General features: G+C 61.7%; 58 protein-coding genes (2 of these 58 cut by a window edge). 23 read left to right on the top strand and 35 right to left on the bottom strand.

The features are described from left to right. From NA8A_RS07075 to NA8A_RS07090, 4 genes are all read right to left on the bottom strand, one after another. On the bottom strand, positions 1-928 hold the 5' portion of the coding sequence (locus NA8A_RS07075; protein ID WP_009756223.1) for a PepSY-associated TM helix domain-containing protein. 485 nt of this gene lie to the left of the window's left edge; only the first 928 of its 1,413 coding nucleotides appear in the window; it begins with the start codon at positions 926-928; the stop codon falls past the left edge of the window. A 12-nt stretch (positions 929-940) separates the two neighbouring features. Further along, positions 941-1,546 carry an SCO family protein gene (locus NA8A_RS07080; protein WP_009756224.1) on the bottom strand — a complete coding sequence of 202 codons (606 nt, stop codon included), beginning with the start codon at positions 1,544-1,546 and terminating at the stop codon, positions 941-943. Beyond that, positions 1,546-2,040, bottom strand: coding sequence for a copper chaperone PCu(A)C (locus NA8A_RS07085; protein ID WP_009756225.1), 495 nt, complete (start codon positions 2,038-2,040; stop codon positions 1,546-1,548). Before NA8A_RS07085 ends, NA8A_RS07080 begins: the two co-directional genes overlap by 1 nt. Positions 2,041-2,120: 80 nt before the next feature. Further along, a complete protein-coding gene (locus NA8A_RS07090; protein WP_040672020.1) occupies positions 2,121-2,516 on the bottom strand; it encodes a hypothetical protein in 396 nt (131 codons plus the stop codon). 174 nt (positions 2,517-2,690) lie between these two features. On the opposite strand from NA8A_RS07090, the gene hutC (NA8A_RS07095) reads away from it, so the two are divergent. Beyond that, positions 2,691-3,488, top strand: a complete 798-nt coding sequence (hutC, locus tag NA8A_RS07095) for a histidine utilization repressor (protein WP_009756227.1) — start codon at positions 2,691-2,693, stop codon at positions 3,486-3,488. Positions 3,489-3,503: 15 nt separating this feature from the next. On the opposite strand, the gene NA8A_RS07100 is transcribed toward hutC (NA8A_RS07095), so the two are convergent. The 7 genes from NA8A_RS07100 to NA8A_RS07130 form a co-directional block, all read right to left on the bottom strand. After that, positions 3,504-3,884, bottom strand: coding sequence for a Rid family hydrolase (locus NA8A_RS07100; RefSeq protein ID WP_009756228.1), 381 nt, complete (start codon positions 3,882-3,884; stop codon positions 3,504-3,506). A gap of 74 nt (positions 3,885-3,958) precedes the next feature. After that, a complete protein-coding gene (locus NA8A_RS07105; RefSeq protein ID WP_009756229.1) occupies positions 3,959-4,753 on the bottom strand; it encodes an ABC transporter permease in 795 nt (264 codons plus the stop codon). Continuing rightward, positions 4,750-5,610, bottom strand: coding sequence for an ABC transporter permease (locus NA8A_RS07110; protein ID WP_009756230.1), 861 nt, complete (start codon positions 5,608-5,610; stop codon positions 4,750-4,752). The genes NA8A_RS07105 and NA8A_RS07110 overlap by 4 nt, the downstream gene beginning before the upstream one ends. A gap of 1 nt (position 5,611) precedes the next feature. After that, positions 5,612-6,697 (bottom strand): ABC transporter ATP-binding protein, encoded by a 1,086-nt coding sequence (locus NA8A_RS07115; protein WP_009756231.1) that lies wholly within the window; start codon positions 6,695-6,697, stop codon positions 5,612-5,614. A 96-nt stretch (positions 6,698-6,793) separates the two neighbouring features. Then, a complete protein-coding gene (locus tag NA8A_RS07120; RefSeq protein ID WP_009756232.1) occupies positions 6,794-7,816 on the bottom strand; it encodes an ABC transporter substrate-binding protein in 1,023 nt (340 codons plus the stop codon). Between the two features lie 106 nt (positions 7,817-7,922). After that, complete coding sequence (locus NA8A_RS07125; protein ID WP_009756233.1) at positions 7,923-9,632, bottom strand: thiamine pyrophosphate-binding protein; 1,710 nt, start codon at positions 9,630-9,632, stop codon at positions 7,923-7,925. 12 nt (positions 9,633-9,644) lie between these two features. Then, the gene (locus NA8A_RS07130; protein WP_040672022.1) at positions 9,645-11,135 is read right to left on the bottom strand and encodes an aldehyde dehydrogenase; all 1,491 of its coding nucleotides are present in this window, start codon (positions 11,133-11,135) and stop codon (positions 9,645-9,647) included. A 302-nt stretch (positions 11,136-11,437) separates the two neighbouring features. Here NA8A_RS07130 and hutC (NA8A_RS07135) point away from each other — a divergent pair, with 302 nt between their 5' ends. From hutC (NA8A_RS07135) to NA8A_RS07165, 7 genes are read left to right on the top strand one after another with little or no spacing between them, the layout of a single operon-like run. Then, on the top strand, positions 11,438-12,223 hold the full coding sequence (gene hutC, locus NA8A_RS07135; protein ID WP_009756235.1) for a histidine utilization repressor: 786 nt from the start codon (positions 11,438-11,440) through the stop codon (positions 12,221-12,223). Positions 12,224-12,257: 34 nt separating this feature from the next. Next, positions 12,258-13,583, top strand: a complete 1,326-nt coding sequence (locus NA8A_RS07140) for a UbiD family decarboxylase (RefSeq protein ID WP_009756236.1) — start codon at positions 12,258-12,260, stop codon at positions 13,581-13,583. A gap of 2 nt (positions 13,584-13,585) precedes the next feature. Beyond that, entirely contained in the window at positions 13,586-14,179 is a 594-nt protein-coding gene (locus NA8A_RS07145; RefSeq protein WP_009756237.1) for a UbiX family flavin prenyltransferase, read from the top strand. Then, complete coding sequence (locus NA8A_RS07150) at positions 14,176-14,898, top strand: aspartate/glutamate racemase family protein (protein WP_009756238.1); 723 nt, start codon at positions 14,176-14,178, stop codon at positions 14,896-14,898. The genes NA8A_RS07145 and NA8A_RS07150 overlap by 4 nt, the downstream gene beginning before the upstream one ends. Continuing rightward, positions 14,895-16,010: an NAD(P)/FAD-dependent oxidoreductase gene (locus NA8A_RS07155; protein WP_009756239.1), complete on the top strand. Its 1,116-nt coding sequence runs from the start codon at positions 14,895-14,897 to the stop codon at positions 16,008-16,010. The genes NA8A_RS07150 and NA8A_RS07155 overlap by 4 nt, the downstream gene beginning before the upstream one ends. Continuing rightward, positions 15,991-16,308, top strand: coding sequence for a (2Fe-2S)-binding protein (locus NA8A_RS07160; RefSeq protein WP_040672023.1), 318 nt, complete (start codon positions 15,991-15,993; stop codon positions 16,306-16,308). Before NA8A_RS07155 ends, NA8A_RS07160 begins: the two co-directional genes overlap by 20 nt. Then, positions 16,305-17,675 carry an FAD/NAD(P)-dependent oxidoreductase gene (locus NA8A_RS07165; RefSeq protein ID WP_009756241.1) on the top strand — a complete coding sequence of 457 codons (1,371 nt, stop codon included), beginning with the start codon at positions 16,305-16,307 and terminating at the stop codon, positions 17,673-17,675. Before NA8A_RS07160 ends, NA8A_RS07165 begins: the two co-directional genes overlap by 4 nt. Before the next feature lie 32 nt (positions 17,676-17,707). Here the strand turns inward: NA8A_RS07165 and NA8A_RS24300 are convergent, their stop codons facing one another. From NA8A_RS24300 to hutI, 5 genes are read right to left on the bottom strand one after another with little or no spacing between them, the layout of a single operon-like run. Further along, positions 17,708-18,292: a HutD/Ves family protein gene (locus NA8A_RS24300; RefSeq protein WP_009756242.1), complete on the bottom strand. Its 585-nt coding sequence runs from the start codon at positions 18,290-18,292 to the stop codon at positions 17,708-17,710. Positions 18,293-18,300: 8 nt separating this feature from the next. Next, positions 18,301-19,986 carry a urocanate hydratase gene (hutU, locus tag NA8A_RS07175; protein ID WP_009756243.1) on the bottom strand — a complete coding sequence of 562 codons (1,686 nt, stop codon included), beginning with the start codon at positions 19,984-19,986 and terminating at the stop codon, positions 18,301-18,303. Between the two features lie 4 nt (positions 19,987-19,990). After that, positions 19,991-20,803: an N-formylglutamate deformylase gene (gene hutG / locus NA8A_RS07180; RefSeq protein ID WP_009756244.1), complete on the bottom strand. Its 813-nt coding sequence runs from the start codon at positions 20,801-20,803 to the stop codon at positions 19,991-19,993. 1 nt (position 20,804) lies between these two features. Continuing rightward, a complete protein-coding gene (gene hutH, locus NA8A_RS07185; protein WP_009756245.1) occupies positions 20,805-22,340 on the bottom strand; it encodes a histidine ammonia-lyase in 1,536 nt (511 codons plus the stop codon). 14 nt (positions 22,341-22,354) lie between these two features. After that, positions 22,355-23,581 carry an imidazolonepropionase gene (hutI, locus tag NA8A_RS07190; protein ID WP_009756246.1) on the bottom strand — a complete coding sequence of 409 codons (1,227 nt, stop codon included), beginning with the start codon at positions 23,579-23,581 and terminating at the stop codon, positions 22,355-22,357. A 109-nt stretch (positions 23,582-23,690) separates the two neighbouring features. On the opposite strand from hutI, the gene NA8A_RS07195 reads away from it, so the two are divergent. The 3 genes from NA8A_RS07195 (at position 23,691) to NA8A_RS07205 (ending at position 26,456) form a co-directional block, all read left to right on the top strand. Further along, entirely contained in the window at positions 23,691-25,034 is a 1,344-nt protein-coding gene (locus tag NA8A_RS07195) for a formimidoylglutamate deiminase (protein ID WP_009756247.1), read from the top strand. Between the two features lie 124 nt (positions 25,035-25,158). Next, positions 25,159-25,893, top strand: coding sequence for a histidine utilization repressor (gene hutC / locus NA8A_RS07200; protein ID WP_009756248.1), 735 nt, complete (start codon positions 25,159-25,161; stop codon positions 25,891-25,893). A 32-nt stretch (positions 25,894-25,925) separates the two neighbouring features. Then, a complete protein-coding gene (locus tag NA8A_RS07205; RefSeq protein ID WP_009756249.1) occupies positions 25,926-26,456 on the top strand; it encodes a TIGR02444 family protein in 531 nt (176 codons plus the stop codon). 8 nt (positions 26,457-26,464) lie between these two features. On the opposite strand, the gene NA8A_RS07210 is transcribed toward NA8A_RS07205, so the two are convergent. The 10 genes from NA8A_RS07210 to NA8A_RS07255 all read right to left on the bottom strand — a co-directional run bounded on the left by NA8A_RS07210 (position 26,465) and on the right by NA8A_RS07255 (position 35,651). Continuing rightward, complete coding sequence (locus NA8A_RS07210; protein WP_009756250.1) at positions 26,465-26,932, bottom strand: deoxycytidylate deaminase; 468 nt, start codon at positions 26,930-26,932, stop codon at positions 26,465-26,467. A 5-nt stretch (positions 26,933-26,937) separates the two neighbouring features. Further along, on the bottom strand, positions 26,938-28,374 hold the full coding sequence (locus NA8A_RS07215) for an aldehyde dehydrogenase family protein (protein WP_009756251.1): 1,437 nt from the start codon (positions 28,372-28,374) through the stop codon (positions 26,938-26,940). Between the two features lie 14 nt (positions 28,375-28,388). After that, on the bottom strand, positions 28,389-29,252 hold the full coding sequence (locus tag NA8A_RS07220; RefSeq protein WP_009756252.1) for a dihydrodipicolinate synthase family protein: 864 nt from the start codon (positions 29,250-29,252) through the stop codon (positions 28,389-28,391). Further along, positions 29,249-29,596, bottom strand: coding sequence for a 4Fe-4S dicluster domain-containing protein (locus NA8A_RS07225; RefSeq protein WP_009756253.1), 348 nt, complete (start codon positions 29,594-29,596; stop codon positions 29,249-29,251). The genes NA8A_RS07220 and NA8A_RS07225 overlap by 4 nt, the downstream gene beginning before the upstream one ends. Before the next feature lie 6 nt (positions 29,597-29,602). After that, complete coding sequence (locus tag NA8A_RS07230; RefSeq protein WP_009756254.1) at positions 29,603-30,379, bottom strand: enoyl-CoA hydratase-related protein; 777 nt, start codon at positions 30,377-30,379, stop codon at positions 29,603-29,605. After that, positions 30,376-31,557, bottom strand: coding sequence for a CaiB/BaiF CoA transferase family protein (locus tag NA8A_RS07235; RefSeq protein ID WP_009756255.1), 1,182 nt, complete (start codon positions 31,555-31,557; stop codon positions 30,376-30,378). Before NA8A_RS07235 ends, NA8A_RS07230 begins: the two co-directional genes overlap by 4 nt. Further along, entirely contained in the window at positions 31,554-32,918 is a 1,365-nt protein-coding gene (locus NA8A_RS07240; RefSeq protein ID WP_009756256.1) for an FAD-dependent oxidoreductase, read from the bottom strand. Before NA8A_RS07240 ends, NA8A_RS07235 begins: the two co-directional genes overlap by 4 nt. Positions 32,919-32,996: 78 nt before the next feature. Beyond that, positions 32,997-33,806 carry an ABC transporter permease gene (locus NA8A_RS07245; protein WP_009756257.1) on the bottom strand — a complete coding sequence of 270 codons (810 nt, stop codon included), beginning with the start codon at positions 33,804-33,806 and terminating at the stop codon, positions 32,997-32,999. Then, the gene (locus NA8A_RS07250; protein WP_009756258.1) at positions 33,806-34,603 is read right to left on the bottom strand and encodes an ABC transporter ATP-binding protein; all 798 of its coding nucleotides are present in this window, start codon (positions 34,601-34,603) and stop codon (positions 33,806-33,808) included. Before NA8A_RS07250 ends, NA8A_RS07245 begins: the two co-directional genes overlap by 1 nt. Before the next feature lie 4 nt (positions 34,604-34,607). Further along, positions 34,608-35,651, bottom strand: a complete 1,044-nt coding sequence (locus NA8A_RS07255) for an ABC transporter substrate-binding protein (RefSeq protein WP_009756259.1) — start codon at positions 35,649-35,651, stop codon at positions 34,608-34,610. Between the two features lie 158 nt (positions 35,652-35,809). Here NA8A_RS07255 and NA8A_RS07260 point away from each other — a divergent pair, with 158 nt between their 5' ends. Then, positions 35,810-36,715, top strand: a complete 906-nt coding sequence (locus tag NA8A_RS07260; protein ID WP_009756260.1) for a LysR family transcriptional regulator — start codon at positions 35,810-35,812, stop codon at positions 36,713-36,715. A 197-nt stretch (positions 36,716-36,912) separates the two neighbouring features. Here NA8A_RS07260 and NA8A_RS07265 read toward each other — a convergent pair whose 3' ends face one another. The 9 genes from NA8A_RS07265 to NA8A_RS07305 form a co-directional block, all read right to left on the bottom strand. Continuing rightward, on the bottom strand, positions 36,913-37,677 hold the full coding sequence (locus NA8A_RS07265) for an SDR family NAD(P)-dependent oxidoreductase (protein WP_009756261.1): 765 nt from the start codon (positions 37,675-37,677) through the stop codon (positions 36,913-36,915). Between the two features lies 1 nt (position 37,678). Beyond that, on the bottom strand, positions 37,679-39,400 hold the full coding sequence (locus tag NA8A_RS07270) for an SMP-30/gluconolactonase/LRE family protein (protein ID WP_009756262.1): 1,722 nt from the start codon (positions 39,398-39,400) through the stop codon (positions 37,679-37,681). Next, positions 39,397-40,380, bottom strand: coding sequence for an NAD-dependent epimerase/dehydratase family protein (locus NA8A_RS07275; RefSeq protein ID WP_009756263.1), 984 nt, complete (start codon positions 40,378-40,380; stop codon positions 39,397-39,399). The genes NA8A_RS07270 and NA8A_RS07275 overlap by 4 nt, the downstream gene beginning before the upstream one ends. After that, positions 40,377-41,471: an ABC transporter ATP-binding protein gene (locus tag NA8A_RS07280; protein WP_009756264.1), complete on the bottom strand. Its 1,095-nt coding sequence runs from the start codon at positions 41,469-41,471 to the stop codon at positions 40,377-40,379. Before NA8A_RS07280 ends, NA8A_RS07275 begins: the two co-directional genes overlap by 4 nt. A gap of 1 nt (position 41,472) precedes the next feature. Next, positions 41,473-42,303 (bottom strand): carbohydrate ABC transporter permease, encoded by an 831-nt coding sequence (locus NA8A_RS07285; RefSeq protein WP_009756265.1) that lies wholly within the window; start codon positions 42,301-42,303, stop codon positions 41,473-41,475. 13 nt (positions 42,304-42,316) lie between these two features. Then, complete coding sequence (locus tag NA8A_RS07290) at positions 42,317-43,222, bottom strand: carbohydrate ABC transporter permease (protein ID WP_009756266.1); 906 nt, start codon at positions 43,220-43,222, stop codon at positions 42,317-42,319. A gap of 96 nt (positions 43,223-43,318) precedes the next feature. Continuing rightward, positions 43,319-44,593, bottom strand: a complete 1,275-nt coding sequence (locus tag NA8A_RS07295) for an ABC transporter substrate-binding protein (RefSeq protein WP_009756267.1) — start codon at positions 44,591-44,593, stop codon at positions 43,319-43,321. 24 nt (positions 44,594-44,617) lie between these two features. Then, the gene (locus NA8A_RS07300) at positions 44,618-45,787 is read right to left on the bottom strand and encodes a mandelate racemase/muconate lactonizing enzyme family protein (RefSeq protein WP_009756268.1); all 1,170 of its coding nucleotides are present in this window, start codon (positions 45,785-45,787) and stop codon (positions 44,618-44,620) included. Further along, positions 45,784-46,704, bottom strand: coding sequence for a dihydrodipicolinate synthase family protein (locus NA8A_RS07305; RefSeq protein ID WP_009756269.1), 921 nt, complete (start codon positions 46,702-46,704; stop codon positions 45,784-45,786). The genes NA8A_RS07300 and NA8A_RS07305 overlap by 4 nt, the downstream gene beginning before the upstream one ends. Positions 46,705-46,813: 109 nt before the next feature. Between NA8A_RS07305 and NA8A_RS07310 the strand changes: the two genes are divergently transcribed. The 11 genes from NA8A_RS07310 to NA8A_RS07360 all read left to right on the top strand — a co-directional run. Then, positions 46,814-47,767 carry a 2-dehydro-3-deoxygalactonokinase gene (locus NA8A_RS07310; RefSeq protein ID WP_009756270.1) on the top strand — a complete coding sequence of 318 codons (954 nt, stop codon included), beginning with the start codon at positions 46,814-46,816 and terminating at the stop codon, positions 47,765-47,767. Next, positions 47,764-48,390 (top strand): 2-dehydro-3-deoxy-6-phosphogalactonate aldolase, encoded by a 627-nt coding sequence (locus tag NA8A_RS07315; RefSeq protein WP_009756271.1) that lies wholly within the window; start codon positions 47,764-47,766, stop codon positions 48,388-48,390. Before NA8A_RS07310 ends, NA8A_RS07315 begins: the two co-directional genes overlap by 4 nt. After that, positions 48,390-49,385, top strand: coding sequence for an aldose epimerase family protein (locus NA8A_RS07320; RefSeq protein WP_009756272.1), 996 nt, complete (start codon positions 48,390-48,392; stop codon positions 49,383-49,385). The genes NA8A_RS07315 and NA8A_RS07320 overlap by 1 nt, the downstream gene beginning before the upstream one ends. 244 nt (positions 49,386-49,629) lie before the next feature. Beyond that, complete coding sequence (locus NA8A_RS07325; RefSeq protein WP_009756273.1) at positions 49,630-50,889, top strand: ABC transporter substrate-binding protein; 1,260 nt, start codon at positions 49,630-49,632, stop codon at positions 50,887-50,889. 66 nt (positions 50,890-50,955) lie between these two features. Further along, positions 50,956-51,825 carry a carbohydrate ABC transporter permease gene (locus tag NA8A_RS07330; protein WP_009756274.1) on the top strand — a complete coding sequence of 290 codons (870 nt, stop codon included), beginning with the start codon at positions 50,956-50,958 and terminating at the stop codon, positions 51,823-51,825. Continuing rightward, positions 51,815-52,624: a carbohydrate ABC transporter permease gene (locus NA8A_RS07335; RefSeq protein WP_009756275.1), complete on the top strand. Its 810-nt coding sequence runs from the start codon at positions 51,815-51,817 to the stop codon at positions 52,622-52,624. Before NA8A_RS07330 ends, NA8A_RS07335 begins: the two co-directional genes overlap by 11 nt. A gap of 23 nt (positions 52,625-52,647) precedes the next feature. Continuing rightward, positions 52,648-53,400 carry a glycerophosphodiester phosphodiesterase family protein gene (locus NA8A_RS07340; RefSeq protein WP_157174136.1) on the top strand — a complete coding sequence of 251 codons (753 nt, stop codon included), beginning with the start codon at positions 52,648-52,650 and terminating at the stop codon, positions 53,398-53,400. After that, the gene (locus tag NA8A_RS07345) at positions 53,397-54,434 is read left to right on the top strand and encodes an ABC transporter ATP-binding protein (RefSeq protein ID WP_009756277.1); all 1,038 of its coding nucleotides are present in this window, start codon (positions 53,397-53,399) and stop codon (positions 54,432-54,434) included. Before NA8A_RS07340 ends, NA8A_RS07345 begins: the two co-directional genes overlap by 4 nt. 35 nt (positions 54,435-54,469) lie before the next feature. Then, positions 54,470-55,357, top strand: a complete 888-nt coding sequence (locus NA8A_RS07350) for a MurR/RpiR family transcriptional regulator (protein WP_009756278.1) — start codon at positions 54,470-54,472, stop codon at positions 55,355-55,357. 139 nt (positions 55,358-55,496) lie between these two features. Further along, positions 55,497-55,943, top strand: a complete 447-nt coding sequence (gene trxC / locus NA8A_RS07355; RefSeq protein WP_009756279.1) for a thioredoxin TrxC — start codon at positions 55,497-55,499, stop codon at positions 55,941-55,943. 6 nt (positions 55,944-55,949) lie between these two features. Next, on the top strand, positions 55,950-56,351 hold the beginning of the coding sequence (locus NA8A_RS07360) for an MgtC/SapB family protein (protein WP_009756280.1). Its footprint extends 852 nt past the window's final position; 402 of the gene's 1,254 nt are visible here — the first part of the coding sequence; it begins with the start codon at positions 55,950-55,952; its stop codon lies beyond the right edge, outside the window.

Raw genomic sequence — 56,351 nt, forward strand, 5'->3', positions numbered from 1 at the left:
AACGCCCCTCGAAACCCATAGACCGACCGAAGGCCACCATGTCGTCGAAGGTGAAGGGCGCCCTGCCCGGCATGCCAGCGCGCCCGGCCTTCGAACCGGAGGCAGGCATTGCCGTCTGCTCCAGGCCCCAGGGCACATCCTTGATGGCGCCGTGGTTCATCGAGGCATGCGTCAGGTCGGAAAGGGGCACATTGTTCCACTTCTCCGCCGGAAACGTGCTCCAGGCCTGAACGAATTTCTCGCCCCAGACACCCGCCCAGGACATGCCACTCAAGAGGAAGGCCACCAGCAGGAGCGAGATACAAAACCCGACCGAGCGGTGAAGCGCCTTCCAGCGAAGCCGCCCGGGCACCTTGAGGTCGGGTATCAGCGCCTTGCGCAACTCCCCTGGCCTGCGCGGCCACCACAGATAAAGCCCCGTCACCACGAGCACGATGCCGAAACCGGCGGCAATCTCGATCAGCCGATCCCCCAACGTGCCAAGCAGTAATGTTCCATGAATATCGGAGGCGAAATCATACCAGCCCGCCTGCCGGTCCCAATGTCCGAGAATCTGGGCATTGTATGGATCGACGGCGACCATCGTGCCCTGCCCGTCCCTGTCGAGGCGGAAGATCGCCGCCCGATCCGCCGCCGGCGGGGCGATATATTCCACCACCCGGCTCCCGGGGAACATGACGTGGGCAGCGGACGCCTGTGCCAGAACGCTGGCCGGTTGCCCAACGGCCTCGACGGCGATTTTCTCCCCGTCGCGCCCATCGATGGCCGATATCCAGAGCATGATGAGCCCCGTAACCGCGAGCATCACCAGAAACGGAGCCACATAGAGCCCGGCATAGAAATGCCAGCGCCATGCGGCCATGTAGAATTTGCGCATTGCAGCGCCCGGCTGCCGGGCATCGGCAGCCGGTGAAGATAATCCAGTCATGATTTTCCCCCTTCAGGCGCCTTCGATCAGCCGCTTCAGCTTTTCGAGCATCGAATCCTGCGCCTCGCCATAAGCGAGCGTACCGACGAAACGGCCGTCCTTGTCCATCAGATAGACGGACGCCGTGTGATCGATGGTGTACTCGCCATCATCGGTGGGAACCTTCTTGTAATAGACGCGATAGGCCTTGGTGACGGTCTCGATTTCATCCTCGGTTCCTGAAAGGCCGCGGATGCGGTCGTCGAAGCTGGATGTGTAGCTGGCCAGTTCCTCCGGTCCGTCGCGCTCCCAATCCACGGAGACGAACGCGTAGTTGAGCTTGTCCGCTTCCGGGCCAAGCTTGTCGATCAGGCCGGACAGCTCGAAGAGCGTGGTCGGGCAGACATCGGGGCAGAAGGTGAAACCGAAGAAGATCGCCGTCGGCTTGCCGAGGAAATCCGCTTCCGTGACTTTCGCGCCAGCCTCGTCGGTGAGTGTGAAGGGACCGCCGATGGCGGCAGTCCCCGAGCCCTGTCCAGGCCCTCCCAGGGGCGCACGATCCATGGTCGCGATGGCAACGATGGCGAGAACCACCGCGAATATGCCACCGGCCAATGCGCCCAACTTGCGGGGTGACATCAGTTCTTTCCTCCGCCCATCTTGTGGCCCTGTCCTGCCGGCCCGGGCGCGCCGGGCGGTGCAACGGTCATTTCCACTTCAACCTGCCCCGCCTTCTCGAATGTCAGCGTCACGGGAACAGGCGCATCTTGCGTGATCGGTTCCTTCAATTCCATGAACATCACATGCAGGCCGCCGGGCGCAAGCTTCACCGTCTCGCCTGCCGGGATATCGATCCCTTCGGGCAGATGACGCATTTTCATCACGCCATCGGTCATCGACATGGTGTGCAGTTCGACCCGGCCGGCAATGCCCGCCTCCGCGCTGACAAGACGGTCGGCCTCGCCGCCTGTGTTCGTGACGATCAGGAAACCGCCAGCCGCCTTCGCCCCGGGTGGGGTTGCGCGGGTCCAGGGGGCTTCGATTTCAAGCTTGCCGAGCGTGTAGTCGGCGGCAAAAGCGGTGGTGGCGGCAAGCATCGAGACAGCCGCAAGAACATGAACAAGATATCGCATATCATTTCTCCAAATGCGTAGGGTCCGGCTGCGCGTGCAGCCATGAAATACCCGGCTGCGCGTGCAGCCATGGGTCAACGTCAGATGGAGAAAGTCGGGGGCCCTCGCGCTTCGGCAAGCAGGCCACGTGCGCCCGGATGCGCTGGCGCCACGCGTTCGGGCCATGTCCGGGCCAGCAGCAGTGTGACGGGGCTCTCAAGAGCCGGTGTCGTTGCGCCAAGCGCGGGGGAAACGGCACAGCCCGCCTGGCACAGCGCCGTGCAGCAATCATGCGCGGTGCGCCCGTTTGCCGGAAGCCCGTCCTCATCTGCCTGCGCACCATTGTTGGTGCAAAGCACAAAACCCGGAACGGCCCCGGAACCGGCCATCGCCCCTTGCGAGAAGGCATAGGCGACACCCTGGAAAAGGACGGCGTAGGCCAAGAGGCAGGCCAAAAGACCCGCCACGACACGATCCCGCAAGAGCTCCCGCATCATCCTCATATGCAAGCGGTGCCACAATTTCCGATGGAAGTCACTGCGACGAATGCTTCAAATGAATGATATTATTTCCTCCCCAAGCGAGCCTATAATCCCCTGCGACGAATGTGATTTAAGGATCGCAATCGCACAGGAGAGAGCGCGAAAAGATAATGCACTCCTTCTTTTCAGATGATTCCGATTGGGGGCAATGTCGTGAGCCAGCCAGGCCAACCGCTTTACGAGCAGATCAAATCGGTCATTGAAAAGCGCATTCAGCAACAGGAATGGCCAGCCGATTTCCAGGTTCCGGGGGAAGAGACCCTGGCGGAAGAATTCGGCGCCTCGCGCCTCACCGTGCGGCGCGCCCTGCGCGAGCTGCAGACGGAAGGCATGCTGGTTCGCGTCCAGGGGCGCGGCACCTTCGTCATCGGACCGCGCATGCAATGCGCCATTTTCAATCTTCAGGATGTTTCAGAAGAAATCGAGGAGGGCGGCGGCGTCCATCTCAGCAAGGTCATATCGCTCGAAACCCTGCCTTCGGATAATTCCCTTGCAAATCTTCTTCCTGTCGGTCCGGATGGCAGCGTCTATCATTCGCGCCTCCTGCATCTGGAAGACGGCACCCCGATCCAGCTCGAAGACCGTTTCGTCAATGCGGCCCTGGCGCCCGATTACATCAAGCAGGATTTTACCCGCATAACGCCGCACGCCTACCTTCTGGGCGCAACCGAAGTTACCTTCGTCGACAACACAATCCGCGCCATCCGGCCCGACGAGGAAGCCCGCGCCCTTTTGCAGGTCGACGCAAACCAGCCCTGTCTGCTGCTCGACCGGCGCACCTGGTATGGGGATATTCCCGTCACGCGCAGCCGCTTCCTCTATCCGGGCGACCGCTACCGGCTGCGCAGCTCCCATGAGGCGAGCGCAACCCAGGGCGCACCCCGCCCGGCCGTAACACCATCGAACGCATCGCGAAGAATTCGCTAGAGCGGCCTAGAAATCTCAGGCAGCGGTCGAGGCCGTGATCTCGATTTCCACCTTCGCGCCGGCGGCCGGTATCTGGCAGATCAGCATCGTGTTGGTTGGACGTATATCTGCGAAAATCTCGCCCAGCACCGGCGTCACCGCCGCTGCACTCGCCTGATCGACCACATAGACCCGGCACACGACTGCGTTCTCCAGGCTCGCCCCCGCCTGCCGCAATGACGTATCGATTGCGGCAAGGCAGTTGCGCGCCTGTTCGTCCGCCTGCTCGGGAAAATCTCCCGAAACCGGATCACGCCCGGTGACGCCGGAAACATGGATTGTGGAGCCATCCACGACGGCCCTGGCGTAGCCGGCGATATCCTCGGAGGGCACACCGGCAAATATACGGTTTTTCATGACAATCTCCCCTGCCGTGCCCGATGTCCGGGCACGGCGGTTGCGGTTCAAGGATCTGGATTGGTGACCGGTGCTCAGGAGCGCAGTACGCGCCGCAGGCCTGCCAGCCGGTCAATGATGACGATGGCCAGCGCCGAAAGAAGGATCAAGGAGCCCGCCAGTGCCGCCGCCACGGCATCGTATTGAAACTTGATATAGGAGAAGAGTTCCACCGGCAGCGGCGTCCAGCCGGGCGGGGCCAGGAATACCGAGATCGGGAAGTCGTTCCACGACAGAATGAAGCAGAGGGCAAAACTCGAAACAAGCCCTGTGCGGATGACCGGAAGCGTGATCGAAAACAACGTCCGGATGCGGCCTGCACCAACGATACGCGCAGCCTCCTCATAGGACGGATCCAGATTGTGCAGGCTCGCCGTCAGGATTCGCAGCGCATAGGGCATGATGTGGATCGTGTGCCCGACCAGCAGCGGCAGGAGACCCGAACCGTAACCAATCCGCACGAAGTAGATATAGAGCGCAAGGCTGAAGATCGTCGTCGGGATCAGAAGAGGCGACATCAGGATAATGTTGAGCGCCGCCTTGCCTGGGAAGTTGTTGCGCACCAGAGCCATGGCGGCAGGCAGGGCAAGCACATTCGCCAGAAACGCAGCCGCTATGCCGAGGACGAGGCTCACTCCCATGCCGCGCAGGAACGTTTTCGAACTCCATGCGGCCCTGAACCAGTCGAGCGTGAACCCGTTTGGCGGCAGGATGAATTCTCTCGGATTAACCGCCACGACTAGCGTTACCGCGATGGGAAACACCAGAAACGTCATCATGAGAAGCGTGATCAGCCGCAGCGCGGCCGTGCCGAAATCGAAACGGATCACCGCTTTACCTCCAGTCGATTGAGGATGAGGCGACCGAAGAATACGGCCATTCCCATGAGGATCATCGCATTCACGGCAACCATGATCACCGACAGGGCCGAAGCGAACGGCAGATCGTTGTTGAGCAGAGCCTCGCGATAGACGACCAGGCCGATCATCTGCGTGTTGCTGTCGCCGATCATCAAAGGCACGGCGAAGGCCGAGAAATTCAGTGCGAACACGATGACGATTCCGGCATAGAGCCCAGGCATGGTCAGGGGGAAGACGATCTTCCAGAAGGCCGTCCAGCGGCTGGCGCCGACATTGCGCGCCGCTTCCACCAGAAACGGGCTGATACGCTCGATTGAATCGAGCAGAGACAGCACGACATAGGGCGCACCGATGTAGACGAGGAGGATCACAACCCCCTTGATGTCCCACATGTAGCGCACGGGCTGGTCGTAGACATGCAGCGCAATCATCAGCGAGTTCAACAACCCGCCGCCACGGAAGATCACGATCCAGCCATAGACGAGCGTCACCAGGCCGATCAGAAGGGGCGCCATGATCAGTGCCAGCAGGATATTGCGCTGGAGACCGGCGGTCCGGGCGATGTAAAGCGCCACGGGATAGGCGCAGACCACCGAGATCGCGGTGGCGATGAGCGCGATCCTGATCGAGAACCAGAGCGTATTGATCAGGTACCAGCTATCGCCCAGAAAGCGCGTGTAATTGTCGAGCGTCAGCGCATCGACGATATAGGCTCCTGCCTCCAGCTCGTTAAAGCTGGTGCGCACCACCCAGAGCATTGGGAAGGCGACGAAAACCAGCAGCGCTATCAGCGCCGGCGCAAGGGGTGGAAGAACACGGCGTATCATGTCAGCCCTGCCCTTCCTGCGGAATGATCCGCAGATGCTCCGGCAGGACGCAGATCCAGACCTTGGCACCCGTCTCGACGAAATTGTCGAAGTTGTGGACTTCCGCCCGCAAAATCTCACCGCCGTCGAGCCGAACCGAATACCGCAGCACCGCGCCGAAATATTCCGACAGGATGACCTGGCCCGACAGGACATTCTCTCCGTCGACGGGCTTTGTCGTCAGTGTCACACGCTCCGGCCGGATCAGCGCACGCACCTCGGCACCCGGCGTGACGGCGGTCTTTGCGACGGCACGCAACACCTGGCCGGATCGCAGCCTGACCCCCATCGATCCGCCATCGACACCGACGGCCGATCCTTCCAGGAAATTGGTTATGCCCACGAAGTCCGCCACGAAGCTCGTGGCAGGGTTCTCGTAAAGCTCGTAGGGCGCGGCGACCTGCTCGACCCTGCCCTTGTTCATGATCACGACACGATTGGAGAGAGACAGCGCCTCCTCCTGATCATGCGTTACATAAAGCGTCGTCATCTTCATGCGCGCCTGCAGCTCCTTGAGCTCGCGGCGCATGGTGACGCGAAGAGCGCGATCCAGATTGGAGAGCGGCTCGTCCATCAGAAGAACCTGCGGCTCCAGCGCTAGAGCCCGTGCAAGCGCAACGCGCTGCTGCTGCCCGCCCGAAAGCTGGCGCGGCAAACGGTCCTCATAGCCCGAAAGGCCCGTGACGGAGAGAGATTCCGCGATTTTCTCGCGGATGAAGGTACGGCTCTTCCTCCGCAGCTTCAGACCGAAGCCAACATTCTCAGCCACCGTCATATGCGGCCAGAGCGCATAGTTCTGAAAAACGAAGCCCAGTTCCCGCTTTTCAGGCGGCAGATGGGTGACGTCGCGATCGTTGACGCGCAAGGCACCGGCGGTCGGTTCGACAAACCCCGCGATCATCCTCAGCGTGGTGGTCTTGCCGCAACCGCTGGGGCCGAGCAGCGAAACGAACTCGCCCTGGGCGACATTGAAGGAGACATTGTCAACGGCAGTCGTCGCGCCATAGCGCTTAACGACACCGGAGACCTGAATTGCATCATCGGACATGGCTGCGTTTATCCCGGCAATCCGGGTCCTTGCGGAATATCGTGTAGGGCATGTGAAACCGGTGGCCCGCCTCGCGGGCCACCGGATGTTAGCCGATTAACGCTTGGCTTTCTGGTTCAGGCGCTGCTGCCAATCCGCCTTGTTGGCCGTGATCTTTTCCTGATCGGGCAGGAACAGACGGCCGAAGGCTTCGTTGCGCACAAGCAGTTCGCGATATTCGAAGTCCTCGGGCACCTCGGCATTCTTCACGGTCGGCGCATAGAGATTGCGTGTGGCGAAGGCCACCTGAACCTCCGGGCTCAGGATATAATTGACGAAATTCGCAGCCATATCCGGATCGGTCGCATCCTTGTGAATGTTGACGCTGGTGATCAGCGGGAAAGTGCCTTCTTCCGGGCGCACGAAGCTGATGTTCTTGGCCCCCTTCGACAAGAGATCCTTCATGCGGCCGGTGGCCAGCATGCCAAGTGCGGCGTCGCCGGTTTCGAACAGGGAGACCATCTGGCTTTCCACGTCGAGCATGCCGATCAGGTTGCCGCTCTTGATCAGCTCCGCCATCCGGTCGATGCCCGGCTCCATATTGTCGATGCTGCCGCCATTCTGCTCGGCCTTCATCACCATGAGGCTGAGCGTGGGAATGTGATCGACACCGTAGATCACGACACTGTTCTTGTAGTCCGGGTTCCACAGATCGTCCCAGCCGGCCGGCGCCTTGGAGAGCTTGTCGGTGTTGTAGGCCAGGACGTAATCGCCCACATTCGCAAAGATCGTATCCTTGGAATAAATGGCGTTCTCATAGAGATTGGCCATGTTGGGAATCTTTGCCGGGTCCAGGGGAAGCCAGAGCCCCTCCTTTTCGCCCGCGATCGAGTTCAGAAGCGTGTTCGTTACCACATCGACCTGGCCGAGACGCGCCTTGATCAGGTGATCGGGGCTAGAGCCAACCACCCATTCGATCTTGCAGTTGTACTGTTCCTCGAACTTTGCCGCTACGGATTCGTAGGTGGCCTGATAGCTGCCGCCCCATGTGGTGACGCGCAGCATGCAATCGTCGGCAGCGGCCATTCCGGTCCAGGAAACCGTCAGGGCAAGCGTTGCAAGAATATGTCTGGTTTTCATCGTTAACTCCTCTGGGGTGATAAAATCGAACGGAGGCTTCCGCCCGACCTCGCGCCGACCCGGTTCTGCGCCGGGTTCGGCAAATCGGTGTACGCGCCGGGTGCCGTCAGGCTCCTCCCTTTGCGCGCGCCTTCGCCTCGCGCCTTGCACGAAGATCGCTCAGCGAATAACGGCAATGGATTGCTTCGGGATCGACCACCATCTCGAGAAGCGCCGGCTTGCCGGAGGCGAGGCAGCGCTCGAAGGCGGGTGCGAATTCCTCGGTCGTGGTGACGCGCTCGCCGTGAGCGCCATAAGCCCTGGCAAGCATCAGGAAATCCGGATTGACGAGATCGGTGCCATTGGCCCGCCCTTCCAGCCGGTTTTCCTCGTGAATGCGGATCGTGCCGTAAAGCCCGTTATTGTAGAGCACGATGATGACATTCGCCCCGTACTGAACGGCGGTCGCCAGCTCCTCGCTGCTCATCTGGAAACAGCCGTCGCCAACGAAATCGATCACCACCCGCTCGGGATGGGTGAGCTTGGCCGAGATCGCCGCCGGCAGCGAGTATCCCATCGACCCGCTGATCGGGCCCAGCTGCGTATGCAGGCGATAATGGGGGAAATAACGCTGGCTCCATGTGGCATAGGCACCGACACCATTGGTGACAATGGCATCCTCGGGCAGACGATCCCGCAGCCAGGTCATCAGGCCCGGCAGGTCGATCTTGCCCGGGCAAGGCTGTGGCACGCGCTCTTCCATCAATGTTGCGCGAAGCTTCGCGCTCCATTGTCTGTGTTGCTCGCGCGGGGTGGCCGGATAATCCGCAAGTGCCCGCGCGCAGGCCTCGTTGTCCGCGACAAGAGCCAGGTCGACCTGGAACACCCGGTTCAGATCGCCGTCGCCCGCCATCACATGAACGACCTTCTGCCTTGGGTGCGGAATGGAAAAGAGCGTGAAGCCTTCCATATAGCCCGCACCGATGGTGTTCACGTCGCTCAATGCATCGTTGAGCATCAGGATGAAATCGGTCTCCCGGATATGGGCCAGAAGAGCCGGGTTCGAGCCGATTCCAATCTCGCCCACATAGCAATCAAGCCGATGATCGATGATGTCGCGCCGTCGGAAAGTGGTCACGACCGGCAAGCCAAGGGATGTCGCAAACCGCTGAATGCTCTCACGCGCGGCCTCGCTCCAATCCGAGCCACCGACGACCACCAGCGGCTTTTCCGCCTCGGCCAGCATGGAGAATATCTGCTCCAGGTCTTCCGCGCCCGGCGTTCCGGCATGGGAAGGCTTGGCCGGACGGACCGAAGGCGCAACCTCGCTCCGTTCCTCCAGAACATCTTCAGGAACCACCAGCACCACCGGCCCCTTGCGTCCGGAAAGAGCCGTTGCCCAGGCGCGCTGCACGAATTCGGGTATGCGCGTCGGATCGTCGATCTGCGCAACCCATTTCGCCATCGGCGCGAACATCGTGCGAAAATCGTAGGCCATGAAGGCCTCGCGCTCGAGGATCGAACGCTTCACCTGCCCCACGACCAGAACCATCGGCGACGAGTCCTGAAAGGCCGTGTGAACCCCGTTCACCGCATTGGTGGCGCCGGGGCTGCGTGTGACGAATGCGACACCCGGCCTGCCGGTCAGCTTTCCATGTGCCTCGGCCATCTGCGCGGCACCATTTTCATGACGGCAACTGATGGTGCGGATATCCGGGTGACGGGTGGACAGCGCATCAAGCGCCACCAGAAAGCTCTCACCGGGCACATGATAAACGATCCCCGCTCCATTCAGAGCAAGTTCGTCGGCAAGGATTTCAGCGCCTGTTCTCATCATTTCACCTGGGTCTCAGCCGATGACAAAGGGGTTTGCGATCTCTTCAGCGGTCGAAAGCCAGACAGCCTTGGTCTGCAGATATTCGTAGATACCCGCCACGCCGTTCTCACGGCCGATACCGCTCTTCTTGTAGCCGCCGAAAGGCGTGGTGTAGGAAATATCGCGATAAGTGTTGACCCAGACACTGCCGGCCTCCAGCTGCTCCGACATCTTCAGCGCAAGCCGCATGTCGGCGGTCCAGACGCCTGCCGCGAGGCCGAACTCGCTGTCATTGGCAATGGCAAGCGCCTCTTCCGGCTCATCGAAGGGAATGGCGGCCAGGACCGGCCCGAAGACCTCCTCGCGCGCAATACGCATATCGTTGTTTACGCCCGCAAAGATAGTCGGCTCAATGAAAAAGCCATCGTTGCACTCTTCCAGATCGGGACGCTTGCCGCCGAGGATAAGTTCCGCCCCCTCCTGCCGCGCGATATCGATATAACCGAGTACGCGGTCATACTGCATCTTGTTGGCGATCGGACCGATCTGGGTCTCGACCTTTCGCGGATCGCCGACACGCGCCGTCTTCGTGAAGGCGGCGAGCTTTTCCAGGAAACGGTCGTGCACGGACCGATGCACGAGAAGGCGCGAACCGGCGATACAGGTCTGCCCCACGGCACCGAAAATTCCACCGACCACACCACGCACGGCATTGTCGAGATCGGCATCGGCGAACACGATGTTCGGAGACTTGCCGCCGAGCTCAAGGCTCACCCGCTTAACGTCCTTTGCCGCGAGCGAATAAAGGTAAGAGCCGGTCTTGGTGGAGCCCGTGAAACCAAGATGCCGGGTCAGTGGATGCGTTACGAGCGGCTCCCCGACTTCCGGGCCATAGCCCGTCACCACATTGATGACGCCTTCCGGGAAGCCCGCCTTCTCGACCAGCTCCATCAGTTTCAGCGCCGTTGCTGATGTCACTTCGGCGGGCTTCATGACCAGCGTGTTGCCCGCCGCGAGCGCAGGTGCTGCCTTGAGCGAGAAAAGAAGAAGGGGTGCATTCCACGGCACGATGCCGACGCACACGCCAAGCGGCTCATGGCGCGAGAAGCTCAGTGCCGGTTTGTCGCAAGGGTGAACCGTGCCTTCGATCTTGTCGGCATAGCCGGCATAGTAATGATACCACCGCGGAATGTAGCGGATCTGATGCTTCATCTCCTCGAGCAGGCGGCCATTGTCGCGCACTTCGATCGCGGCGAGCTCGTCCGCATGCTCCTCGATTAGCGTCGCAAAACGCTGGATGACGCGGCCACGTTCGGTCGGGTGCATCGTTCTCCACGGCCCTTCGGTGAAGGCGCGATGCGCAGCACGAACGGCCCTGTCGGCATCTTCCGCATTTCCGCGCGGCACCAGCGCCCAGGCCTTGCCGGTAAAGGGATCGACTGTCTCGATATAGCTGCCGGAAGCGGGAGGAACCCACTCGCCGCCAATATACATGGACAATTTTTGCAAGCCTTCAGCCGACATGATCGCTCCCTATCGCAGCATTGGAACGGGAGAGACCAGAAGCCTGGAACAGGATCGCCCGCCACCATTAATGTGTTTTCATATAGGAAATGATATTCATTACCTATGTCAAGCGATATCTTTTATCATAGCTCTGTCATCAAAATTGCACATAAAATAATCACAACCCGATTTTCATCCGGCAAATGCGGTCAAAAAATAGGCATCATTGGCCCGAAAACGCCCCTGCATGGCGTTTAGAGCTGGGTCTTTGCGCAAAAACGCCAAAACAGCCTTGATTTCGAGCGAGATATGATATGTGAATGCAGCAAGGCAATAATGATATCATTTTGGATATAAAAGTGCAGTCTGATTTACCCCTCTATGAGCAGATCAAGAGCGTGATCGACCGGCGGATCGAAACCGAGGAGTGGCCCGCCGACTTCCAGCTTCCTCCCGAGGATGAGCTGGCAGAGGAATTCGGCGCCTCTCGTCTCACGGTGCGGCGCGCGTTGCGCGAGTTGCAATCCGACGGCGTGCTTCTTCGCACCCAGGGCCGGGGCACCTTCGTGATCGGCCCGCGCATGCAATGTGCGGTCTTCAACCTGTCAGACATCTCGGAGGAGATCACACTCTCCGGCGGGGCGCACACCTGCATCGTTCTGGAACATGAAATCCTCGACAAGGAAGGTTCCGGCCGCAACATGCTCCAGCTGGCTCCCGGTGAGGCGGTCTATCACTCCCGCCTTCTGCACCTGGAGGACGGCACGCCGATCCAGCTGGAAGACCGTTACGTCAACGCTGCCGAAGCGCCCGATTATATCGATCAGGATTTCAGCCAGAACACGCCGCATGCCTGGCTTTTGCGCGAGACGACGGTGACCTCTGTGGACAACACCATCCGCGCGATCCGCGCCGATGACGAAATCCGCCAGCACCTGCAGATCGATGGCAGCCAGCCCTGCCTTCTGCTCGACCGCTACACCTGGCGGGACGGGATTCCCGTCACCCGCAGCCGCTTCATCTACCCCGGCGACCGCTACAGGCTTCGCTCGACGCACGAAGCGCGCACCAATCGCATCGTAACCACCCCCCGCAAGGGCAGATAGGCTGCCGCAAAGCGCCCAACAGGGAGCCCACAATATGAGAGAATTCGTTCGTAAACTGCAGGAACGCGGCGACCTCCTGGTCGTCGAGCGCGAGGTGGATCCGGCTCACGAGCTGGCCGCCGTCACGCATCTTGCCCAGAAGAAATGGGCAAAGCCCGTCATGTTCACCAATGTGAAGGGCACCCGCTTTCCGGTCGTCACCAATGTCTACAGCACGCGCGAGCGGCTGGGCGAGGTGATCGGCATCGACGCCGGCGATTTCTGCCGGCAGTGGAGCCGCCTTGCCTCTCTCGGCAGTTCGGAAATGAAGGAACCGCTCGTTTCGGCAAGCAACCTTCCCGAATATGAGGAGGTCAAGCTCTCCGACCTGCCGCTGATCACCTATTCGGACCGGGATGGAGCGCCTTATTTCACCTCGGCGATGTTCATCGCAAGGGATCCCGAAACGGGGGTGGGAAATCTCTCCTATCACCGCTCCATGTTCATCAGCGACGACGAGCTGCGTTGCCGTCTCGCACCGCGCCATCACCTGACGATCTATCACGAAAAGGCCGAGAAGATGGGCAAGCCGCTGGAGGCTGCCATGCTGATCGGCCCGCCCGCCCACGCCTTCCTGACCGCGGCCGCGCCGTTGCCTTATGACGTGGATGAGCTGGAGGTTGCGGCCCGCCTGCGCGGACGCCCGATCGCCATGCGCAAATGCAATCATATCGGCCTTGAAGTGCCCGCGGAGACCGAGGTGGTGATCGAGGGACGCTTCCTGCCCAACGAACGCCGTCCGGAAGGACCCTTCGGCGAGTTCATGGGCTATTATGTGCCCGTCGGCCCCAACGCCGTTTTCGAGGTGCTGGGCGTGACAGTACGCAAGGATGCGCTCTTCCACTCGATCCTGTGCGGTTCCCCCGAAGAGGTGCTGACGCTGGAGCTTTCGGTTTCGGCCAATATCTACCAGCGGCTCAGTGCAGCCCTTCCCGGCATTGTCAACGTCACCTGCCAGCCATTCGTGAACCATGCCATCGTGCAGATCGAACCCCAGTTCGAGGGCCACGCCCGACAGGTCATGCTGGCGACCATCGGCGCCGAACCGATATGGGCCAAGCAAATCACCGTCGTCGATAGTGATGTGAACATCTACGATATGGACGATGTTCAATGGGCGATCCTGACCCGCTGCCGCCCCGACAAGGACATGATGATCATTCCCGAGACCCCGTCCTTCTACCGTGACGAGGCGAAGGATCACTGGGGCAGGCTTCTGGTCGACGCCACCAAGCCCTGGGGACGCGAGGAGGAGTTCGAGCGCAAGCGGCTACGTATGGTGGATGATATTCGCCTTTCCGACTGGTTCGAAGGCGCCTGACCATGGGCAAGCGGCGGCTGATCGTCGGCATCTCGGGCGCTTCCGGCGCGGCCTACGGGCTGCGCGCGCTCGACCTCGCAAAGGCGGCGGATGTGGAAACGCATCTGGTGGTGAGCCGCTCGGCGCTGCTCACGCTCAAGCAGGAACTCAACCTGCAGAAGACCGATATCGAGAAACGCGCCGACGTTGTCCATTCGCCCGCCGACATCGGTGCCACCATCGCCAGCGGGTCCTTCCGGACCATGGGCATGCTGATTGCGCCCTGTTCGGTAAAGACCATGTCCGAGATCGCAACCGGCGTCACCTCGACCTTGATGAGCCGGGCAGCGGACGTGGCGCTGAAGGAGCGGCGTCGCCTCGTTCTCATGCTGCGTGAAACGCCCCTCCATCTGGGACATATCGAAACCATGGCGGCGCTTACCCGCATGGGTGCTATCCTCATGCCGCCGGTTCCAGCACTTTATGCCAGGCCAAAGAGCATTGACGAGATGATCACCCATTCAACGGCCCGCGCTCTCGATCTCTTCGATATCGATACAGGCGCTATTCGCCGATGGAACGGGCTGAAGGACAGCCTTGCCGGAGAAACCGCATGACACCGCCCGCCACCCCGCCCCGCGCGATACACGGCACCATGATCGGCATCATCGTGCTCGACACCGGCTTCAGGCGCCTGCCCGGCGACATAGCCCATGCCGATACATGGCCCTTTCCTGTGCAGTTCAAGGTGGTGCGCGGCGTGCGCCCGGCCGATGTCATCGAAGGCGACCCACGTCATTCGCTGAAAGCGTTTCGCACGGCGATTGACGAGCTCGTCACCCTCGGCTGCACCGCAATCACGACGAGCTGCGGGTTTCTCGCTGCCGTGCAGGATGAGCTTGTCCGTCATTCACCGGTGCCTTTTCTCTCCTCCGCTCTCCTGCAAATTCCGATGGTGCAACGCATCCTGCCCGCTGGAAAGAAGCCGGGCCTGATCGTTTCCGACCCGCAGGCGCTGAGCGAACGTCACTTTCACGGGGTCGGTGCGACAGCCGGGCTGCCGATGGCTGCTCTGCCCATGAACGGAGTGCTTCTGAGCAATATGCGTGAGCACGCAACCGAGGTGGACGCCGCTGCGCAAGAAGCCGAGGTGATCTCCACGGTGGCGGAACTGCTTGCCGACCATGAAAATGTAGGCGCGCTCGTTTTCGAATGCGCAAACCTGCCGCCCTACTCGGCCGCAGTTTCCCGCCACTTCGGCCTACCCGTTTATGACATCGTCACCCTGGTTCACTGGATACACCTGTCATTGGTACCCCCGGACTATCCCCGATGACACCCGACAGCGACCTGATCGTCATCGGTGGGGGATTGATCGGCTCTGCCCTCGCCTGGGGCGCCCAGCGCAAGGGCGCGCGGGTTACCCTGCTCGATGAGGGTGACGTCGCCTACCGCGCCTCGCGCGGCAATTTCGGTCTTGTCTGGCTGCAGGGAAAGGGGCTTGGCCACCCCGACTACATGCATTGGTCCATAAAAGCGGGGCAGCTTTGGCCCGAATTCTCCGCAACCCTCTATGAAGAGACCGGCATCGATACGGGCTGGCGCGGCGGAGGCGGATTGCATTTCTGTCTCTCCGAGAAGGAAATGGAAGCGCGCCGCCACCTCATCGCCCGGTCGCGCGAAGAGGGAGCAGCCATCCGGATAGAGCTTCTTGATCGGGAAGCCCTCAGCGAAATTGCGCCTGGAATCGGGCCCGAAGTCTGTGGCGCATCGATTTCCGACCTCGACGGTGAGGTGAGTCCTCTCTTGACCCTTCGCGCCTTGCAGAACGGGTTTCGAAAGCATGGCGGCAGGATCGTCGTGGATTTCACTGCTGAACAGGTTCGCCGCAACCGGGATGCAGGCTTCATTGTCAAAAGCGCCGATGGCACGGAATTCTCCGGGCGGCATCTGGCCATCGCCGCCGGCCTCGGTGCCAACCGGCTGGCCGCGCAGCTGGGGCTGGAGCTCGGGCTTCGGCCCGAACGCGGCCAGATCGTCGTGACGGACCGCATCGCACCCTTCCTCCGGCACCCCACCAACATGATAAGGCAGACACGGGAAGGAACGGTGCTGCTCGGCAGTTCCCATGAAGATGCGGGCTTTTCCACCGGCACGGACATGGAGACCGTTTCCGGGCTTTGCCGGGCGGGAACCCGGCTCTTTCCCGCCTTGCGCGCCGCCCGGTTGGTGCGGGCATGGGGCGCGCTGCGGATCATGAGCGCCGACGGCCTGCCGATCTATGACGAGGCCCCGGATGCTCCCGGCGCCTTTGTCGTCACCTGCCATAGCGGGGTCACGTTGGCCAGCCTGCATGGGCTCGAGCTGGGCCCAGCGCTGGCGGAAGGCCACCTCGGTCCGGCCCCTCGTTCCATGCGGAGTAAGCGCTTTGCCCTTCAGACAGCTTGACGACGACCTTTCCCGAGCCGATGCCGGAGAATTCATGTTCGAGGGCCGTGCGATCCCCTTTCGTCCGGGCCAGTCCCTGGCGGGCGCGCTTATGGCGGCGGGGGTCGTGCATTTCCGCAGGACCCCGGTCTCTGGCAGCGAACGAGGCCCCTGGTGCCTCATGGGAATTTGCTACGAATGCCTGCTGCGTGTCGACGGCAGCGACAACCAGAGGGCATGCATGACCGCAGCAAGGCCCGGAATGAAGACCGAACGCCAAGACGGTGCACGGCTTGACGCCGCGGGAGAACAGGCATGACCGCGTGGGATGCTATCGTCATCGGCGCCGGGCCGGCGGGGATCGGCGGAGGGTCCGTTCTCGCCGAGAACGGCGCACGGGTTCTGGTGGTCGACGAAGCGCCCGGACCGGGTGGCCAGATCTGGCGCGGTATCGAGACCGTGCCCGATAGCCGCGCGCTTCTTCTGGGCCCGGATTATCTCGCCGGCAAGGCAGAAGCCGCCCGGTTGCGTGCCAGCGGCGCGCATCTCGCCTTTGAAACCAGTGTCTGGCGCGCCGAACCGGACGGAACCGTCTGGCTAAGGGACAACGAGGGTATTCGTCAGGAGCAGGCGCGCCATCTCCTGATCGCCACCGGGGCGATGGAGCGCCCCGTGCCGCGACCGGGATGGACACTGCCCGGCGTGACAACAATCGGCGGTCTGCAAATCCTGCTCAAACGCGAGGGCCTTCTGCCCGACGGCGAACTCGTTCTGATCGGGACCGGACCGCTCTTCTATCTTTATGCCGCGCAGTGTCTGGCGGCAGGCAAACGCGACCTGACGCTTCTGGACACCGCGGCGAACGGTGCACTGTTCGCCGCACTGCCCTCTCTCCCCGCGGCGCTGACGGGTCGCGGCCCCGCCTATCTGGCCAAGGGGCTTAAACTCCTGTGGAAGCTTCGTCGGGCCGGCATCCGCTTCCATGCCTGCCCGCAGGATCTCCGTATCGAGCGCGATGCGGATGGATTGCGGGTCCGGTTTCGCCGCAACGGCGCGCTCCACAGCCTTTATGCCAGCCATGTGGGCCTGCATGAGGGTGTCATACCCGAAACCCATATGGTCCGCTCGATGGGCTGCCACATGGACTGGTCGCGGGAAGGCGCCGCCTTTCATCCCAGACGCGACAACCGCCTGCAAAGCTCGATCGAGCGGGTGTTTGTTGCGGGGGATGCGGGCGGTATCGGCGGCGCGACGGTCGCATTGCTGGAAGGGCGCCTTGCGGCTCTGTCCATTCTCGAGGAGCTCGGCCGCTCCGTCGACCCGCTGCTGCGCGAGACCACCCGGCGCACGCGCCGAGCGCATCTCTCCGCCCGGCCTCTGCTAGACGCGTTATACCGCCCGCAAGACGCCCTGCTCTCTCCCGCCGACGAGGTTGTCGCCTGCCGCTGCGAAGAAGTGACGTGCGGTGAAATCCGCGCGGCACTGATGGCCGACAGTGCCGGTCCGAACCAGGTGAAGGCATTCCTGCGCTGCGGCATGGGACCTTGCCAGGGGCGCACGTGCGGCATGACCCTTACGAGCCTTGCAGCCGCAAGCAGAAACCTCACCATGGAAGAGGCTGGATATCTGACCGTTCGGCCTCCCCTTCGGCCCGTCACTCTCGGCGAGATCGCCGACCTTTACTGAGAGGAGAGTGACTGTCATGCGGGAAGATATACTCAAACCGCAGGGCAACCCGGCGGCGTCTTCAATCTCACGAACAGGAATTCCATCGGATCGGTGCGGCTGGTAAATTCCTCACCGTTTTCGAGCGACAGCGCATCGAAACGGTCGATTGTCAGGGGTTCCCCTCCAGCCTCGATTTGAGCAGGCGTGTTGAACACCGCCCAGCCGCTGCCCGTGGCCGCGAAGACCGCCCCCGTTGGCAATGACCGCCGTTCCATCCGGTGCGCGCAGACCCCGCGACGCGTCATGATGTTGAGGTCGATGGTTGCCCCTCCGGCATTGCGGCTGGAAATCTTCCATTCGCCTGGAAAGGGAAAGGGCGCACCACCGGGAAAGAGCTTGACCGTGCTCCCGTCCGGCAGGTCGAGCGCCAGTCCCGACCCATCCAGAAGCGCTATCGTGCGGTCGATGCCGGCGAACTCGGAAAAGGCACCGTCGGCCTCGACATGGGCGATGGATAGCCGCCATTCGAAACTGCCGACGTCGCTGCCTGGCGGGAAGGCCGCCACCTCTTCGGTGAGGCCCTGCCCGTTCTTCCAGGCCATGCGCTTGTAGTCGCTCCGGCGCACGATTCTCATGACGACACTCAGTTGCCGAGGATCGCCGGCAGACGCAGGCCCTGTTTACGGGCCCAGTCGAGCGCGATGTCGTAGCCTGCATCCGCGTGGCGCATGACACCGGTTGCGGGATCATTCCACAACACACGCTCGATACGCCGCGCGGCGTCATCCGTTCCATCGCAGCAGATCACCATGCCGGCATGCTGGCTGAACCCCATGCCGACGCCGCCGCCATGGTGCAGCGACACCCAGGTTGCCCCGGAAGCCGTGTTCAGGAGGGCGTTGAGCAGCGGCCAGTCGGACACGGCGTCGGAGCCGTCCTTCATGGCTTCCGTCTCACGGTTCGGCGAGGCGACGGAGCCGGAATCGAGATGATCGCGCCCGATCACGATGGGGGCCTTCAACTCCCCGCTCCTCACCATCTCGTTGAAGGCGAGACCGAGACGGTGCCGGTCGCCGAGACCGACCCAGCAGATGCGTGCCGGCAGGCCCTGGAATTCGATGCGCTCTCGCGCCATGTCGAGCCAGTTGTGCAGATGGGCGTTGTCGGGCAAAAGTTCCTTCACCTTGGCGTCGGTCTTGTAGATATCCTCCGGGTCGCCCGACAGGGCCGCCCAGCGGAAGGGGCCGACACCCCGGCAGAACAGCGGACGGATATAGGCCGGCACGAATCCCGGAAAGGCGAAGGCATTCTCCAGCCCTTCTTCCTTGGCCATCTGTCGGATGTTGTTGCCGTAGTCGAGGGTGGGAATGCCCATGTTCCAGAAATCGACCATGGCCTGCACATGCACCTTCATCGAGGCGCGGGCAGCCTTCTCGACACCCTTGGGATCGCTTTCCTGCCGGGCGCGCCATTCGGCGACCGTCCAGCCAAGCGGCAGGTAGCCGTGCACCGGATCATGCGCGGAGGTCTGGTCCGTGACCATATCGGGCTTTACGCCCCGCTTGACCAGTTCGGGAAATATCTCAGCGGCATTGCCGATCAGCGCGATGGACTTCGCCTCGCCGGCTTTTGTCCAGGCATCGATCCGCGCGAGCGCCTCGTCCAGACTGTCGGTCTTCTCATCGACGTAACGCGTGCGCAGGCGAAAATCGGCGCGGGTCTCGTCGCATTCCACGGCAAGGCAGCAGGCCCCCGCCATCACCGCCGCGAGCGGTTGCGCGCCGCCCATGCCGCCCAGACCGCCGGTCAATATCCATTTGCCCTTGAGGTTGCCACCGAAATGCTGGCGGCCAGCTTCCACGAAGGTCTCGTAGGTGCCCTGCACGATGCCTTGCGCGCCAATATAGATCCACGAACCGGCGGTCATCTGGCCGTACATGGCCAGGCCCTTCCTGTCGAGTTCGTTGAAATGGTCCCAGTTCGCCCAATGCGGCACCAGGTTCGAGTTCGCGATGAGCACACGCGGCGCATCCTTATGAGTGCGGAAAACGCCGACCGGCTTGCCCGACTGGACAAGCAGCGTTTCCTCCTCGCTCAACGTCTTGAGCGTCGCCAGGATACGATCGAAATCGTCCCAGGTGCGCGCGGCGCGCCCGATGCCACCATAGACAACCAGCTCATGCGGGCGTTCGGCGACATCCGGGTCGAGATTGTTCATGAGCATGCGCAGCGGCGCTTCGGTCATCCAGCTCTTTGCATTGAGCTCATTGCCGCGCGGCGCGCGGACTTCGCGTTCATTGTGACGGGCATTGTGACGGGGATTGCTCATGGTGTCAGTCCTCTTGGCGTTTCAGTTCCAACGCGGTCCGTTCGACGCGTTCGAGAAGAGTTTTCAACGGCGCGCGCAGCCGCTCGGCGCCGGCAGGGTCGTAGTCGAAGGGCACGGTTTCGCTGGCGAGGTAGTTGACCTGCGCGAGCTCCATCTGGATGGCGTGCACATTCTCTTGCGGATGCCCGTAATGACGGGTCGTCCAGCCGCCGCGAAAACGGCCGTTCAGCACATGAGTGTATCCCTCAGCCTGTTCTGCCGCTGAGACCACGACAGCTTCGAGCGCTGGATCGCAGGTGACGCCGCCATCGGTGCCGATGTTGAAATCCGGCAGGCGGCCTTCGAACAGAAACGGGATCAATGAGCGGATCGAATGGCAATCGTAGAGCACGGCAATGCCATGGATCGCCCGGACCCGCTCTATCTCCGCCGCCAGCGCCTCGTGATAGGGGCGGTGAAAGGCATCGCGGCGGGCCATTATCTCGGCTTCATCCGGCGCCTGACAGTCCTTCCAGATAGCGTTCCCGTCGAAATCGGTCATCGGCACCAGTGTCGTGGTGTTCTGGCCGGGATAGAGGCTCACGCCCGCCGGGTCGCGATTGGCATCGACCACATAACGATGGAAACCCGCCCGCACCGTGGTCGCATCCGGGAGAAGGCCTTCGTAAAGCCGGTGCAGATGCCAGTCCGTATCGGCCAGAAGCCGTCCATTGTCGTTCAGCCTCTCCCAGATCTCCGGTGGAACCTCGACGCTGGTGTGAGGAAAACTGAGAATGACGGGTGAAGAACCGCGGGAGACTGCAAAAACGCCGTCCATCTCAATCCTCCAGCGCGGGCAGAAGGTCCGGTCCGATGCTGGCGGTTAGCGCCCCTGCAGCCACGAGACCGGTGGCAGCGGCCAGATCGGGAGCCATATAACGGTCTTCATCGAGGCCGGGAACGGCTTCGCGCAGGCAGGCGGCGGCCTTCTGCAACAGGGGACTGGTGGTCAGTGGCGCGCGCAATTCCACGCCCTGCACGCCGGCAAGCGCCTCGATGCCGATGATGGCGAACAGGTTTTCCGTCATCTGCAACAAGCGGCGCGCGCCATGGCAGGCCATGGACACATGATCTTCCTGATTGGCGGATGTCGGCGTGGAATCCACCGAGGCCGGATGAGACATCTGCTTATTCTCGCTCATCAGCGCGGCTGAGGTGACCTCAGCGATCATGAGGCCCGAATTCAACCCTGGTTTGCGGGCAAGGAACGGGGGCAGGCCGTAGGAGAGCGCCGGATCGACCAGAAGCGCGATGCGGCGCTGGGCGATAGCCCCGATCTCGCAGATGGCGATGGCGATCTGGTCGGCGGCGAATGCAACCGGTTCGGCGTGGAAATTCCCACCCGAAACCACGCTCTCGTCGGACAGGACCAGCGGATTGTCGGTGACCGCATTGGCCTCGATCTCCAAGGTGCGCCCAGCCTGGCGCAACAGGTCGAGGCAGGCGCCATCGACCTGCGGCTGGCAACGGATGCAATAGGGGTCCTGCACACGCTCATCGCCGTCGAGATGGCTCTGGCGGATTGCCGACCCATCGAGCAATGCGCGTAGCGCTGCCGCCGTGTCGATCTGGCCGCGATGACCGCGTAGCGTGTGTATGTCGGCGGTAAATGGAGCGGATGAACCCATCGCTGCATCCGTCGACAAGGCGCCTGTGATCAACGCCGCCTGGGCAGCCCGATGGGCGCGGAACAGACCGGCCAACGCCAGGGCCGTCGAAGCCTGCGTACCGTTGATAAGCGCAAGACCTTCCTTAGCGGCAAGCACGACCGGTGCAAGACCGGCGCGCTCAAGCGCAGCACTTCCTGAAAGGCGCTCGCCTTCGAAAAAGGCTTCACCCTCGCCCATCATCACGGCAGCGAGATGAGCGAGCGGGGCCAGATCGCCCGATGCGCCGACAGACCCCTTTTCAGGGATCAGCGGTGTCACCCGCCTTTCCAGCATTCCCTCGATGAGGCGCACCAGATCGAGGCGCACACCCGAAGCTCCCCGCCCAAGGGAGATGAGCTTCAGCGCCATGATCAGCCGCACGATGTTCTCGGGCAGCGCCGCACCGACGCCGCAGCAATGCGACAGGATCAGATTGCGTTGCAAGGTTGCGGTATCGGCTGCATCGATCTTGATCGAAGCCAGTTTTCCGAAGCCCGTATTGACGCCGTAAACCGGCTCGTTGCCCGCAGCGATGGCGGCGATGCGAGCCGCCGCCTTCTCAATCTGGGTATCGAAACCGCGGTCGAGGACCGCGTTCTCGCCGGACCAGTAGATGGAAGCCAGATCTGCAAGGGGGACGGTGCCGGGGTGAAGCGTGATGGTCATGTTGCTCTTCTCGGTTACAGGGTGGCGTCACGGCCAGCGCGGATACGCGCATGCAGGGGATTGAAGCCGATGCGGTAAACCAGTTCGGCGGGTTCGGAGATATTCCAGACTGCAAGGTCCGCTGCCTTGCCCGCTTCCAGAGTGCCTATCTCGTTAAGCTTCCCAAGGGCGCGCGCCGCCTCGCGGGTAACGCCGGCAATGCATTCCTCGACCGTAAGGCCGAAGAGGGTCGCGCCCATATTCATGGTGAGCAGCAATGAGGTCAGCGGCGACGTGCCCGGATTGCAGTCGGTCGCCAGGGCGATATGGGTCCCGTGCTTGCGGAAAAGATCGACCGGCGGCTTTCTGGTTTCGCGAATGAAGTAGAAGGCGCCGGGCAAAAGCACCGCGACGGTACCGGAATTCGCCATGGAGGCCGCCGCCGCCTCGTCCGCATATTCGAGATGATCCGCCGACATCGCCTTGTAGCCGGCAGCGAGTTCCGCGCCATGCAGGTTGGAAAGCTGGTCGGCGTGCAGTTTCACCGGAAGATCGAGCGCCCGCGCCTTATCGAAGACAAGCCGCATCTCATCGGGCGAAAACGCGATGCCCTCGCAAAAACCATCCACCGCATCGACAAGGCCTTCCGAATGCGCGGCCTCAAGTCCCGGCAAAACCACCTCGCGCAGGAACGCGTCGTTGCGTCCCTTGTATTCAACCGGCGTTGCGTGGGCGCCGAGATAGGTGGCGGCAATCGCCACATCGCGCACCGAACCGAGTGTGCGGGCCGCACGCAGCATCTTGAGCTCGTCCTCGACGGTCAATCCGTAGCCAGACTTGATTTCGACGGTGGTTGCGCCTTCGGAAAGCAGCGTATCGAGACGCGGCAGGCTTTCGCGCACCAGATCGGCCTCGCTTGCCGCGCGGACATTGGACACCGAGGAAACGATGCCGCCGCCCGCCCGTGCAATCTCCTCATAGGAAGCGCCGGCAAGCCGCATCTCGAATTCGCGTGCCCGATTGCCTGCATGAACCAGATGCGTGTGGCAATCGATCAGGCCCGGCGTGATCCAGCGCCCCTCGCAATCGATGGTTTCCGCCCCCGCCAGCGTTTCGGACGGCAGCTCCGCCATTGGCCCGGCAAACAGGATGCGGCCATCGCGCACCGCGACAGCGGCCTTTTCCACGACGCCCAATCCGGCAAGGCGCGGGTCCAGCGTTGCTAGCCGCGCATTGCTCCAGATGCAATCGCCTTTCGCCATCGTCACTCCTCCGAGACAGGTGTTGCTTCAGCGTCGTATTGCTATTATGTATATACTTAATCAAAAATGGCGCAAGCCAAAAGTCCGATGAATTAGCCGGGAGGCCGCAATGACAGTGATCCATGCCGAAAATGCCCTTCTGCCGGACGGCCTTGCCCATAAGGTTCGCGTCGTCTTTTCCGCGACTGGCATCGAAAGCGTGGAACGGGACGCAGCACCGCAGCCCGGCGATGAGCGTCACCGCTTCCTGCTGCCCGCCATGGCCAATCTGCACAGCCATGCGTTTCAACACGCCATGGCCGGTCTTGCCGAACGGCGCGGGCCCGGCGCAGACAGTTTCTGGAGCTGGCGCACGGAGATGTATCGCATCGCCCTGTCGATGGCGCCGGACCAGGTCGAGGCTGTCGCCGCCCATCTTTACATGGAGATGCTCGAAGCAGGTTTTTGCCGCGTCGGCGAATTTCATTATCTCCATCACGACAGGGACGGCAGCTCCTATGCCGACCCTGCCGAGATGGCCGAACGCATAGGCGCAGCAAGCGCCCAAACGGGTATCGCACTGACCCTTCTTCCCGTTTTCTATGCGCATTCCGGGTTTGGAGGAGCAGAACCCGCTGACGGCCAGCGACGCTTCATTCACACGGTCGATGCCTTCGAAACGCTCATGGGACGTGCGCGCACTATCGTTGCAGCACTTCCCGGCGGCGTGCTTGGCGTTGCGCCGCACAGCCTGCGCGCCGTAACTGCGCAAGAGCTTGGCGAGGTGCTGCCGCTTGCCCAGGGAGGGCCGATCCACATTCATGTCGCCGAGCAAGTGAAGGAGGTGGAGGACTGTGTGGAATGGTCGGGATTGCGACCGGTGGAATGGCTGTTCGAGCATGCCGCTCCCGACGCACGCTGGTGCCTGATCCATGCCACGCACATGACCGATGCCGAGACCACCCGCATGGCGCGCAGCGGCGCCATCGCCGGCCTTTGCCCTATCACCGAAGCCAATCTGGGCGACGGGGTGTTCCCGGCCCCCGCATTTCTGGAAGCCGGCGGCGCATTCGGCGTCGGCTCAGACAGCAACATCCTGATCTCGCTGACCGAGGAACTGAGAACGCTGGAATATTCGCAACGGCTCTTGCGCCGCGCGCGCAATGTCGTGGCCGAACCCGGTCAATCGACGGGGACAAACCTGTTCCAGCGCACCACGACAGGTGGCGCACAGGCACTGGGAAGCGTGAGCGGCATTGCGGCCGGCCATCCCGCCGATCTGATTACGCTCGATCTCACGTCGGTTGACTATCTGCCTGGGGAACGCGTCCTCGATCACTTCATCTTCGCGAAGGGCATTGGCGTGGATAGCGTCTGGGTCAGCGGTAGCAAGAAAGTGGAAGGCGGGCGGCATCGCAACCGTTCAGTCATCGTGGAGCAGTTTTCCCGAGCCATGAAGGCGCTTGCCGGATAAGGGGCTATTGCCGGTGTTGAGCGCCAACCGCTGGCAGATTTGCCGTTGCCATACAGGGGCGAGACTTTCCACCCGGCTGCAAAATACCGTAGTGAATGCTGGGCAGAGGAAGAATCGGGATCACGTGGCGAACCGCAGCGGCAAGGAAGCAACCCTCCATCAAACGATCCTGAGCGAGATCGAAGGGCGCATCGTATCTGGCGAATGGGCGCCCGGTTTCCGCCTCCCCTTCGAAATGGAACTGGCGGAACAGTATGGCTGTTCCCGCATGACCGTGAACAAGGTCATGACCCAGCTTGCCAATGCGGGTCTGATCGAGCGGCACCGCAAGGCGGGCAGCTTCGTGCGCCGCCCGCATGCACAATCCGCCGTCATGGAGATCCACGACATCGAGGTCGAGGTGAACTCGCTTGGCCTTCCCTATGCCTACAAGCTTCTTGCCCAAAGGAAACGCAAGGCGAACGCCGAAGACAAGAGCCTCATGAGCCTGCCTGCGGCAACACCGGTCATGGAATTGCTTGCGGTTCACCGGGCTGGCCGCAGACCCTTCTGCGTCGAGGAACGCCGTATCAATGCCCGCGCGGTGCCCGAGGCGGCGGAAGCCGACTTTTCGCAAACGCCGCCGGGTCAGTGGCTGATCGCACAAGTGCCGTGGAGCACGGCCGAAAACCGCATTCAGGCTGTTGCGGCCTCTCCCGAAATAGCGCGGCACCTCGACGTGCCGGAAGGCACCGCCTGCCTGTCCATCGAGCGGCGCACCTGGAGCCCCGCCGAAACAATCACCTTCGTACGGCTGACCTATCCCGGCGACGCCCACACACTGGTTGCCCGTTTCAAGCCCGCCCAGGGAACGGCCTGAACCGCTCCAGAGATATATGGAGGATGCCAAACATGCAGGAAGCTGCTCCCCCTCAACTCGATCTCGACGGTGAAATCTGGCGTTTCGCACTCGAATTCTACGGTGCGTCCGGCGTTTCGGAAACCTGCCTGCGCCTGCAGGATGAAGCCGGCCTCGATGTCGTCGCGGCGATCGTCATTCTTTACGCTGAAGCAAAACTTCACCGGCGCCTGACCGCCGGTCAGGTGCAGCAACTGCAATCCGATATGAAGAGCTGGCGCGATGAAACCGTGCTTCCCTTGCGCGATCTGCGCCGGCGCCTGAAAGCACCGCCTTCCAGTTTTCCAGCCGCTGAAACGGAAGGCCTGCGCAATCTGATCAAGAAAGCCGAATTGCGTTCCGAGCAAATTCAGCTTGCCATGGGCGAACACTGGCTCGCCACCCTTCCCGCCCTGGAAGGACTGGCCGTGGAAGCTGCGCTTGGCCTGCTTCTCAACCCATCATCCGGCACCCTGCCGGACGATGCCACGACACTGATCGAACACCTGGTGAAGGCAGCCACGAAAGCAGCCTCAGGCAGCTGACGCCGCCGCTATCGCTCTTGAGCCGATACGGAGACACCCGCCTCGCGAAGCATGATCTCCGATACATCGAAGCTGTGATCGAGCTTGCCGTCATTCTCAGGCTTCGGCGGGCATTCGACACAGGCAATGCCCGACTGGATGATAGCGCGCGCGCAATCCGCGCAGGGAAACCGGTTCACGTAGAGCGTGCATCCGGCCAATGCGGCGCCGGACCGCGCCGCATTGTAGATGGCGTTGCGCTCGGCATGCTCGATCCAGAAGAACTTTTCGCCGCTCGCCCGGTCGAAACGGCGATCATCGCCGGACGAAACCCCGCGCGGCAGGCCATTATAGCCCGTCGCGCGGATCTCGTGCCCCGGCCCGACGACCACGGCTCCAACCTTGAAGTCGCGATCTTCGGACCAGCCGGAAACCTGGTCGCACAGCCCCAGAAAACGATGGCGCCATCCCTCGTTGCCCGATGCCTTGTCGATCATCGCCGTCATCCTGCGAAGACGTAGGCGGTCTTGACCGTAGTGTAGAACTCCGCCGCATAGCGTCCCTGCTCGCGCGGTCCGAAGGACGACCCCTTGCGGCCGCCGAAAGGCACGTGAAAATCGACGCCGGCCGTCGGAAGATTCACCATCACCATTCCGGCCTGGGATTTCCGCTTGAAGGTGCGTGCGGCTTTCAGGCTCGTCGTGCAGATGCCCGCCGAAAGGCCGAATTCCGTATCGTTTGCCACGGCCAGCGCCTCGTCGAAATCGCCAACCTTGATCACCGATCCGCAGGGGCCGAAGATTTCCTCACGGTTTATGCGCATGGAATTGTTGGTGCCAAGGAAAAGGGCGGGAGCCTGAAAGAAGCCGTTCGTCGCAAGATCGAGCTGTTCGCCGCCGATCACCTCTGCCCCTTCTTTCCGGGCAAGCTCGACGTAGGAAAGGTTGGACTGAAGCTGCTTGCCATCGACCACCGGGCCGATCTGGGTTTCGGGAGCTAGCGCATCCCCCACCTTGAGGGCCCGCATGCCGGCGACCAGTTTTTCCACGAACGCATCGTGAATGCCCGCTTCGACGATCAGCCGCGAGGACGCGGTGCAGCGCTGGCCGGTGGAGAAGAACGTGCCGTTCAGACAGGCAGCGACCGCCACGTCGAGATCGGCATCGTTGAGCACGACCATCGGGTTCTTGCCACCCATCTCCAGCTGGCTTTTGCGCTTCATGCGCCCGCAGACTTCGGCGATGTGGCTGCCGGTCGGCACCGACCCGGTGAATGAGAGGGCATCAATGTCGGGATGCGTGACGAGCGTTTCGCCCACCACCGAGCCGCGGCCCATCACTAGGTTGAACACGCCGGGTGGACAGCCGCATTCATCGAGCAGGCGCGCAATCACATGAGCGCAACCCGGCGTGAGATCGGCGGGCTTGAGAACGACGCAATTGCCGTAGGCAAGCGCCGGTGCCGTCTTCCAGGCGGGAATGGCAATCGGGAAATTCCAGGGGGTGATCAGGCCGACCACGCCGACCGGCTCGCGTGTAACCTCGACATCGATATCGGGGCGTACCGAAGCCTGCAGGTCGCCGGCGACCCTGAGCGCCTCGCCGGCAAAGAACTTGAACACCTGCGCGGCGCGCAGGGTCTCGCCAATGCCCTCGGCGAGCGTTTTGCCCTCCTCGCGCGACAGAAGCCGGCCGATTTCCTGCGAACGCTCGGCGAGCTTGCGGCCAACGGCCTCGAGCAGATCATGACGGGCCTGCGGGGTGGCATCAGCCCAGCCGGGAGCCGCGGCCTGCGCCGCCTCCACCGCCCTTTCCGCGTCGGCGGCGCTGCCCTGCGCATAAAGACCGATCACCTCGTCACGGTTCGACGGATTGCGGTTCTCGCCATAGGCGTCGGCGCTGACCCACTCACCGCCGATCAGGTTGTCGTGCTTGTCCATCTCGTTCCTCCAGTTCAAAGCTCTTCGGCGATGCGGTCGAGAGCATCACGCGAAGCATTGCCGAGCGCCGCGAAAGGCGGAAGGACACGGCTCCATGCGGCATCGCCGGAGCGCTTGCCGACCAGATATTTTACGGCCGGAACGAGCGGGTGCGCCGCGATGTCGGATCGCAACCCGGCGATCCGTGCGGCAAGGCCGTCCCTGTCTCCCTCAACCATGAGGCTGGCGCAGAGCGGCGCACTGACATTCACCGTCGCGGAAATACATCCCGCGAAGCCCGCTTCGTCGGCCTGCGCCAATGCCGTTTCGGAACTGGGGAAGACCTTCAGGCCCGGCACGGTTTCGACAAGCTTTCGGCAATAGGCGAGATCGCCTGAGGAATCCTTGATACCGGTAAAGCGGCGTGGGTTAGCCTGCACCAACCGTGCAACCACGTCCACCGGAATAGGCACACCCGTCATCTGCGGGAAATTGTAGAAATAGACTTCGATCGGCGTGTCGCCGAGAGCCTGGTCAAGTGCCTGATACCAGGCGACAAGGCCGTCATCGCTTACCGGCTTGTAATAGAATGGCGGCAGAACGAGAGCCACCCGATACCCCAGCTCCGCTGCGGTGAGCGTCAGGTCGAGCGTATCCTCCAGCGCCGGCAGCCCGGTGCCTACCATCAGCTTGTCGGGGCCGAACGCCTCCACCGCCCAGGCCATGACCTGCTTGCGTTGCGCCACCCCAAGCGAATTGGCTTCACCGGTGGTGCCCAGCACGTTCAGTGCATCGCAACCATTGGCCAGCGCCCAATCGCAATGTTCCAGAAAGGGCTCCTTCAGGGCCGCGCCATTCTCGTCCACCGGTGTCGGAACGGCAGCTACTATGCCTTTCATGATATTTTTTCCTCGACTGTTCTTCTTGGGAAATCGCGCACTACGGGATGATCCTTAATCGGTGCGTCGCCGCGGCGCCATCCGCCAGGTTCAATGAGTTTTCCGTCCAGATCGTAAAAGACGTCATTGTTGATGCCGATAAATGCCTCGTCCGCCCCGCTCACCTCGTCGGCGTAGCGGATCGCATCGACGGGGCAGATGCTTTCGCACATGCCGCATTCGATACATTCCACCGGGTGGATGTAAAACATCCGCTCGCCTTCATAGATGCAGTCGACAGGGCAGCTTGTGGTGCAGATGCCATCCTTGATGTCGATGCATTCGCTCTTGATGATCAGAGGCATTGCACCTCACTTTCCCTGCCAGACGGGAGCCCGTTTCTCGCGGAAGGCACGCACGCCCTCATCCTGATCTTCCGACAGAAGTGCGGCGGTCAGCTCCGGCGTCTGGAGCGCGCGCGCCTCACGAGGCGAAAGGTGCGCTGTCTTTCGCAGCGTCGCCTTGATCGCCTTTGTCGAAAGGGGCGCGCAAGCCAGGATGTCGGCCACCCATGCATCCACTTCCGCATCCAACGCCTCGGCAGGCACGACCGCGTTCGCAAGGCCGCAAGCGGCAGCCTCGGCCGCACTCATCATCCGGCCCGTCAACATCAACCCGGCAGCGATATTGCGCGGCACGAGCCGCTGCAGCGCGACCATGCCGCCATCGAGCGGCAGCCGCCCCACCTTTGCCTCGGGCAGCCCGAACCGCGCCGTGTCGGCAGCGATGACGATATCGCAGCCCAGCACCATCTCCAGACCGCCGCCCAGCGCCAGCCCGTTGACCCGCGCGATGACCGGCACCGCCAGGCTCTCACGCAATGCGATGCCGCCGAAGCCATTCGGATTCTGCCGCGCCCAATATTCGAGCCCGGAAAGCCCGGATCCGGATTTGAGGTCGGCGCCCGCCGAAAAGGCGCGCTCTCCCGCCCCGGTCAGCACGACGCAGCGGATGCGCTCGTCCTTTTCGATCTTCTGCCAGATCGCTTCCAGAGCCCTTTCCGTCTCGGCGTCGACAGCGTTCATGCGCTCCGGCCGGTCGATGGTTACCCGCGCCAGATGGCCATCGATGTCGAAACATACACTCATTCCGCTGCCCTCGCCGCTTGTTGCAGGCCGAATTCATCGATCACCTCGCGGGTGTGCTCGCCAAGGCGCGGCGGCGCATGACGCAGCACCAGCGGAGCATCACTCAGATGCACCGGCGAGCCGATGACCCTGAGCGGCCCGAGCACGGGGTGATCGAAGTCGAGCAACATGCCGTTGATCGCGGTCTGCGGATCGTCGAGCGCTTCGCCCAGCGCACGCACCGGCGCGCAAAGCAAATCCTGTTCCTCAAGACGCGCGATCCAGTGAGCGGTCGTATCGGTGGCGAAGACCTCGCGGAAACGACCTTGCAGATAGGGCTTACTGGCGCGCTGGCTGGCCAGGTCGGGATACTCGCCCGACAGATCCTCGATACCGAGCGCTGTGCATATGTCACGCAGGGGATTTGCCTTGAATGCCCCGACCACGACCAGAGCCCCGTCCGTTGTGTCGAACACGCCGGTGAGCGGCATGGCGGCCCAGTTCAGCACCTCGCGGTGCTTGCTCCACTGCGCGGCCTCCTGCATCTGCATGGCGATCATGGAATCGTAAAGCGAAACGGAAACCTTCTGGCCATGGCCCGTCTTTTCACGCGCCAGGAGTGCCGCAAGAACGCCCTGCACCAGATGCATGCCGGCGGTGTAATCGCACAGCGTCGTGGGATAGATGGAGCGCGGAATGGACGGGTCGGCCGTCTTTTCCATGACGCCGCTCATCGCCTGGGCAAGCACGTCCTGCCCCCCCTTGTGGGCATAGGGGCCCTTTTCGCCGAACCCCGTGCCCGACGCGCAGATGATGCGCGGGTTGATCGTCTTCAGTGTCTCATAGCCGAAGCCGAGCCGATCCATGACGCCGGCGCGGAAATTGTCGACCACCACATCGGCCTGGCGCACGAGATCATAGACCATCTGTTTGCCAATCGGGGACTTGGTATCGATTTCCATCGACCGCTTGTTGCGGTTGAGGGAGGAATAGACGGCGTTGTTCATGCCCTGCTCCGACCGCTGGTCGAAGAAATGGCGCGAGAGGTCGCCGGCGCCGGGCCGTTCGATCTTGATGACGTCGGCTCCGAAATCGGCAAGCATCTGCGTGGCGCAGGGGCCGAGCATGACCTGGGTGAAGTCCAGAATGCGGACTCCGGAAAGGGGAAGAGTATCGGTATTCACGTTGGTGTCCTTCATTCGGCTGCGACGTTTTCAACGAGTGCATTGGCAGACGGAACGTCGCCCGGATCGGCGCCCTGCGCGCGCATGCGCTTCTGGATGGTCGCGACATCGGCATCGCGCAGCGCGCAATTCTGTTCCAGCGCCACCGCAACGGCGACGCCGGCCGCCTCGCCCTGCGCCATGCAGGGCGGGATTTCGCGCGAAAGCTTCTGTGCCTCGCTCTCGACGGAATAGTGACGCCCCGCCACGATCAGGTTATCGACCCCCTTGGGCAGCAGCGCCCGCAGCGGCGTATAGTAGTCGCGGCCACGGCATACGCTGTCGGCGAAATGGCGGCGCGAGCGCACATCGTCGCGCGTGACCACATACTCGCCCTGTAGGAGCCGCGTCTGGCGAACGCCGATCTGTTCGGCAGCGCCCAGCATCTTGGCGTTCTCGAAGCCCGGCAGGTTGGCCCGCACGAAGGGCAGGAGGTTCATCATTCGCGAACGGCCTTCCACCTCGGCAGCCAGCATGTCCTCCGGCGACAGCCCGTCATAGCCCGGCATATGCGGGCAATTGCACCACACGATGCCCGGCAGGGGCGTCTTCAGCCACCACATGCCCCAGGCCCCGCCGATGACCCGGCGCACCTGGCGGTCGAGCGCCTTGTATTCCTCGGGGTTCTCATATTCGAAGGCTTCCGCCCTGGCGGTATCGACGTCGCACAGGCGGAACACCGTCGTGACGATATATTGCCCGGTCAGGAACGACGCGCCGGCCGAGGACGCGACGTCGAGATCGCCGCTGGCATCGATCACCATTTTGGCGCGGATTGCCTGACGGCCAAGCTTGGTCTGGCAGATCACGCCGGTCACGCGGCCATCCTCCACCAGCGCCTCGGAGAACCAGGAATGAAGGCGCAGGTTCACTCCGGCCTCGCGCACGAGATCAAGACTGACCCGCTTCCAGCAATCCGGGTCGAAGGCAACGGCATGGATGATCGGCTGCGGAGTGCCGGTCTTGTGAAAGTCGATGCACCCCCAGCGGGACCATTTCTTCCACATCTCCCAATTGGTCAAGCATTCCTGAGGTGGCGGGTAGACGGCGCCATCCTGCGCGGCCATGCGGTCGACGAACTCGCTGACGATGCCGGTGGTGACAATCTCGTTGCCGTCATTGACCATGTCGTCGAGAACGAGAACCATTCCGCCCGACGCCATGCCACCGAGGTGATGATAGCGTTCCAGAAGCGTGACGGAGCAGCCGTTGCGGGCTGCCGACACGGCTGCGCTCAGACCGGCCGGGCCGCCGCCCACAACCACGACGTCGCAATCGGCGACGACCGGAATCTGCTCGCTGCGGTTCAAGGAAATATGCGTTGTGCTGGTGCTCATTTCGGCGCACTCCTCCCGTTGGGCCGCCTTGCAGCGGCCCGGTTTCAGTTCGAATTGTCGCTTCTTCTCAGGCTGCGCTCACCACCGCACCACCAGCCGTTCGGCAATCGTCACCGCCGCAAACAACAGCACCGACAGGCCCGATGAGAGGAACACCGTGGCGTAGAGCAGGGCGGAACGGAAATTGAAGGTGGCATCGATGATCAACGCTCCCAGTCCAAGGTCCGCTCCCACCCATTCGCCGACGATGGCGCCGATGACGGATGTGGTGGCCGCGATCTTCAATGCCGAGAAAAGGAACGGCAGCGAGGACGGCAGGCGGATCTTCCAGAACACTTCCGACTTGGAAGCCGACAGAATGCGGGCGAGCTCGAGCGCCTGCGGACTGACGGCCTGCAGACCGCGCACCATGTTGACCAGCGTCGGAAAGAAGCAGATCAAGGCCGCGATCACCACTTTCGCCGTTAGTCCCGCGCCGAAGATCAGCACCAGGATCGGCGCAATGGCCAGGATCGGGATGGTGTTGATGAACACGGCAATCGGAAAGAAGGCGCGTTCGGCCAGCCGGCTGTGCACGAAAGCAACCGCGATCAGAACCGCGGCCAGATTGCCCACGGCAAAGCCCATCAGGCTTTCATAGAGCGTCGGCCAGAAATTCCGCATGAGCTGCGGAAACTCCTCGACCAGGGTGGAGGCCACCGCGCTGGGGGTCGGCGCGATGTAATCGGGCACACCGAACACACGGACACCGGCTTCCCACAGAAAGATCAGCGTCGCGGCGGTCGCCACCGGCGTGGCAATCGCGACGAGGCGGTTTCTTCGTGCCGCCGCGATCTCGGCGGCTTCGTCGCTTGCAATGACATTCAGCGTATTTTCGACAGCGGTCATCAGCACGCCTCCAGCAGCCCGCGCAGATGCGCGGAGTAGCGAGTGAACTCTGGCGTATCGCGCTGCGCAATGCTGCGCGGATATGGCAGATCGATATCCACGATCTCGTGCAGCCGGCCCGGATGCGCCTTCAGCATCAGCACCTTCTGGCCCAGAAACACTGCTTCGGGGATCGAGTGGGTGACAAAGAGGATCGTCACCCCCGTCTCTTCCCACACCTTGAGAAGCTGCAGGTTGAGATGGTCCCTGGTCATCTCGTCGAGCGCACCGAACGGCTCATCCATAAGGAGCAGTTTCGGTTTGCACACCAGAGCGCGGGCAATCGCCACACGCTGGCGCATGCCGCCAGAAAGCTCGTGCGGCAACGCATGCTCCCGGCCTTTCAGCCCCACCAGTTCCAGAAGCTCCATCGGGCTCTTGTCGCTGACGGGAATGTCGATGCCGCGGCTACGGCCGATTTCGAGCGGAAGCTCGACATTCTTCAACGCGCTGCGCCAGGGCAACAGCGTCGCATCCTGGAAAACGAAGGCGAATTCCCGCGCCAGGCGCGCGGCCTCCGTTGTCTTTCCGAAGACCGAGACCTCGCCCGCCGCCGGCGGAATGAGGTCCGACACCAGACGCAAAAGAGTCGACTTGCCGCAACCGGACGGGCCGAGGATGGAATAGAAAGCGCCTGCCTCTATCTCCAGGCTGATATCCTGGATGGCCGTGAACTGGCCGAACTTGACCCAGGCATTGCGCAGGCTCGCTGCAGGGACCTGGGTTCCTGCAGCTGCATTCAGGGAAACGGCGTCCATCGGATCAACCGACCTTCGGGCGGACGTCGGCGGTCTTGTCCAGAATGTCCAGCGTCATGATATCGTCGACCGCCGGCGCACCCTTTGCGAACTGGCCGAGACCATCATAGGTGTCGATCTGTGCCTGCCAGTTCTCGCGGGTCATCACACCCCAGCCGCCAGCCTTCGTTTTTTCGCTGAATGAGTAACCGACGACGAGCGGCACGGCCTTGAGCTCGCTTTCCTTGTCCAGGTTCGGCAGGCGCTCGACCAGATAGTCGACGGCCTGTTCCGGATTTTCGCGCACCCAGCCCCATCCCCGTGAGATGGCGCGGATCATCCCCTCAACCTTGTCGCCATGCTCGGCCAGCACGCCGTCCGTGGTGTAGAAGGGATTGGCATAAAGCTGGATGCCGGCATCCCACAGCGTCATGTCGACCCGCTCGTCGCCGAGCACTGAAAGCGCGTTGATGTTCGTCTTCCAGCCGGTGATAGCGTCCACCTGCCCGGTCATCAGCGGCGCCATATCGCTGCCGATCACCTTGAGCTCGACCTGATCTTCCGGAATGCCGTTCTTGGCCAGGAGCGCACGGAACAGGATGCGGCCGGTCGCCTGGGTGCCGATCGTCTTGCCGATCATATCCTGCGGCGTCCTGATCGGCTTCTTCTTGAGCGAGAAATATGTGTACGGGTGCTGCTGATAACCGACGGCGATGCACTTGATCGGAATGCCCGCCGAGCGCGCCAGAAGCAAGGAAGGGCTTGAGGAGACCTGTCCGAGATTGGAGCGGCCGGAGGCTACCGAGGCGACGCCATCGATATTGGGGCCGCCTGAAACGATTTCGAACTCCAGACCTTCGTCGGCAAAATATCCGAGCTTGTCGGCGGCGATCTCTCCGAGATTGCCGTTGCCGGCAAGCCAGCCGAGCTGCATCGAAACCTTGAACTTGTCCTGTGCGGTGGCGCGCGAAATGGTCACGAAGGTTCCCGTACCCGCCAGGCCGGCGGCAACGCCCATGGTCTTGAGGAGCGAGCGACGGCTCACGCCTTTGGAAATTGCATGTGACATATGCTGGTCTCCCGGTTCCAACGATTGTGGTGATGGGCCGGCTGTTCCCCTTGCCGGCTTCCATTACGAACAGTAGAAGGGACTTGGCCGATGCAAAAAGTGCAAAAACATGCTAACAGTGAGGCATATTTTGCATCACCCCATCCCGGAGGTCCGCCGTGCATTCCAACTTCCTGCGCTACTTCGACGAAGTCGCCCGGCAAGGCTCGATCCGCAAGGCTTCGGCGATCCTCAACGTCTCCTCGACAACGGTCAACCGCAAGATCATCAGCACCGAAAACGAGATGGGTGTGCGCCTGTTCGAGCGGACGCCCGAAGGCGTGACGCTCACCGATGCCGGCGCTATCGTGCTCGAACATTGTCGCAAGACGCTGCACGATTATGAGCGCACGAGAACGCTTCTGGACGATATTCGCGACCTGCGCGCCGGGCACCTGAATATCGCCGCCATCGATTCCGTGACCTATGGCCTGTTGCCGCGCATTCTCCTGAGCTTCAACAGCATCTATCCGGAGGTGACCTATTCGATCACCACGGCGCAACCCGACGAAATCATGCAGGCGGTCGCGGACGGCTTGGCCGACATCGGCATTACCTTCACCTTCGATATGCATCCGGACGTGCGCGTCATCTCGGAGAAGACGGCCCCCATCGGCATCATCATGCGGCCCGACCATCCGTTCGCCGGGCGCGCCAACCTGACGATAGCCGACATCGCCGGCCAGAAGATGGTACGCACGGTCGATGCCCGCGGCCGCAACTCCATCATCGACCAGGCGATTTCAGGCATGTCGTCCGCCCTGTCGACCAATTGCTTCACGGACACACTTCATGTCGCCAAGCAGATGATCCTGGCCGGGCGCGGCCTCGGGCTCTATACGAAGATCGGCTTCTACGAGGACATCCAGCAGGGTACGCTGTGCTTCGTGCCTCTGATGCATGACGTGCTACTCAACCTGCGGATCGGCGTCGTCATGTCGGCTTCCTCGGGCATATCCCCACCCGAACGCCTTCTTGGAAACGAAATCCGGCGCGCGCTGGCCGAGCTCCGGCTCGATTCTTAAAGCGCGTCGCGATCTTTCAGATTCGCTCCCTGCACTTTAAGTTCTTGATCTCACGCATTTCATTTCTCCCTTCCGGGAGACATGCGTTAGGGCATTGCCCAGCCAGACCCGCCACCAGCGTTTCAAAGGAATGCGGAGGTCATAAAGATGAAGCTGGATGGCGTTACCATGAAACGACGAACCGATCTGACGGTATTCTAAACTCCACCCGACAGGACCATGACCTCGCCGGTCATGAAGCTGCAGGCATCCGAAGCAAGAAAGATCGCCGCCCCGGTCATCTCCGACGCTTCCCCGGCACGGCCCATCCAGTTCGCATTGTGGCAATAGGCGGCCCATGCCGCCGGATCGGCATTTTTTCGGTCGGCATTGCGATCCGTATCTATCAGCCCCGGCGCCAGTGTATTCAGCACAACGCCGGTGCCTGCATATTCACGCGCCTGGCTCTGGATGATGTTATGCTGGGCTGCCTTGGTCGCCGCGTAAGCCGTTACCACCGGCTTGGGTGCAATCTGATTGATCGACCCGATGTTCACCACCCTGCCCCAGCCCCTCCTGGCCATGCCCGGCAGACAGGCCTGCAGCATCTCGACCGTGGATCGGAGGTTCACGGCGAGCTGGAAATCGAGATCTTCCGATGTCAATCCGGCCAGGGACGCGTTCTTCTGGGCCGACGCATTTACAACCAGAATGTCGACAGGTCCTGCAACCGCCTCAGCCGCCGCGATCAGTCTTGCTCCGGCGCCAGGTTCCGAAAGATCCGACGCGACGGCGTCCGCCCGCGCGCCCTGCCCGCGAAGGCGCTCCGCCTCAGACTCCGCCCTGTCCTGCCGCGTACCGTGGATGACCACATGGGCCCCCGCCGCCGAAAGTCCTCCGGCTATGGCCGCTCCGATACCGCGGGTCGAACCGGTGACGAGTGCGACGCGGCCATCGAGCCCGAAGATATCGTTCAATGCCATCTCAGTATGCATCCTCTTCCAACCGCTTCGGCCCTGCACGGAATGGCGGTACCGGCAAACCGCTCGCGCCTGGCCGACAAGCGAACACCCCCCCCGAAAGCGGCGCCTCGGCAAGTGTACTTGCGGGCAGTCGCGTGCGGGCCGTGGTGATAAAGAGCGTTGCGAGGTCATCCCCGCCGAAGGTCACGCTGGTCGGGCGAGGCACTGGCAGGTCGATCGTGCGATCCAGCTTTCCATCCGGCCGGTAGCGGTTGATCCGCCAGCCATCCCAGATCGCGCACCAGACATATCCCTCACTGTCGACTGTCAGACCGTCCGGTCGTCCGTCATCCTCGGCGATACGCGCAAAAACGCGGCGGTTTTCCAGATTGCCTTCCCCAGGATTGGCATCATAGGCATAGATGACCCCTGGAACCGTATCGACAAAATAGAAGATGCGCCCATCCGGGCTCCATCCAAGCCCGTTGGACACCGTCAAGCCGGTTTCAAGACGTGCGGCCTCGCCATCCCGTGTTACCCGATAAAGCGAGCCTGTCGGCCGGCTGGCGTCCATGCGCATGGAACCGACCCAGATCGCACCGCCCGGCCCCACCTTGGCATCGTTCAAGCGGTTTTCCCGAATCTCGGCTTCGGGATGAACGAAAGGCCTCATCTGCTGTCGTTCGAAATCGAGCCATTCCAGCCCATCCTGCGAGGCCACGAGCATCGCTCCGTCCGTGGCCGGGATCACCGCGCTCACCAGCTTCCCCGTATTGCAGACCTCATTCACACCCGTTTGAGGATCGAAGCGGTAGACAGCAGGATGCAGGATATCGACCCAGTAGAGACGCCGGGCTTCCTGATGCCAGACAGGCGCTTCTCCGAGTTGGGCACCCCAGGGCAAAACACAGTTGAGGTTCAACGCCGGATCTTCCGTTCCCGACCTGGGCCGGGGGCGGGAACTGATCGCTATCGCACCGGACGCACCGGTAATGCGCCTTGCCGCAGCCATCAGCTCCCTCCCCACCGGATGAATATGCGCCGTATCCAGCCGCTGGGAGGGCCCCAAGGCAACGAGCGCACCGATCGGCTCCCCATTCCGCCCGGCGATCATGGTTGCGACCGAATTCACGCCCTGGAGATGCTCTTCATATGAAACAGCGTAACCGCGCGCCCGCGTCAGCGTCAGGTCGGCTTCAAGCCCCGCGGCGTCCCCGATGGTATGGGGCGTAAAGGTCTCGAATGTCTGTTTCTTCAGAAGGGCACGCACCATCGCGGGCTCCTGCCACGCAAGCAGCGCCTTTCCGGCCGCCGTGCAGTAGACTGGAACACGGCGCCCCGATTCGACGCGCACGCCAAGTCCATCCGGGGAGCGCTCATCCAGATACTGCACCTGCCCGTCGGACAGAACGCAAAGTGCGACCGTCTCGCCCGTCTCCCGCGTGAGCCGTTCCAGTTCAGGTCGCGCGGCCGCGGCCAGATCGAAGCTTTCCCACACCCGATGCGACAGTTCGAGGAACCGGGGCCCCAATGCATAGGTGCCGCGCTGTTCGTCCTGCCGCACCAGGCCGAAGGCGATCAACGTCTTTAGAATGCGGGCAAAGGTCGGTTTTGGCATGCCCGACAACCGCAGGAGATCGGCGAACCGCAACGGCATATGCGCATCCGCGACAAGATCCAGAAGCGTCAGCCCCTTGGCGAGTGCGGCTGCCCCGGCGGGCACATCTCCATGCTCGTCATTCATTGCGCCAGCCGCTTTGTCCTTACCTCGGCGGCCTCTTGCAGCATCCGGTCGATTGTCCATTCCGGTTTGAACCCCAGCCTTTCGCGGATCTTCCTGTTTGACGTATGATAGAAAACGCCCGCGCCGGGAAGATCGACTTTGACAATCGGCAGGCCTGTGATCTCCGCCATCCTGGCCAGAAGGGGTTCGAAATCGACCGGATCGGTGGCACCGAGATTGAATATCTCCCCGGCTGCCGCCGGATGGGTCATCGCCAGCAAGATGCCTTGGACCATATCGCGGGTGTCGGTGATGTGCATGCGGAACGGCCTGCCCTGTTCATTGCACGCCAGGATATGCGACGGCCTTCCCGGATCGGCGGCACGCAACAGATCCGCCACCTTACTGTTTCCGAAGTTCTCCTGTTGGCGCACACGCGGACGCAGGAAGAAACGCGGGCCTGAAAAGAAGCTCTCTTCGTCCAGAAGTTCCGAGGCATTCTGCGTATGGGAAAAGCGCAGAATCACAGTTTCCATGCGGCCAGCGCGCTGGTGAAAGCAAACAAGCTCCTCTCCCAGAAGCTTGGTCAGGCCATAGGGCGAATTTGCATTGCGAGGATGATTTTCATCGATTGGCTGGGAGATCGGTGCATTCTCGGGATAGACCTCGCCCGAACTGGCGAAGACGAAGCGCCGCACGCCGGCTCCGGCGGCGGCATCCAGAAGCACACGCGTGCCCTCCACATTCGCCGCGAACATTTTTGCCTTATCCGCCGGAGCCCAGGACATAAAGGCACCGAGATGCAGCACCGCATCGGCGCCCGCAGCGGCGACCTGGGCTGCGGCAGCGTCATCCAGAAGCCCCACGGTTTCGGAATAACCCGCGGCTTTACGCCCCGATGCACGAGCATCGAGGCCCATAACCTCGTGTCCCTCGGCAAGCAGCCGATCCACGACAGCGCTGCCCACTCTGCCCGAAGAGCCTGTGACAAGTATTTTCATGACCGGATCGCCCTTTCGGTCTTTGCATCGAAAAGATGGAGATCTTCAGGATTGAAGGAAAGGGTTAGCTCCTCGCCTTCGGCGAGCCCTCCTGAATGGCTGACCCTCGCGATCAATCCCTTCGAGTTCTCGTCCGCATCGTCCCCATGGATGAAAGCCTGCTGGCCACCATCGAAGTAAACGTATTTCTCGGAACCCAGGCTCTCAACGAGACTGGGGCGCACCGTAAAGGACACGGCTCCCGTGCCCAGCTGCAGATACTCCGGACGCAACCCGGCAATGACAGGTGTGCCATCTTCAACGGTCGCGGCGACCGCGACGCGCTGGCCGAAGATTTCCACCGTGCCGTTTTGAACCTTCGCCCGCAGGAGATTCATGCCGGGCGAGCCGATAAAGCTCGCCACAAACAGATTGTCCGGGCGCTGAAACAGCACGTCTGGCGCCGCGATCTGCTGAATCTCGCCGTTGCGCATGATGACGACGCGATCGGCCATCGTCATTGCTTCCACCTGGTCATGGGTAACGTAGACGGTGGTAACGCCGACCCGCTTGTGCAAGGCACTGATTTCCGCCCGCATATGAACCCGCAGCTTGGCGTCCAGATTCGACAGCGGCTCATCCATCAGGAAGGCACGGGGCTCGCGCACGATGGCGCGTCCGAGCGCCACGCGCTGGCGCTGGCCGCCCGAAAGATCCTTCGGCTTGCGGTCCAGATAGGCATCGACGGCGAGTGTCTTGGCAGCGGTCTGCACGCGGGCTTCGATATCGGTTGCCGACATGCCGCGCATCTTGAGGCCGAAGCCGATGTTCTGGCGAACCGTCAGGTGCGGGTAGAGCGCATAGTTCTGGAATACCATGGCGATATCACGGTCGCCGGGCGCCAGATCGGTCACCTCGCGGTCGCCGATGAATATCTGGCCGTCCGAAGCCGGCTCCAGACCCGCCAGAATCTTGAGCATTGTCGACTTGCCGCAGCCGGAAGGTCCGACGAGAACGAGGAATTCGCCGTCCTCGACCTCGAGCGAGAAAGGCTTGAGGACTTGCAACGCTCCATAGCTCTTGGAAACGTCCTTGATGCTGATATGGGCCATTCTATTTCTCCGCGCCGGCGGTGAGGCCACCGACGAGATAGCGTTCCAGGAAGATGTAGATGAGCATGATCGGGATCGCGACGAACACAGCGGCAGCAGCGACCTCGTTCCATTCGGTCGTGTATTCACCGCGCATCGTGGTGATGCCGAGATTGGCGGTCCAGCTTTCCGGTGCATTGACCAGGAAGGTGCGGGCATAGGCATAATCCGCCCAGCTCAGAACGAAGGCATAAAGCGACGTCGCGGCAAGGCCAGGCGTGGAGATCGGCAGCACCACGCGAAACATCGCGCCGAGGGGCGAGCAGCCATCCACCATCGCCGCTTGCTCCAGCTCGCGCGGAATGGTGTCGAAATAGCCTTTCAGCATCCAGGTGGTGAAGGGTATGATAAGCGTCGAATGCGCGATGACCAGCGACCACAGACTTCCGATCAGGCCGATCTGCCGGAAAATGGCAAACAGCGGGATTACGAGCAAGGTCGCAGGGAGCATCTTCGCCGTCAGGATGAAGATGCCCATGGACTGTGAGCCGCGCACCGAAAAGCGTGACAATGCATATCCCGCAAGCACGGAAATCACCATCGACAACGAAACCGAGCCGAGCGCCGCCAGCGTCGAGTTCAGAAGCCAGGTCGGAATCGGCCGTTCGGCCCATACCCTGCTGAAAGTCTGCACCTGAGGAACTTCCGGCCAGAAATTAGGCGGCAGCACCGTGAGCTCCGCAGTGGTCGAAAGCGCTGTGACCAGCAGCCAATATACCGGAAACAGGATCAGGACCACGGCGAGAACGACGGCGGCATAAAGCACGAGGCTTTGAAGTGGAGTTCGTTTCATGAGCCAGCTCCCGTCAATACATGGCCTTGGAACCGCGGCCGAGCATGAGAAGGCTGGCCACGATACAGATCACCAGCGTCACCACACCAACCGCAGAGGCATAACCGAAATTGAAGAACCCGAATGCCTGATCATAGGTCATGATGGAAAGGGTTTGCGTGGCCTTCAGCGGCCCCCCTTCAGTGAGGGTCTTGATGATCGAAAAGTCGCGGAATACCCACAGAACCACCAGCACCAGCGTGACGCCCAGAACCGGCATCAGCAGCGGTAGTGTGATCCAGCGAAATCGCTGTATGGCGTTGGCACCGTCGACCCGTGCGGCCGCATAATAGTCGGACGGAATCGACTGCAAGCCCGCGAGCGTCATGATCGAGACGAACGGGAAGCCCTTCCAGATCATCGTCATGGTCACCGCCCAGAATGCGGGGCCCGGCGTGGAGACCCAGGCGATCATCCGGTCGGTCAGTCCGAGCTTGATAAAAAGCCAGCCGAGAAGACCGAAAGATGTGTCGAATATCCGCGCGAAGATCACCACAGCGATGATTTCAGGCACGGCCCAGGGCAATGCGATGGCAAGTCTGGCAAGTGTCCGTCCACGGAAGCGGTTGTTGACCAGCAATGCAGAGCCCACACCGACGATCAGGCTGCCGATCGTCACGGTAACAACGAGCTTCAGCGTGACCCAGCACGCCATCCAGAACTCTTGCGAAGAGAAAAGCTTGCTGTAGTTGGCCACGGTATAAGGCGCATGCTGGCCTGGTCGCGGCAACTTGACGTTCTGAAGGGAAAGATCGATCGACATAAGAAGCGGGTAGACGACGATCAACCCGACCAGCAGGACTGCCGGTGCCAAAAGAATATATCCGAGAAGATGCTGGCGGCTTGGCCGCGCCAGATCGAGGAGCTTCCTCCGCGCCATCTCTGTCTCCTTTGGGATAATGCAGGAACGGTGCGACCGGCCTCTTATGCGCGATGCGAAGACAACGCGCCATTCGAGGCCGGTCGCTCTGCGGGTTCAGCCGTTCTGAATTGCTTCGGCTTTCTGCTGCATGGTCTTGACGACATCAGCCGGATCAAGATCTTCGATCAGCATGCGCTGGACCTCTTCCTGAACCATTTTGCCGAACTCGTTGTACTGCAATTCCAGCCCCGTCGGAATGCGATCCACACCAGCGGCGGACGCCTCGTTCATCGTCTTCAGCAAGAGATCGAAATGCGGCACATCCGCTTCCACGCCGCTTACATCAGCCTTGGGACTGGGCGGCGTGTTCTTGCCGACGGTCGCATATTTCGACTGCCATTCGGGCGACATGACGAGCTTGATGAAATCCCATACGAGTTGCTTTTCCTCATCGGGAATTTCGCTGGGCATGGCGATCACGTTGGACGACCCACCCAGCGGTGGATGGAACGGCGGCTCAGCCACCACGGTTTCATCGGCAGCCGCGCCCTGGACCATCGTTCCGTAAAGCCAGGGACCGTCCAGCCGCAGCGCGATCTTGCCATCGGAGAAGAGCTTGCGAATTTCGCCAGCACCCATATCGATGGGCGTCAGCCCTTCCTTCACCACTGTTTTCCAGCGGGTGAGCCCTTCGACCATCTGCGGCGTATCAATGGTGATCTTTCCCTCCTTGTCAGTCCAGTATGCACCGACATCGAGGAGGTAGCTCAGCATCTCGGTCAGATACTGGCCGGCCCCACCCTTCGTTTCGTGCCCCGTGCCGTACTGATCAACGAGGCCGTCGCCATTGAGGTCTACGGTGGTTTTGCGCGCGACATCCAGGAATTCCTCCCAGTTCGTCGGTACAGCGAGCCCTGCTTCCTCAAGAATGCGCTTGTTATAGGCCATGATGAAGCCGAAATAGCTCAGCATGACGCAGGCCGTATCGCCGTTCCAGACGCATTTGTCCTGCCCGGCCCAGCCGGTCATGTCCACCCCGTCCTTTTCAAGCCAGGGACCGAGATTCTCCAGCCAGCCATTCTCCGCGAAGGTCTGATATTCGAACGAAGCCAAATGCACGATCTGCGGAGGCTGGCCGCCGGCAAAAAGTGTCGTCATCGTATCGCTGTAAGCGCCGCGCTCCACTTTGGTGAACTCGATTTTCACTCCAGGGTGGCTTTCCTCAAAGGCCGCGATGGCGCCTTTCCACCACTCACCGAGACCGCCATCGTCCACCTGCCAGGAGATGAATTTGAGCGTCGTGTCGGCAAAAGCCGGCACGATAGCCGTCGCTGCCATGAATGTCGCGAGCGCTGTGGCGCAGCACCCGCGCCTGAATAGCTTTGTCATGTTGGTCTCCTCCTCTGAAATCAGTCAGATTTTCTGCATGAGCCGTTCAGCTTCTTGCGAAGGTCGAACTCCCAGGCCGCCTCCCTCCGGCAGCCGGTAATATCCGTCCGCGCAATCCATACTTCCCTCCAGCAGTCGCCGGTTCGGCTCGAAGATCGAATGCTGGAATTCATGACAGCGCAGTGTCGGCAATGCAGCGCTGGCGTGCAGGCTGGCTGCGAGAAAAATGCCGGTGCCAATGGTCGCATGCGGGATAACGTCCATGCCGCGCTCAGCCGCGATATGGCCTATCCGCGTGAAATTCGTGATCCCCTTGTGCCCCATTTCCGGCTGCACGATCGCGATATGGCAGCGATCCATACGGTTCAGCAAATCCCATTCCGTGCGCCATTCCTCACCTACTGCAACAGGGACGGTGCTCTCATCGCAGACACGGGCAAGCGCCGCCATATCTTCGGTTCTGACCGGCGCTTCAGCGAACCAAAGACCATGCGGTTCCATTTCGCGGATCAGGCGAAGGGCCGTCTCGGCATCCTGGTTCCAGTGCATGTCCGCCGCAATGCGTGCTTCGGGACCGAGCGCCGCGCGCAGCGTTTCGAGCTCCTTGGCGGGGCCATCGTCAGCGACCGGCGTCGCGAATTTGAATGCAGTAAATCCCCGGTCGGCCCAGTGCAGGGCAAGTTCCGCCCGTTCCGGCCGCGTCGCTTTGGGCAAACCCGAAACATAGGCCGGTATCGGCCTTGTCCTGCTACCACCAAGCAGCTCACAGACCGGCTTGCCGGCGATCTGCCCGGCAATATCCCAGAGCGCGATGTCGATGGCCGCGAGCGCATCTACATAGAAGCCGCCGGTATAACCTCGCACACGCATCAGATCGTAAAGATCGTCGTAGACCGCCGAAGGATCGGAGGGATCCCGACCGATGGTAAAGTCGGCCAGAAGGTCGTTGATGATCGCTGCGACCGCACCGGGTGCGACGAGCCCATAGGTCTCGCCCCAGCCAACAAGACCGCCCGCGGCTTCAACCCGTACAAGTATGCTGCGGTCAAAGGTTGGATAAACTGTCCGATTGCCCTTGCGGACGAGATAACCCCTGGCATTTGGCTCCTCGCCCGGCCGGGCGACCCCGAGATAGGGCACGTCTCTCGGCAAGGTCAGGCTGAAAACCGTGACGGATGTGATCCTGTCGCTCATGCGCCCTCCATTTCCGGAAGAGGGTCTGCAATTCCCAGAGCAGCGAGATTGGCCTCGATATCCATACGCACACTTGCATCGAGTTCGGGCGTCGGCGCGCGCACGCCTATGGTTTCCAGAGCGCCGCGCCGCATGAGCACATATTTCGTAAGGCGCATCCGATAGACAGCCTGCAGGACGAGAAGCGGAAGCGTGCGTACATAGATATCGCGCGCCTCGTCCTTGCGGCCCGCACGCCAGGCACGGTCCATCGCCACATGCTCAGGCGCAAGCTCGAGCGCAGGCATGGCAGCACAGGCACCACGGGCATACTCGTCCAAAATGTAACGCGCGCCGCCGCCTCCGAACACGCCAAGCAAATTGTCCGGGCGATGCTTTAGGATATGCGTGATCGCAGGCCCCGCCGGCAAGGTTTCTTCCTTTACATAAACAACCTGCCGCACCGCGCGAACCACTGCAACGATGGTTGCCGGGCTCAGATCGGAACCGCGCGGCGCTGGCGCATTCTGCAGGATGATCTGTGCATCCGGCAGCGCTTCGGCGATTTTAGACATGAAGGCGATGACGGATTCCACCTCACCTCCTAGCGCGTTTGGCGGCTGGATCATGAGATGGTTGATGCCAAGTTCTGCGGCCGTCTTGCCATGTTCAACCACTTCCTCCGCCGTTGCGGCACTTGCGCCCGCGATGACGGTCGTCCCCTCTCCCGCTGCATCCGCAACGGCTTTCAGAAGCCCTGACCGTTCACCCCGCGCCAGTGTTTCCACCTCACTCGCAAAGCCTGGATAGACGACGCCCGCCACCCCGGACCTCACGGCAAAAGCAACAAGACGCGCCAGAGCAACGGCATCGGCTGAACCATCCGCACGGAACGGTGTCGGCAACACGGGGAAAATTCCAGTCAGGGTCTGCATCATTGTTAGTCCATAATATGAGACTATGTATTACTAATTGACACTACATTCATGCGAGCAGTATGACAAGTCCGAAAATCGCAGCCGCCGTTTCGGCAGGAGGGAAAGCCGCATGCAGCCGTCACCACGCAAATCCGCCGCGATCATTCTCGATTGGGGCACCACCTCGTTCCGAGCGTTCCTTCTGGCCGCAGATGGCAAGGTGCTCGACAGTCTTGAAACGAATGACGGCATCCAATCCTGCACGGACGGCGCATTCGAAGCGCTGCTGATGTCGCGCATAGCCCCCTGGACAGCCAGCAACGGCGCCTTGCCGGTGCTTGCACTCGGCATGATCACCAGCCGCAATGGCTGGATCGAGGTCCCATATGTCTCCTGTCCCGCCACCCTTGCCGATCTGGCCGGCGGAACACGAAAGATCACCCTGCCGAACGGCGCACCGCTTGTGTTTCTGGCCGGTCTCAACGATCCGGGGCGAGAGCCTTTTCCTGATGTCATGCGCGGCGAGGAAACGCAGATACTCGGTTATGGGCTCGACAGGGATGCAACGGTCGTCCTGCCCGGCACCCACAGCAAATGGGCCCGGGTTGAGAAAGGCCGGATTGCGGGCTTCCAGACATTCGTGACGGGCGAAATCTTCAGTCTTCTGTCAAAACATTCCTTCATCGCCCGAAGCGCAGGCGATACTGCTGGCGAGGCCGATTGGGCGGCCTTCGACCGGGGCGTGGCGACGGTCGCTTCGGGCAGCGAACAGGCCAATGTCTTCCTGTCCCTGATCTTTTCGGCTCGCACCGGCATGCTCGCGGGCCAGCTGAAGCCCGCTGAAATCCTTGATTATGTCTCCGGGCTTTTGATCGCACACGAATTCCATGAAGCTATGACGGCGAACTGGTGCATCAGCGGGGGCGAGATCGGCATCGTCGGCAATGACGGGCTGAACACGCGCTATGCGCGCACCGCCAAAGCCTTCGGGCTTGGCGTTCGCGACGGCGGCGAGATAGCTGCTATCCAGGGCGCCTTGCAGATCGCGGCAACGCTCGACCTTCTGGGAGAACCCGCCCGATGATGCAGGATTACATGAAAGAACTGCCGCTGATCGCAATCTTGCGAGGATTGACGCCCGATCAGGCAGTGGACGTGGGGGAAACGATTTATGACGCGGGCTTCCGGATCATGGAGGTGCCTCTCAATTCCCCCGACCCATTTTCCAGCATCGCGCTTCTGGTGAGGCATTTCGGCGAGAGAATGCTGATCGGCGCAGGCACCGTCACCTCGGCGGAGGATTGCCGGCGCGTGGCCGAAGCCGGGGCCAGGCTGGTCGTGGCCCCGAACACCGATGCCGACGTGATCGCCACTGCCCGTGCGGCCGACATGATCGCCGTGCCCGGAGTGGCCACACCAAGCGAAGCCTTCGCGGCAATACGCGCGGGCGCGAATGCGCTGAAGCTCTTTCCTGCCGATGCGGTAGGGCCTTCGGGCGTGCGCGCCTGGCGCGCCGTGCTGCCTGCAAGATTGCCCCTTGTCGCCGTCGGCGGTGTGGGACCCGACAATATGGCTGAATGGCGTAAGGCGGGCGTCGACGGCTTCGGCATCGGCTCCGCCCTTTTCCGCCCCGGCATGACAACCTCGGATATTCGCCGCAATGCCGACGCCTTCATTGCAGCCTTCCACACCGGGAGCAGCCGCTGATGCATACCGAGACCTTCGGGTATATGCCTTCCGGCGAAAAAGTCTCCGTCACTGCATTGCAAACCAAGGATTTGCGCGCACGCGTGATCGGCTACGGCGCGGCCCTCGCCGACCTGCAATTTCGCCATGTCGACGGTTGGCGCCGCGTGGTTCTGGGTCTGAAGACCCTGGAAGACTATAGGCGCCACTCGCCGCATTTCGGCGCGACAGCCGGTCGCTATGCAGGCCGAATCCGCGATGGCCGCGTGAAGATCGGTGGCCAGATCCATCAACTGACCCGCAATACCCCCGACGGACATCATGTCCATGGCGGCACCTGCGGCTTCGGAAAACGCAACTGGACGTTGGCCAGCTGCACGGAGACCAGTGCAACCTTCGCACTCATCTCCCCCGACGGAGAGGAAGGATATCCGGGACAGCTTAACGCGCGAACCACTTACCGGCTCGCTCGCAACTGCCTCGAAGTCGAGCTGGAAGCGACGAGTAGCGCAGCCACCCCCGTCAACTTGCTGCACCATAGCTACTTCAATCTCGACGGTGAGGGCACAATCGCAGGGCACCGCTTAAGGGTCGACGCCGAACGGCGAGCGGAGGTTTGTGCAGCAGGTCTGCCGACGGGCGCATTTGTTCCTGTCGATGGGGCCTATGATTTCCGCAAATTCCGTTGTCCGGACCCCGCCTACGCCTATGACACGAGCTACCTCCTGAACGGCGAAACCGGCACATGCCGGCCCGTGGCGGAACTCGTTTCTTCCAGTGGCGACCTTCGGATGGAAGTCTGGACCAACGAACCAGCGCTGCATTTCTATGATGGTTCGAAGCTCTCCGTTCCGGTCTCGGGCCTTGACGACCGCCTGTTTCATCCAAGATCCGGGCTGTGCCTGGAACCGACCAGGATGAGCGACGCACCCAACATGCCTGGCTTCCCGAACACGATCCTTTCTCCGGGAGAAACCTATCGCCAGATAAGCCGCTTCGTCTTCGCGGCTTCATAAAACGCAGGCTTTATTCCAGAAATCGGCTCACTTCGACGCCGGTGCCGAGCTTGGAGGTTCGGACATGAAAGAGCTGCAAACGCACCCTCCACACAACAGTTGACCAGCATCGCCGTAGTGACGGATGCGCCATACGGCAGAACCCGCCGTTCGAGGTGTCATAAGAGTTTCACGGAGCAGTCAACCAGCTGTCGCAGCCATCTCCTATCCATACGCAGCAATTGTGATTGCACAGGAGACGGAAATGACACCGAAATTGCGAACCGCACTCGCCCTCAGCCTGTCTACTCTTTGCGCGACCACCGCATCCGCCCAGGCGGAGGTAACGGTCCAGTTCTGGCACAGCTTCAGCAAGGGCAACGAAAAAGCGCTCGAACAGATCATCACGAATTTCGAGGCGGCCAATCCCGACATCAAGATCGACGCCGACTTCATCGGCAATTACAACGACATCGTGACCAAGCTGCAGGCGGCCATTCCAGCCAACCGCGCGCCGGACGCGGTGATCATGGAAGTCACGCGTTACGGCCTTTTTGCCGATCGCGGCGTCTTGGCCGATCTGACGGGCTATCTCGACGCCGACCCGCTCAAGGAGCAGCTGTTCGACTTCGCCCGCAAGGTCGGAGTCTATAACGGCAAGAACTACATCATACCCTTCAATTCCTCGACGCCGGTCCTTTACTACAACAAGGATATCCTCACCCGTGCCGGCTTTACCGAAGAGCCAGCGCTGAAGACCTATGACGACGTTCTCAAGGTCGCCCGGCAAATCACCGAGAAGCTTGGCAGCGAAGGCATCTCGGGTGTGGCTGCGCCGGGCCAGTTCGCCCGGTGGGGCCTGGTCATGGACAATGACAGCAATCTGATCGACCCCGACAGCAATGAAGTACTGCTCGATGCACCCAACACCATCGAGGCTTATCAGTGGATGGCTTCGCTCGTTCATGAACACAAGGTCGCCTCGCCCGACGGCGTGACCGAGGAAGACAACGGCCGCGACGCCTTCTGGGCAGGCAAGGTCGGCATCATGTTCAACTCAACGGGCAACTATACCCAGTCGCGCAAGGCTCTGGGCGACAAACTGGCCGTCCGCCCGATGCCCTGCAACAAGGTCTGCTCCGTGCCGATCGGGGGCGCGGGTATCGGCATCCTCTCCTCTGCCAAACAGGAAGTGAAGGACGCGGCGTATAAATTCATCAGCTTTGCCGCTTCGGCCGAATCCAACGCCATCTGGTTTGCCGGCACCGGCTATATGCCCATCAACAAGGGCGCCGCGCGCCAGCCCGCTGCCGCGGAAGCATTGAAAACCCAGCCGGGTATCGACGTCGCCATCGAGCAGCTCGAATTCGCGCATGGCCGCCCGCGCCCGCCGGTCGTCACGTGGATGCGTTCGAGCGAATACGACCAGTGGCAGGCAATGGCACTCGGTCAGCGTGATGTCGCCGAAACGCTCAAGGCCTTCGCCACCTCCACGCGCAATGAGTCCCAGCGCCTGTCGAACTAGACGGCATCCTCGCAGATGAGGCTCCGGCGCTCGCGCCGGGGCCGCCTTCTCTTTCCGGACAGACCCATGCCGCGCAAATTCACACCCTATCTCTTCGTTTTGCCCTTGATCGCGTTCATCGTGGTCTTCACCTACATACCGATCCTCACGAGCTTGAATCTCAGCGTTCGCGAATGGGATTTCCTTTCGCCCGACAAGCCCTTCGTCGGATTTGAAAACTACCGGCTGCTGCTGGATTCGCACGAATTCTGGAACTCCTTGCGGGTGACAGCCATATTCGCGTTCGTTTCCGTTCCGATCAGGCTTGTCCTGGCGCTCCTGATCGCGAGTTTCCTGGTGCGCGAAACGCTGTCCGCTCGCATTCTGCGCGGAGCACTGTTCCTGCCGTTCGTAACGTCCACCGTCTCGATCGCGGTGATCTTCTCCTGGGTCTTCTCCACCGATTACGGCATGGCGAATGCGCTGCTGCGGGCAATCGGCGGTGAAAAAGTTCCCTGGCTCCAGGATCCGGCGATTGCGCTCTGGGTGCTGATCCTCGTCAACACCTGGAAGCAACTGGGCTACGACGTCATCATCTACATCGCCGGACTTCAGGCCATTTCGAACGAGCTTTATGACGCGGCCGCCGTCGACGGCGGCGGACGCCTCCATGTTTTCCGGCGGGTTACCGTGCCTCTCGTCATGCCCACGACCTACTTTCTGCTGGTCATCTCGGTCATCGAGGCCTTTCAGATATTCACCATCGTGAACGTGATGACCCATGGTGGACCGGCAGGCGCAACGGACATGCTCGTCAACATGCTCTACCGGACCGGCTTCACCCTCTTCGACATCGGCAAAGGCTCGGCCCTGGCGGTGCTTCTGTTCGCGATCCTGATCACCCTGGCATGGATCAAAGCGCGGGTCATCGGAAGGAAAGTGCATTATGAAGCCTGACAATCCCCTGGTCACGGGACTGGCGCTGGTCGCTGGCCTGATTTTTCTATCGCCCGCACTCTACTCGATCTGGATGTCGTTCCAGGCCGCCGATGCGTTCTATGCAGGCAAGCTGAAATTCACGCTGGACAACTATGCCCTCGCCATCGGCCAGTATCACTTCGCCCGCTACCTGCTCAACAGCATCATTGTGTCGGGCCTGGTGACCGTCATCGGAATCACCCTCTCCACAATGGCCGCCTACGCCTTCGCGCGCTATGAGTTTCCCGGCGGCAACTTCCTTTTCGGGGCGGTCATCGCCACGCTGATGATCCCAAGCCATATCAGCCTCATCCCGAACTATCTCACGCTGGCTAAGGTCGACCTCCTCGACACCTATGCCGGTCTCATCCTGCCCGCCATCTCCAACGGGTTCGCCGCCTTCTTTCTCAGGCAATATATCCGCGGCATCCCCCGCGCCCTGGATGAGGCCGCCTATATGGACGGCGCCCGACCCTGGCAGGTGCTCTGGCGGGTTATCGTGCCAATCGCCAAACCGGCCATTCTCTCGATGGGGCTGTATGTCTTCATCACCGAGTGGAACAATTATATCTGGCCGCTCGTCGCTGTAGGAAAAGAAGACCTCTACACGCTTCAGATCGGTCTCGCCCGTCTCTACCGGCTCAATCCGGGCGAAGGTGGCATCGACTGGCCGCTCGTGATGGCCGCCTCCACCATTACCATCCTGCCGGTCCTGATCGGGTTCGTCCTGATCGAGCGGCATCTCGTGCGCGGCATCACGATGGGCGCAGTCAAATGATCATGAAAGCCAAGGAAACCACATTGACACGGATCGCATCTCATCGCGGCGGAACGCTCGAATTCGGAGACAGCACGCCGGCCGGTTTTGCCGTAACGGCGAGGATGCCGCTCGAAGAGGTTGAGTTTGACCTGCATCCCACGCTCGACGGAAAGATCGTTGTCCACCATGACCCGACGCTGAACCGAACAACCGACAAGGTGGGCGCGATTGTCCAGATGACCTGGCAGGATGTCCGCGCCGCGACCATCGACTTTTCCCGCGGGGAGCATCCCCTGCTTCTGGAAGAACTCTGCGAAATCTATACCGATAGTCCCGTGCAATTTCGCTGCGAAATCAAGCCGGGCGAAAACGGCGGGGCCTATTGCGATTTCGTTCCGAAGGTCATTGCCGGGCTTGACGCCTGCGGGCGACTGATGACGACCAACTTCTCCTCGTTTCTGATGGAAACGCTCGACGAAATCGCCTCGCATACCGACCGTCCGCGATTGTGGCTCCTCAGCCCGCCGGTGCTGCGGCAGCTTGGCTCGAACGCCGTGATCGAACTTGCAACTGCACATTCGGTCCCGGAGATCGGCGTTCACATAGACGACGCAAGCGCGGCACTCATGAACAAGGTCACCGCCGCCGGTCTCGATTTCGGCTGCTGGGCGGCCCATTCAGCCAGCCAGATCGACAAGGCGCTGAACCTCGGCGTCAAGGTGTTCACCACCGACCGCCCGAGCCTGGCGATCTCAAGGCGGGAGAAGCAGTCAAGCGAAGGGCGACCGGCATGAGCAGCATCGTTCTTCAAGATATCCGCAAGTCCTACAAGAGCGGCCCCGAAGTGCTGCATGGCGTTTCGATGGACATCGAGCCGGGTGAATTCATCGTCATCGTGGGCCCTTCCGGATGCGGCAAATCCACCCTGTTGCGGCTCATCGCCGGGCTGGAGCACTGCTCGTCCGGCACGATCTCCATTGACGGAAAAACCGCGAACGACCTGCCCCCGCAGGATCGCGATATCGCCATGATCTTCCAGAACTATGCGCTCTATCCGCATATGACGGTGCGTGAGAACATCGCTTTCGGGCTGGAATTGCGCGGCATGCGCAAGGCCGAGCGCAATGCACGTGCTGAAAGCGTTGCCGAAACCCTGCAACTGACGCCTTATCTCGACCGGAAGCCGGGCGCGCTTTCAGGCGGGCAGCGTCAACGCGTCGCCATGGGGCGCGCCATGGCCCGGAATGCTTCGACCTTCCTGATGGACGAACCGCTTTCCAATCTGGACAACGCATTACGCGTGGCCATGCGCACCGAGATCAAGGAGCTGCACCGCCAGTTGGGGGCAACGATGATCTACGTCACCCATGATCAGACGGAAGCCTTGTCGCTTGCGGATCGCATCGCCGTGATGAAGGACGGGCATCTGCTGCAGTTCGCCAGACCGGAAACGATCTACGATCGGCCGCAGAACCGTTTTGTCGCAAGTTTCCTCGGCATGCCGGCAATGAATTTTGCCCCCGCCGGAAAACTGCCCGGTCTGGAAGCCGCCGGGGATGCTATGGTCGGGCTGCGCCCCGAAATTCTCAGTGTACAGGAACAACGGCCCAATGGGCCGGCCGTCAACGCCCGGCTGCTTTTTTCCGAGATGACCGGCTCCGACACTATCCTGCATTGCGATACGCCCGCCGGCCGCATGACGGTCACCGCCACCCGCAGGGCAATCCCCGAAGGAAAAAAAGAACTCTGGATCGGCTATGACGCGAAGGATGCACTCTTCTTTGCCGCCGATAGCGGCGCGCGGATCGAACCATCGCTCCAGGATTGAGGCGAGGCGCGTACAGCTCTCGAAGACAGCCACTGATGGACAAGACATTGGAACACCCGAAATTTCTGGGCGACCTCGTCGCGCAAAACTCCGCCAAATTGACGGAGGCGGATGCACGGCTTCTCGACATTCTCATGCGCGACCCGATACGCGCAGCAATGAACAATGGAAAGGAAGTCTCTCTCCTGGCCGGCGTTCATCCGGCATCCGCCGTGCGACTGGCGCGCCGGCTGGGATTTTCAGGCTATCCGGAATTCCGTTCCTACCTGCAATCCAATCTTGTCCGGGGCCATGGGGAAGACTTCGACAATCCGGCTGCGCGCATCGCCGCGCGGCTGGTGCGCGCCGAGGAGGGCGAGCTTCTTTCAACCATACTGGACAGCGAAATTGCGGCACTTGAACAACTACGCAACAGCGTTTGCGACGCCGATATCCGCGCATTCTCGAAGAGCCTGCGGGATGCGCGTCGGATTTTCATCATGGGCCGAAGCCATGCGACAAGCCTCTCGGCGTTGATTGCGTTGCGCCTCAGGCGATCCGGTTATGACGCTGTTGATCTGGCCGCTGCGCAGGGGCAATTTGCGGAAACCGCCATGACCATGAGGGAGGACGATGTGGTCTGGCTGTTGTCTTTTCGCAAGCCCGCGACAGTAATGGTCGACCTGAGATGCATCGCTGCGGAGAAGGGCGCTACAACCTTGCTGCTGGCCGATCCGCACGGCGCCCGCATCAACCCGGCACCCGATCATCAGATTGCCGTGTCGCGGGGCGGTGCTGGTCAGTCCCAATCGCTCGTCGTGCCGATGACCATCGCCAATACGATCATTCTCGACCTTGCTGCGATCGACAATGGGCGCTCGATGCAGGCCCTTGAGACCTTCAGAACATTCAGAGACAGCCTTCCGGCGCGGCTCGACCGATAAGGGGATCGAATTACCGGCTTCGGCCCAAAACGCCGGCGGCATTGCGCTTCCATCGCATTACCCATGACGATTTGATCGGTATCAATGCCTTTTGCACACCGCCGTTCATTTTTGGGTGCCAACCATGAAAGGGCCCGCCATGGCGGAAAATCTGATCGTTTGCAGCCATTGCGCCAGCGTCAACCGGATTGCTGAGACCCGTCCTGCCTCATCCGCGAAATGCGGCAAATGCGGCCGCAAGATTTTCGAGGCTCATCCGCAGGACGTGGACAGTGCGACATTCAAACGGCATCTTGCACGCACGAGCCTGCCCGTCCTCGTCGATGTGTGGGCGCCCTGGTGCGGCCCGTGCCGCATGATGGCGCCAGCCTACCAGGAAGCCGCCGGCCAACTGGAGCCCTTCGTGGTATTGGTCAAGCTCAACTCCGATAAGGAACAGGCACTTTCCGCCGAGCTGGGCATTCGAGGCATACCCACCATGATCCTGTTTCAGCACGGTCGGGAGATCGGGCGGACATCCGGCGCCATGTCAGCAGGCCAGATCGTGCAATGGGTTCGCGGACGGCTGCCCGCAACGGCAGCCTGACCTCCCATGGACGCCCTTCTTGCCCGCCTAGGTCTGGCGCTTGCCATCGGGCTGCTCGTCGGCCTCGAACGCGGCTGGAGGGAGCGCGATGCACCGGATCGAAGCCGCACTGCCGGCATCCGAACCTATGGTCTGTCAGGATTGCTCGGCGGCATCTTTGCCGCACTCGCGGAGACATTCCAAACCGCCTCGGTCCTGATCGCCGGATTCCTCGCCTTCACGGCCGTCTTCGCCATCTACAAGGCGCGGGAGGCGGCTCATGATGAGGATTTCAGCGTTACTGGCGTGATCGCGGGGCTCGGCGTTTTCGCGCTCGGAGCGCTGGCAGTCTCCGGGGACCATCTGGCTGCGGCCGGCGCGGGCGCCGCGCTCGCGGGCATTCTGGCGAGCAGGGACGTCCTGCATCAA

The organism is Nitratireductor indicus C115 (assembly GCF_000300515.1).
Lineage (GTDB): Bacteria > Pseudomonadota > Alphaproteobacteria > Rhizobiales > Rhizobiaceae > Nitratireductor > Nitratireductor indicus.

Coding starts and splice junctions, on each gene's coding strand:
- NA8A_RS07080 (WP_009756224.1), bottom strand. CDS start 1,546: ATGTCACCCCGCAAGTTGGGCGCATTGGCCGGTGGCATATTCGCGGTG.
- NA8A_RS07085 (WP_009756225.1), bottom strand. CDS start 2,040: ATGCGATATCTTGTTCATGTTCTTGCGGCTGTCTCGATGCTTGCCGCC.
- NA8A_RS07090 (WP_040672020.1), bottom strand. CDS start 2,516: ATGATGCGGGAGCTCTTGCGGGATCGTGTCGTGGCGGGTCTTTTGGCC.
- hutC (WP_009756227.1), top strand. CDS start 2,691: ATGATTCCGATTGGGGGCAATGTCGTGAGCCAGCCAGGCCAACCGCTT.
- NA8A_RS07100 (WP_009756228.1), bottom strand. CDS start 3,884: ATGAAAAACCGTATATTTGCCGGTGTGCCCTCCGAGGATATCGCCGGC.
- NA8A_RS07110 (WP_009756230.1), bottom strand. CDS start 5,610: ATGATACGCCGTGTTCTTCCACCCCTTGCGCCGGCGCTGATAGCGCTG.
- NA8A_RS07115 (WP_009756231.1), bottom strand. CDS start 6,697: ATGTCCGATGATGCAATTCAGGTCTCCGGTGTCGTTAAGCGCTATGGC.
- NA8A_RS07120 (WP_009756232.1), bottom strand. CDS start 7,816: ATGAAAACCAGACATATTCTTGCAACGCTTGCCCTGACGGTTTCCTGG.
- NA8A_RS07125 (WP_009756233.1), bottom strand. CDS start 9,632: ATGATGAGAACAGGCGCTGAAATCCTTGCCGACGAACTTGCTCTGAAT.
- NA8A_RS07130 (WP_040672022.1), bottom strand. CDS start 11,135: ATGTCGGCTGAAGGCTTGCAAAAATTGTCCATGTATATTGGCGGCGAG.
- hutC (WP_009756235.1), top strand. CDS start 11,438: ATGCAGCAAGGCAATAATGATATCATTTTGGATATAAAAGTGCAGTCT.
- NA8A_RS07140 (WP_009756236.1), top strand. CDS start 12,258: ATGAGAGAATTCGTTCGTAAACTGCAGGAACGCGGCGACCTCCTGGTC.
- NA8A_RS07145 (WP_009756237.1), top strand. CDS start 13,586: ATGGGCAAGCGGCGGCTGATCGTCGGCATCTCGGGCGCTTCCGGCGCG.
- NA8A_RS07150 (WP_009756238.1), top strand. CDS start 14,176: ATGACACCGCCCGCCACCCCGCCCCGCGCGATACACGGCACCATGATC.
- NA8A_RS07155 (WP_009756239.1), top strand. CDS start 14,895: ATGACACCCGACAGCGACCTGATCGTCATCGGTGGGGGATTGATCGGC.
- NA8A_RS07165 (WP_009756241.1), top strand. CDS start 16,305: ATGACCGCGTGGGATGCTATCGTCATCGGCGCCGGGCCGGCGGGGATC.
- NA8A_RS24300 (WP_009756242.1), bottom strand. CDS start 18,292: ATGAGAATCGTGCGCCGGAGCGACTACAAGCGCATGGCCTGGAAGAAC.
- hutU (WP_009756243.1), bottom strand. CDS start 19,986: ATGAGCAATCCCCGTCACAATGCCCGTCACAATGAACGCGAAGTCCGC.
- hutG (WP_009756244.1), bottom strand. CDS start 20,803: ATGGACGGCGTTTTTGCAGTCTCCCGCGGTTCTTCACCCGTCATTCTC.
- hutH (WP_009756245.1), bottom strand. CDS start 22,340: ATGACCATCACGCTTCACCCCGGCACCGTCCCCCTTGCAGATCTGGCT.
- hutI (WP_009756246.1), bottom strand. CDS start 23,581: ATGGCGAAAGGCGATTGCATCTGGAGCAATGCGCGGCTAGCAACGCTG.
- NA8A_RS07195 (WP_009756247.1), top strand. CDS start 23,691: ATGACAGTGATCCATGCCGAAAATGCCCTTCTGCCGGACGGCCTTGCC.
- NA8A_RS07205 (WP_009756249.1), top strand. CDS start 25,926: ATGCAGGAAGCTGCTCCCCCTCAACTCGATCTCGACGGTGAAATCTGG.
- NA8A_RS07210 (WP_009756250.1), bottom strand. CDS start 26,932: ATGATCGACAAGGCATCGGGCAACGAGGGATGGCGCCATCGTTTTCTG.
- NA8A_RS07215 (WP_009756251.1), bottom strand. CDS start 28,374: ATGGACAAGCACGACAACCTGATCGGCGGTGAGTGGGTCAGCGCCGAC.
- NA8A_RS07220 (WP_009756252.1), bottom strand. CDS start 29,252: ATGAAAGGCATAGTAGCTGCCGTTCCGACACCGGTGGACGAGAATGGC.
- NA8A_RS07225 (WP_009756253.1), bottom strand. CDS start 29,596: ATGCCTCTGATCATCAAGAGCGAATGCATCGACATCAAGGATGGCATC.
- NA8A_RS07230 (WP_009756254.1), bottom strand. CDS start 30,379: ATGAGTGTATGTTTCGACATCGATGGCCATCTGGCGCGGGTAACCATC.
- NA8A_RS07235 (WP_009756255.1), bottom strand. CDS start 31,557: ATGAAGGACACCAACGTGAATACCGATACTCTTCCCCTTTCCGGAGTC.
- NA8A_RS07240 (WP_009756256.1), bottom strand. CDS start 32,918: ATGAGCACCAGCACAACGCATATTTCCTTGAACCGCAGCGAGCAGATT.
- NA8A_RS07245 (WP_009756257.1), bottom strand. CDS start 33,806: ATGACCGCTGTCGAAAATACGCTGAATGTCATTGCAAGCGACGAAGCC.
- NA8A_RS07250 (WP_009756258.1), bottom strand. CDS start 34,603: ATGGACGCCGTTTCCCTGAATGCAGCTGCAGGAACCCAGGTCCCTGCA.
- NA8A_RS07255 (WP_009756259.1), bottom strand. CDS start 35,651: ATGTCACATGCAATTTCCAAAGGCGTGAGCCGTCGCTCGCTCCTCAAG.
- NA8A_RS07265 (WP_009756261.1), bottom strand. CDS start 37,677: ATGGCATTGAACGATATCTTCGGGCTCGATGGCCGCGTCGCACTCGTC.
- NA8A_RS07270 (WP_009756262.1), bottom strand. CDS start 39,400: ATGAATGACGAGCATGGAGATGTGCCCGCCGGGGCAGCCGCACTCGCC.
- NA8A_RS07275 (WP_009756263.1), bottom strand. CDS start 40,380: ATGAAAATACTTGTCACAGGCTCTTCGGGCAGAGTGGGCAGCGCTGTC.
- NA8A_RS07280 (WP_009756264.1), bottom strand. CDS start 41,471: ATGGCCCATATCAGCATCAAGGACGTTTCCAAGAGCTATGGAGCGTTG.
- NA8A_RS07285 (WP_009756265.1), bottom strand. CDS start 42,303: ATGAAACGAACTCCACTTCAAAGCCTCGTGCTTTATGCCGCCGTCGTT.
- NA8A_RS07290 (WP_009756266.1), bottom strand. CDS start 43,222: ATGGCGCGGAGGAAGCTCCTCGATCTGGCGCGGCCAAGCCGCCAGCAT.
- NA8A_RS07295 (WP_009756267.1), bottom strand. CDS start 44,593: ATGACAAAGCTATTCAGGCGCGGGTGCTGCGCCACAGCGCTCGCGACA.
- NA8A_RS07300 (WP_009756268.1), bottom strand. CDS start 45,787: ATGAGCGACAGGATCACATCCGTCACGGTTTTCAGCCTGACCTTGCCG.
- NA8A_RS07305 (WP_009756269.1), bottom strand. CDS start 46,704: ATGATGCAGACCCTGACTGGAATTTTCCCCGTGTTGCCGACACCGTTC.
- NA8A_RS07310 (WP_009756270.1), top strand. CDS start 46,814: ATGCAGCCGTCACCACGCAAATCCGCCGCGATCATTCTCGATTGGGGC.
- NA8A_RS07315 (WP_009756271.1), top strand. CDS start 47,764: ATGATGCAGGATTACATGAAAGAACTGCCGCTGATCGCAATCTTGCGA.
- NA8A_RS07320 (WP_009756272.1), top strand. CDS start 48,390: ATGCATACCGAGACCTTCGGGTATATGCCTTCCGGCGAAAAAGTCTCC.
- NA8A_RS07325 (WP_009756273.1), top strand. CDS start 49,630: ATGACACCGAAATTGCGAACCGCACTCGCCCTCAGCCTGTCTACTCTT.
- NA8A_RS07330 (WP_009756274.1), top strand. CDS start 50,956: ATGCCGCGCAAATTCACACCCTATCTCTTCGTTTTGCCCTTGATCGCG.
- NA8A_RS07335 (WP_009756275.1), top strand. CDS start 51,815: ATGAAGCCTGACAATCCCCTGGTCACGGGACTGGCGCTGGTCGCTGGC.
- NA8A_RS07345 (WP_009756277.1), top strand. CDS start 53,397: ATGAGCAGCATCGTTCTTCAAGATATCCGCAAGTCCTACAAGAGCGGC.
- NA8A_RS07350 (WP_009756278.1), top strand. CDS start 54,470: ATGGACAAGACATTGGAACACCCGAAATTTCTGGGCGACCTCGTCGCG.
- trxC (WP_009756279.1), top strand. CDS start 55,497: ATGGCGGAAAATCTGATCGTTTGCAGCCATTGCGCCAGCGTCAACCGG.